This window comes from Sedimentitalea sp., from assembly GCF_039973035.1.
GTDB lineage: Bacteria > Pseudomonadota > Alphaproteobacteria > Rhodobacterales > Rhodobacteraceae > Sedimentitalea.
Genome location: NZ_JBDWLR010000062.1, coordinates 57,672 through 113,566 on the forward strand (window position 1 = coordinate 57,672; position 55,895 = coordinate 113,566).

49 protein-coding genes and 1 pseudogene (1 of these 50 only partly in view) are annotated in these 55,895 nt (G+C 58.8%); 31 read left to right on the forward strand and 19 right to left on the reverse strand.

Features of this window, described 5'->3' with window-relative positions:
- The 5 genes in view from ABJO75_RS16375 to pobA are tightly spaced (at most 53 nt apart) and all read right to left on the reverse strand, a layout consistent with a single transcriptional unit that may run on beyond the window.
- On the reverse strand, positions 1 to 795 hold the 5' portion of the coding sequence (locus ABJO75_RS16375) for a 3-keto-5-aminohexanoate cleavage protein (protein ID WP_348127224.1). 42 nt of this gene lie to the left of the window's left edge; only the first 795 of its 837 coding nucleotides appear in the window; the start codon lies at positions 793 to 795; the stop codon falls past the left edge of the window.
- A 9-nt stretch (positions 796 to 804) separates the two neighbouring features.
- Positions 805 to 1,419 (reverse strand): protocatechuate 3,4-dioxygenase subunit alpha, encoded by a 615-nt coding sequence (gene pcaG, locus ABJO75_RS16380; protein WP_348127227.1) that lies wholly within the window; start codon positions 1,417 to 1,419, stop codon positions 805 to 807.
- A gap of 2 nt (positions 1,420 to 1,421) precedes the next feature.
- A complete protein-coding gene (gene pcaH, locus ABJO75_RS16385; protein WP_348127229.1) occupies positions 1,422 to 2,159 on the reverse strand; it encodes a protocatechuate 3,4-dioxygenase subunit beta in 738 nt (245 codons plus the stop codon).
- Positions 2,156 to 2,536, reverse strand: coding sequence for a 4-carboxymuconolactone decarboxylase (gene pcaC, locus ABJO75_RS16390; protein ID WP_348127232.1), 381 nt, complete (start codon positions 2,534 to 2,536; stop codon positions 2,156 to 2,158). Before pcaC ends, pcaH begins: the two co-directional genes overlap by 4 nt.
- A 53-nt stretch (positions 2,537 to 2,589) precedes the next feature.
- A complete protein-coding gene (gene pobA, locus ABJO75_RS16395) occupies positions 2,590 to 3,759 on the reverse strand; it encodes a 4-hydroxybenzoate 3-monooxygenase (protein ID WP_348127235.1) in 1,170 nt (389 codons plus the stop codon).
- An 83-nt stretch (positions 3,760 to 3,842) separates the two neighbouring features.
- Between pobA and pcaQ the strand changes: the two genes are divergently transcribed.
- Positions 3,843 to 4,772 (forward strand): pca operon transcription factor PcaQ, encoded by a 930-nt coding sequence (pcaQ, locus tag ABJO75_RS16400; protein ID WP_348127238.1) that lies wholly within the window; start codon positions 3,843 to 3,845, stop codon positions 4,770 to 4,772.
- Here pcaQ and ABJO75_RS16405 read toward each other — a convergent pair whose 3' ends face one another.
- The 3 genes from ABJO75_RS16405 to ABJO75_RS16415 form a co-directional block, all read right to left on the reverse strand.
- The gene (locus tag ABJO75_RS16405; protein ID WP_348127240.1) at positions 4,773 to 5,840 is read right to left on the reverse strand and encodes a 3-carboxy-cis,cis-muconate cycloisomerase; all 1,068 of its coding nucleotides are present in this window, start codon (positions 5,838 to 5,840) and stop codon (positions 4,773 to 4,775) included.
- 68 nt (positions 5,841 to 5,908) lie between these two features.
- Entirely contained in the window at positions 5,909 to 6,937 is a 1,029-nt protein-coding gene (locus tag ABJO75_RS16410; protein WP_348127243.1) for an ACP S-malonyltransferase, read from the reverse strand.
- On the reverse strand, positions 6,934 to 9,123 hold the full coding sequence (locus ABJO75_RS16415) for a thiamine pyrophosphate-dependent enzyme (protein WP_348127246.1): 2,190 nt from the start codon (positions 9,121 to 9,123) through the stop codon (positions 6,934 to 6,936). Before ABJO75_RS16415 ends, ABJO75_RS16410 begins: the two co-directional genes overlap by 4 nt.
- A 231-nt stretch (positions 9,124 to 9,354) precedes the next feature.
- On the opposite strand from ABJO75_RS16415, the gene ABJO75_RS16420 reads away from it, so the two are divergent.
- Positions 9,355 to 10,233 carry a LysR family transcriptional regulator gene (locus ABJO75_RS16420; protein ID WP_348127250.1) on the forward strand — a complete coding sequence of 293 codons (879 nt, stop codon included), beginning with the start codon at positions 9,355 to 9,357 and terminating at the stop codon, positions 10,231 to 10,233.
- A gap of 32 nt (positions 10,234 to 10,265) precedes the next feature.
- Here ABJO75_RS16420 and bhcR read toward each other — a convergent pair whose 3' ends face one another.
- Positions 10,266 to 11,093 carry an HTH-type transcriptional regulator BhcR gene (gene bhcR / locus ABJO75_RS16425; RefSeq protein ID WP_348127252.1) on the reverse strand — a complete coding sequence of 276 codons (828 nt, stop codon included), beginning with the start codon at positions 11,091 to 11,093 and terminating at the stop codon, positions 10,266 to 10,268.
- Positions 11,094 to 11,287: 194 nt separating this feature from the next.
- Between bhcR and bhcA the strand changes: the two genes are divergently transcribed.
- From bhcA to bhcD, 4 genes are all read left to right on the forward strand, one after another.
- Positions 11,288 to 12,478: an L-aspartate--glyoxylate aminotransferase BhcA gene (bhcA, locus tag ABJO75_RS16430; protein WP_348127254.1), complete on the forward strand. Its 1,191-nt coding sequence runs from the start codon at positions 11,288 to 11,290 to the stop codon at positions 12,476 to 12,478.
- Positions 12,478 to 13,449, forward strand: a complete 972-nt coding sequence (gene bhcB, locus ABJO75_RS16435) for a beta-hydroxyaspartate dehydratase BhcB (protein ID WP_348127256.1) — start codon at positions 12,478 to 12,480, stop codon at positions 13,447 to 13,449. The genes bhcA and bhcB overlap by 1 nt, the downstream gene beginning before the upstream one ends.
- Positions 13,450 to 13,464: 15 nt before the next feature.
- Positions 13,465 to 14,628 carry a 3-hydroxy-D-aspartate aldolase BhcC gene (gene bhcC / locus ABJO75_RS16440; protein WP_348127259.1) on the forward strand — a complete coding sequence of 388 codons (1,164 nt, stop codon included), beginning with the start codon at positions 13,465 to 13,467 and terminating at the stop codon, positions 14,626 to 14,628.
- A gap of 83 nt (positions 14,629 to 14,711) precedes the next feature.
- Positions 14,712 to 15,677 (forward strand): iminosuccinate reductase BhcD, encoded by a 966-nt coding sequence (gene bhcD, locus ABJO75_RS16445; RefSeq protein WP_348127261.1) that lies wholly within the window; start codon positions 14,712 to 14,714, stop codon positions 15,675 to 15,677.
- Between the two features lie 68 nt (positions 15,678 to 15,745).
- Here the strand turns inward: bhcD and ABJO75_RS16450 are convergent, their stop codons facing one another.
- Entirely contained in the window at positions 15,746 to 21,163 is a 5,418-nt protein-coding gene (locus ABJO75_RS16450) for a CHAT domain-containing protein (protein WP_348127263.1), read from the reverse strand.
- A 306-nt stretch (positions 21,164 to 21,469) separates the two neighbouring features.
- Between ABJO75_RS16450 and ABJO75_RS16455 the strand changes: the two genes are divergently transcribed.
- From ABJO75_RS16455 to ABJO75_RS16485, 7 genes are all read left to right on the forward strand, one after another.
- Complete coding sequence (locus tag ABJO75_RS16455) at positions 21,470 to 22,609, forward strand: efflux RND transporter periplasmic adaptor subunit (protein ID WP_348127266.1); 1,140 nt, start codon at positions 21,470 to 21,472, stop codon at positions 22,607 to 22,609.
- 6 nt (positions 22,610 to 22,615) lie between these two features.
- Entirely contained in the window at positions 22,616 to 25,741 is a 3,126-nt protein-coding gene (locus ABJO75_RS16460; RefSeq protein ID WP_348127269.1) for a multidrug efflux RND transporter permease subunit, read from the forward strand.
- A gap of 105 nt (positions 25,742 to 25,846) precedes the next feature.
- A complete protein-coding gene (locus tag ABJO75_RS16465) occupies positions 25,847 to 26,692 on the forward strand; it encodes a flagellar motor protein MotB (protein ID WP_348127272.1) in 846 nt (281 codons plus the stop codon).
- Between the two features lie 91 nt (positions 26,693 to 26,783).
- A complete protein-coding gene (locus tag ABJO75_RS16470) occupies positions 26,784 to 28,085 on the forward strand; it encodes a flagellar hook-basal body complex protein (RefSeq protein WP_348127275.1) in 1,302 nt (433 codons plus the stop codon).
- Between the two features lie 47 nt (positions 28,086 to 28,132).
- Positions 28,133 to 29,572: a flagellar hook-associated protein FlgK gene (flgK, locus tag ABJO75_RS16475; protein WP_348127278.1), complete on the forward strand. Its 1,440-nt coding sequence runs from the start codon at positions 28,133 to 28,135 to the stop codon at positions 29,570 to 29,572.
- Positions 29,573 to 29,695: 123 nt separating this feature from the next.
- Complete coding sequence (locus tag ABJO75_RS16480) at positions 29,696 to 30,583, forward strand: flagellin (protein ID WP_348127281.1); 888 nt, start codon at positions 29,696 to 29,698, stop codon at positions 30,581 to 30,583.
- Positions 30,580 to 31,680, forward strand: coding sequence for a flagellar basal body P-ring protein FlgI (locus ABJO75_RS16485; protein ID WP_348127283.1), 1,101 nt, complete (start codon positions 30,580 to 30,582; stop codon positions 31,678 to 31,680). The genes ABJO75_RS16480 and ABJO75_RS16485 overlap by 4 nt, the downstream gene beginning before the upstream one ends.
- A 212-nt stretch (positions 31,681 to 31,892) precedes the next feature.
- Here ABJO75_RS16485 and ABJO75_RS16490 read toward each other — a convergent pair whose 3' ends face one another.
- Positions 31,893 to 32,102 (reverse strand): hypothetical protein, encoded by a 210-nt coding sequence (locus tag ABJO75_RS16490; RefSeq protein WP_348127285.1) that lies wholly within the window; start codon positions 32,100 to 32,102, stop codon positions 31,893 to 31,895.
- A 300-nt stretch (positions 32,103 to 32,402) separates the two neighbouring features.
- Here ABJO75_RS16490 and ABJO75_RS16495 point away from each other — a divergent pair, with 300 nt between their 5' ends.
- The gene (locus ABJO75_RS16495) at positions 32,403 to 33,005 is read left to right on the forward strand and encodes a polysaccharide biosynthesis/export family protein (protein ID WP_348127288.1); all 603 of its coding nucleotides are present in this window, start codon (positions 32,403 to 32,405) and stop codon (positions 33,003 to 33,005) included.
- Positions 33,006 to 33,028: 23 nt separating this feature from the next.
- Positions 33,029 to 34,441: a hypothetical protein gene (locus tag ABJO75_RS16500; protein ID WP_348127290.1), complete on the forward strand. Its 1,413-nt coding sequence runs from the start codon at positions 33,029 to 33,031 to the stop codon at positions 34,439 to 34,441.
- A gap of 49 nt (positions 34,442 to 34,490) precedes the next feature.
- On the opposite strand, the gene hpaR is transcribed toward ABJO75_RS16500, so the two are convergent.
- A complete protein-coding gene (gene hpaR / locus ABJO75_RS16505; RefSeq protein WP_348127292.1) occupies positions 34,491 to 34,940 on the reverse strand; it encodes a homoprotocatechuate degradation operon regulator HpaR in 450 nt (149 codons plus the stop codon).
- Between the two features lie 113 nt (positions 34,941 to 35,053).
- Here hpaR and ABJO75_RS16510 point away from each other — a divergent pair, with 113 nt between their 5' ends.
- From ABJO75_RS16510 to ABJO75_RS16525, 4 genes are all read left to right on the forward strand, one after another.
- Positions 35,054 to 35,449 carry a 5-carboxymethyl-2-hydroxymuconate isomerase gene (locus tag ABJO75_RS16510; protein WP_348127295.1) on the forward strand — a complete coding sequence of 132 codons (396 nt, stop codon included), beginning with the start codon at positions 35,054 to 35,056 and terminating at the stop codon, positions 35,447 to 35,449.
- Positions 35,450 to 35,597: 148 nt separating this feature from the next.
- Positions 35,598 to 37,010 carry a pyridoxal-dependent decarboxylase gene (locus tag ABJO75_RS16515; protein WP_348127298.1) on the forward strand — a complete coding sequence of 471 codons (1,413 nt, stop codon included), beginning with the start codon at positions 35,598 to 35,600 and terminating at the stop codon, positions 37,008 to 37,010.
- Positions 37,011 to 37,050: 40 nt separating this feature from the next.
- Entirely contained in the window at positions 37,051 to 37,851 is an 801-nt protein-coding gene (hpaH, locus tag ABJO75_RS16520; RefSeq protein ID WP_348127301.1) for a 2-oxo-hept-4-ene-1,7-dioate hydratase, read from the forward strand.
- Between the two features lie 10 nt (positions 37,852 to 37,861).
- A complete protein-coding gene (locus ABJO75_RS16525; RefSeq protein WP_348127304.1) occupies positions 37,862 to 38,635 on the forward strand; it encodes an HpcH/HpaI aldolase/citrate lyase family protein in 774 nt (257 codons plus the stop codon).
- On the opposite strand, the gene ABJO75_RS16530 is transcribed toward ABJO75_RS16525, so the two are convergent.
- Positions 38,622 to 39,770 carry a DUF3095 domain-containing protein gene (locus tag ABJO75_RS16530; RefSeq protein ID WP_348127307.1) on the reverse strand — a complete coding sequence of 383 codons (1,149 nt, stop codon included), beginning with the start codon at positions 39,768 to 39,770 and terminating at the stop codon, positions 38,622 to 38,624. The genes ABJO75_RS16525 and ABJO75_RS16530 overlap by 14 nt on opposite strands.
- A 122-nt stretch (positions 39,771 to 39,892) precedes the next feature.
- Between ABJO75_RS16530 and ABJO75_RS16535 the strand changes: the two genes are divergently transcribed.
- The 3 genes from ABJO75_RS16535 to ABJO75_RS16545 all read left to right on the forward strand — a co-directional run bounded on the left by ABJO75_RS16535 (position 39,893) and on the right by ABJO75_RS16545 (position 43,065).
- Positions 39,893 to 41,065, forward strand: a complete 1,173-nt coding sequence (locus ABJO75_RS16535; protein WP_348127310.1) for an MFS transporter — start codon at positions 39,893 to 39,895, stop codon at positions 41,063 to 41,065.
- Positions 41,066 to 41,147: 82 nt separating this feature from the next.
- Positions 41,148 to 42,170, forward strand: a complete 1,023-nt coding sequence (locus ABJO75_RS16540; RefSeq protein WP_348127313.1) for an aspartate-semialdehyde dehydrogenase — start codon at positions 41,148 to 41,150, stop codon at positions 42,168 to 42,170.
- A gap of 97 nt (positions 42,171 to 42,267) precedes the next feature.
- A complete protein-coding gene (locus ABJO75_RS16545) occupies positions 42,268 to 43,065 on the forward strand; it encodes an alpha/beta hydrolase (protein WP_348127316.1) in 798 nt (265 codons plus the stop codon).
- Here the strand turns inward: ABJO75_RS16545 and ABJO75_RS16550 are convergent.
- Complete coding sequence (locus ABJO75_RS16550; RefSeq protein WP_348127319.1) at positions 43,062 to 43,712, reverse strand: carbonic anhydrase; 651 nt, start codon at positions 43,710 to 43,712, stop codon at positions 43,062 to 43,064. The two genes, ABJO75_RS16545 and ABJO75_RS16550, sit on opposite strands and share 4 nt — an antisense overlap.
- A gap of 162 nt (positions 43,713 to 43,874) precedes the next feature.
- On the opposite strand from ABJO75_RS16550, the gene ABJO75_RS16555 reads away from it, so the two are divergent.
- From ABJO75_RS16555 to ABJO75_RS16565, 3 genes are all read left to right on the forward strand, one after another.
- Entirely contained in the window at positions 43,875 to 44,261 is a 387-nt protein-coding gene (locus tag ABJO75_RS16555) for a hypothetical protein (protein ID WP_348127355.1), read from the forward strand.
- A gap of 64 nt (positions 44,262 to 44,325) precedes the next feature.
- Positions 44,326 to 45,708 (forward strand): leucyl aminopeptidase family protein, encoded by a 1,383-nt coding sequence (locus ABJO75_RS16560; RefSeq protein ID WP_348127322.1) that lies wholly within the window; start codon positions 44,326 to 44,328, stop codon positions 45,706 to 45,708.
- Positions 45,705 to 46,529, forward strand: a complete 825-nt coding sequence (locus tag ABJO75_RS16565; RefSeq protein WP_348127325.1) for an NlpC/P60 family protein — start codon at positions 45,705 to 45,707, stop codon at positions 46,527 to 46,529. The genes ABJO75_RS16560 and ABJO75_RS16565 overlap by 4 nt, the downstream gene beginning before the upstream one ends.
- Before the next feature lie 9 nt (positions 46,530 to 46,538).
- On the opposite strand, the gene ABJO75_RS16570 is transcribed toward ABJO75_RS16565, so the two are convergent.
- From ABJO75_RS16570 to paaZ, 3 genes are read right to left on the reverse strand one after another with little or no spacing between them, the layout of a single operon-like run.
- On the reverse strand, positions 46,539 to 46,883 hold the full coding sequence (locus ABJO75_RS16570; protein WP_348127328.1) for a DUF2794 domain-containing protein: 345 nt from the start codon (positions 46,881 to 46,883) through the stop codon (positions 46,539 to 46,541).
- 31 nt (positions 46,884 to 46,914) lie between these two features.
- Positions 46,915 to 47,712: a PaaX family transcriptional regulator C-terminal domain-containing protein gene (locus tag ABJO75_RS16575; RefSeq protein WP_348127330.1), complete on the reverse strand. Its 798-nt coding sequence runs from the start codon at positions 47,710 to 47,712 to the stop codon at positions 46,915 to 46,917.
- A gap of 9 nt (positions 47,713 to 47,721) precedes the next feature.
- Positions 47,722 to 49,749 (reverse strand): phenylacetic acid degradation bifunctional protein PaaZ, encoded by a 2,028-nt coding sequence (gene paaZ, locus ABJO75_RS16580; RefSeq protein ID WP_348127333.1) that lies wholly within the window; start codon positions 49,747 to 49,749, stop codon positions 47,722 to 47,724.
- Between the two features lie 114 nt (positions 49,750 to 49,863).
- On the opposite strand from paaZ, the gene paaI reads away from it, so the two are divergent.
- From paaI to ABJO75_RS16605, 5 genes are all read left to right on the forward strand, one after another.
- A complete protein-coding gene (gene paaI, locus ABJO75_RS16585; protein ID WP_348127336.1) occupies positions 49,864 to 50,295 on the forward strand; it encodes a hydroxyphenylacetyl-CoA thioesterase PaaI in 432 nt (143 codons plus the stop codon).
- On the forward strand, positions 50,292 to 51,485 hold the full coding sequence (pcaF, locus tag ABJO75_RS16590; RefSeq protein ID WP_348127339.1) for a 3-oxoadipyl-CoA thiolase: 1,194 nt from the start codon (positions 50,292 to 50,294) through the stop codon (positions 51,483 to 51,485). The genes paaI and pcaF overlap by 4 nt, the downstream gene beginning before the upstream one ends.
- Positions 51,485 to 52,795, forward strand: a complete 1,311-nt coding sequence (gene paaK, locus ABJO75_RS16595) for a phenylacetate--CoA ligase PaaK (protein ID WP_348127342.1) — start codon at positions 51,485 to 51,487, stop codon at positions 52,793 to 52,795. The genes pcaF and paaK overlap by 1 nt, the downstream gene beginning before the upstream one ends.
- Positions 52,795 to 53,364, forward strand: a complete 570-nt coding sequence (locus ABJO75_RS16600) for a TetR/AcrR family transcriptional regulator (RefSeq protein ID WP_348127344.1) — start codon at positions 52,795 to 52,797, stop codon at positions 53,362 to 53,364. Before paaK ends, ABJO75_RS16600 begins: the two co-directional genes overlap by 1 nt.
- 89 nt (positions 53,365 to 53,453) lie before the next feature.
- Positions 53,454 to 53,921 (forward strand): cytochrome c, encoded by a 468-nt coding sequence (locus ABJO75_RS16605; RefSeq protein WP_348127346.1) that lies wholly within the window; start codon positions 53,454 to 53,456, stop codon positions 53,919 to 53,921.
- 18 nt (positions 53,922 to 53,939) lie between these two features.
- On the opposite strand, the gene ABJO75_RS16610 is transcribed toward ABJO75_RS16605, so the two are convergent.
- Positions 53,940 to 54,227: an I78 family peptidase inhibitor gene (locus tag ABJO75_RS16610; protein ID WP_348127348.1), complete on the reverse strand. Its 288-nt coding sequence runs from the start codon at positions 54,225 to 54,227 to the stop codon at positions 53,940 to 53,942.
- 77 nt (positions 54,228 to 54,304) lie between these two features.
- A complete protein-coding gene (locus ABJO75_RS16615) occupies positions 54,305 to 55,600 on the reverse strand; it encodes a DUF1963 domain-containing protein (protein WP_348127349.1) in 1,296 nt (431 codons plus the stop codon).
- A 154-nt stretch (positions 55,601 to 55,754) separates the two neighbouring features.
- Here ABJO75_RS16615 and ABJO75_RS16620 point away from each other — a divergent pair.
- A pseudogene (locus ABJO75_RS16620) lies at positions 55,755 to 55,895 on the forward strand (S-(hydroxymethyl)glutathione dehydrogenase); the annotation flags it as partial.

The following is a 55,895-nucleotide window of genomic DNA, read 5'->3' on the forward strand; positions in this document are numbered from 1 at the left end:
CCACGTCGCAACCGGCCGCTCGTAGTTTTCGCAGATCTCAGCGGCGCGACGCACCAGCGCCGCGTTTGAGGGGGCCAGCGTGTCGCGATCAAGCCGGACGTTGTCTTCCAGACCGGTTCGGGCATGGCCACCGCTGGAAATCGCCCAGTCGTTCAGCAGCACCTGTCGGGCACCGATACCCGCCGCACACCATGCCACGTTATCCCCAAACAAGCGCTTCACGGTTTCGACGTAATAGTCGAACACATGCCGATCCGCTGGCATTGCGTTTTTCACGCCCATCACAAACTGCACATAGGGCGTGTCTTTGATTTGCCCCTTCGCATACATATCCGCCGCCTTCAGGATATGGCTAAGGTCAAACGCCTCGATCTCTGGCTTGACCCCATGCTCCAGCATTTCGGAGGCCAGCCAATCGACAAGATTCGGTGGGTTTTCGTAAACTCTAGTCGGAAAGTTGTTCGAACCGACCGACAGCGATGCCATATCAGGAGCAAGCGGCAACATCCCGCCACGGGTCTTGCCCGCGCCAGATCGACCGCCGGTTGAGAACTGGATGATCATGCCGGGGCAATGCCTTTCCAACCCTTCCTTCAGCCGCGCGAACTTTTCGGGATCCGAGGATGGGGTCTGATCATCATTGCGAACATGAGCGTGGCAGATCGAGGCCCCGGCCTCAAACGCCTCGTGAGTCGATTCAACCTGTTCGCTGACCGTGATCGGGACAGCAGGGTTATTGGCTTTGGTCGGCAGAGAGCCGGTGATCGCCACACAGATGATGCAGGGGTTTGTCATTCTTTCCGCTCACATATCAAAAAAGATGGTTTCGTCCGGACCCTGAAGATGGATGTCGAACCGATACACAGCATCTGCGGTTTTCTTGGCCAGTAAGGTCGGGATGCGGTTCTGGTGTTCAATGCGCGTCAGGATCGGATCAGCGGCGTTAGCCTCTGTTTCGTCGTCAAAGTAGATGCGCGTGTGCAGGCCAATATTGATGCCACGCGCCACGACCCAGACCGTGATATGCGGCGCCTGCATGCGCCCATCTGGAAAAGGAACCGCGCCGGGTTTGACCGTTTCAAAGCTGAACTCGCCGGTGTTCATGTCGCCGGGCGAACGCCCCCAGCCGGTAAAGTTCGGATCGGCCTGCCCGCGGGTTTCGTTTGCGGATGGGAACAGCCCTGCCGCATCCGGTTGCCAGATTTCGATCAGCGCATCGCGCAGCGGGGTTCCGGTGCCATCATAGACGATACCCTTGATGGTGATTTCCTGCCCCTGAACCGACCCTGTTTTCATCGACGCGCCAAGATCGCCGCCATAGATTTTGATGCCGGTGAAATTGGGTGTGCAGCCGATATGGACATAGGGGCCCGCAGTCTGGCTGGGAGATTCCTTGAAATATTCAAGCTTCTGGATCATGATCAAAGACCCTCCTTGCGGTTCTCGAAACAGGTCTGGCGCCGCCCACGCAGAACCATGTCGAATTTATAGGCGCGGCTGTCCATCGGGACGGTGCGGTGCATGTCTAGCAGCGCGGTCAGGGCATCCACGGCCTCTTGAGATTTCAACCCTCCAACAATCGGGCAAAGCGGGATATGCGGATCGCCCTCAAAATACATTTGGGTGATCAGGCGCTGTGCAAAACCATGCCCAAAAATCGAGAAATGGATATGCGCCGGACGCCAGTCGTTCATGCCATTCGGCCAAGGGTAAGGCCCCGGCTGGACAGAGCGGAATTCATATGATCCATCCTCTGCCGTAATGGTCCGCCCGCATCCGCCGAAATTCGGATCAAGCGCCGCCAGATAGCCTTCTTTCTTGTGACGATAACGACCACCTGCATTGGCCTGCCAGAATTCGACCAGGGCACCGGGCACCCCGCGCCCCATTTCGTCCAACACCCGACCATGCACGATGATCCGGGGACCAATCGCGCTTTCACCCGGTTTGGCAAAGTTGTGGATCAGGTCGTTGTCCAGTTCCCCAATCAAGTTATGCCCAAAGACCGGAGATGTTTCTTCGCTCATCGTGGTTGGAAAGGACAGCAATGCGGACTGAGGGCTGCGTTTGACGCTGGTTTTATAGGCAGGCGTCAGTGCGTCTGGCTGCCAATGGCGATCGCGCGGGACAAAGCCTCCGGTTTGCTTAATCACGCTCATAATTCGACCCCCAGTTCGTTGAATGTCTGTTTGGCAAGTTTAATGGCGTGGTTCGCCTTTGGAACGCCAGCGTAAACCGCGACATGCATAAACGCCTGTAAAATCTCCTCCGGGCTGGCCCCGGTATTGCGGCTGGCACGGATATGCATCGGGATCTCTTCAAAGTTCCCGGTCGCCGCCAGCAAGGCCAGCGTCAGCAATGACCGGTCCCGCCGCGAAATCGTGTCATCTGCCCAAAGCGTGCCCCATGCGCCTTCGGTGATCATAGTTTGAAACGGTTCGTCGAACTTGGATTTGTTGGCCTCAGCGCGGTCGACATGAGCATCGCCAAGAACCTCACGGCGAACCGTCATCCCGGTTTCAAATCGGTCTTGCATGTGCATCTTCCTTGATCATTGTGTCGCCGTGGCCTGTGCGTCACCGCTGCCCATCAGTAAGGAAGCCCGACGTAATTTTCCGCCATCGCCTGTTGCGCGGCCTTGTTCGAGCGTAGGAATTCGAGATCAGCCACCTGCATCTTGAGATCGAAGGCAGACTGGTCTGGATACCGGTGAAGCAGCGACGAGAACCACCAGGAGAACCGCTCGGCCTTCCAAACCCGTTTCAGGGCTTTCTCGGAATAGGCATCTATGCCCTCTTCCGAACCGTTTTCATAGAAATCCCGCAGCGCGTTAAAGAGGTAATGCACGTCGGACGCAGCGGTGTTCAACCCCTTGGCACCTGTGGGTGGCACGATATGCGCCGCATCACCACACAGGAACAACCGGCCCCACCGCATGGGTTCGGTGACAAATGACCTGAGCGGTGCAATTGATTTTTCGATAGAAGGCCCGGTGACCAGCTTATCGGCCTGTTCTTTGGGAATGCGACGCTTCAGCTCTTCCCAGAACGCCTCGTCCGTCCAATCGCTCGGGCTATCGCTCAGCGAGCACTGAATGTAATACCGGCTCAGATTGTCATTGCGCATCGAACACAGGGCAAATCCACGGCTCGAATTCGCATAGATCAGTTCGTGATTGACCGGTGGCGTCTCGCTCAGGATACCAAGCCAGCCGAATGGATAGATCTTTTCGTATTCGCGGCGCACATCCAGAGGAATGCTCTGGCGGCTGACGCCATGAAAGCCGTCGCAACCCGCCACAAAATCGCAATCAAGCCGTCGAACCACGCCACCAACCGTGTAATAAGCATGGGGTGTGTCTGTATTGGCGCCCTGAATGACCACATCCTGGACCTCGAATTCGATCTTGCCGTCGCTATTTTCACGCGCCTCGTACAGATCGCGGGTCACTTCTGTCTGGCCATAGATCATCACGGGCGTGCCCGTGTGTTCCGAAAAATCCACGCGGAAAATCTCGTCACCATATGAAATCAATGTGCCGTCGTGGGTAAAACCCTCGGCGTGCATCCGTTCCGCACAGCCAGCCTCTTCCATCAGGTTGACAAGGCCTTGCTCAAGAACGCCCGCGCGGATGCGACCCAGGACATAGTCCTTGGTCTTACGCTCAAGCACCACGCTGTCGATGCCGCGTGTATGCAAGAGCTGCGAAAGCAACAGGCCAGCCGGGCCGCCGCCGATGATTGCCACCTGTGTTTTCATGGGCTCCTCCAAGCCTGTTGCACTTACACTAATACATCGTAATCTGTATGAAAAATGAGAAAACATGCCAGTTAGTTGCCAAAATGGAATTCAATAGACTGCGCCAGATCAAGATGCGACATCTGTCCGCCTTCGTCGAAACCGTGCGTTGCGGCAGCCTGAAAGCCGCGTCAGAGCGGATATTTCTGACACAGCCCGCAATCTCAAAAACGTTGAAAGATCTCGAGAGCATTCTTGGCGTGTCTCTGATGCACAGGGATCGCGGCGGCATCGAGTTGACCCGCGAGGGGGCGGTCTTTCGTCAGTTTGCAGAACAGAGCCTCGCGGCACTCAGCCACGGTTTAGCCAGCCTTGATGCGCTGTCCTCTGGAGCAACCGCCCCGCTGCGGATCGGTGCCTTGCCCAGTGTCGCCGCTGACCTGCTGCCCGACGTGGTTCAACGGTTCGCAGAACTGTCACCTGCGACCCCGGTCACAGTCGAGGATGGCCGCATCGGTGGACTGGTCGAGCGGCTGCGATCTGGTGATCTCGACCTGCTTGTCGGACGTATGGGCAGACCCGAGACGATGGCGGGCCTGTCCTTCACACAGCTCTATTCCGAACAGGTCGTGTTCGCCATTGCCGCAGATCATCCGCTGGCGAGCGCCAACAGCCTCGAAGCGCTGAATGATTGCCGCATTCTTTATCCCCCCAAGGGCGCGGCGATCCGCCCGTTGGTGGATCGCTTTGTCCTCGCACAGGGCGTTGGTGACTGGCCCAACACGATCGAAACGGTCTCTGGCGCCTTTGGTCGCGCGATGACTCTTGGCCCGGCGCAAGCGATTTGGATTATCAGCCAAGGGGTTGTCGCACGCGATATTGCGGCGGGCCGCATGACCACTCTCCCCATCGATACAAGCGCTATGGCCGGACCCGTCGGAATCCTCGCACGGGCAGAAGAGGACCCGACACCAACGATCCGCCTGTTCCGACAAGCGTTGCTAGAGGCGACGGACGGTGCCGCCGCACGATGATCAGGTAGGGGATTTCGAGCCGATATGGCGAATCTGTCTCAGCAAATGATCGGCATTGTTCAACGCGGCCCCAGTGGCCTCGAACATTGCGGGCAACGTCATCCATTCTACGGCCCATGCAGCGCCAGAACGCTCCTGCTCATGAACCATGGATTGCGCGAGGATCCCCTGTTGCCCGCCAACGACGCGCGCGATCGCAACCAGCACTTCGGCGCGGACCGGATTCTGCTTGTGAGGCATAGCGGACGAGCCCCCGGCCCCATCAAGCTGAACCTCATCGATCCCCTGCTGTGCCATCAGTGCAATGTCTTGCCCCATCTTGCCCAACGTGCCGCTGACCTTGGTCAACCAATGTCCGATGTCCAGCATCCCGGATCGATCCGTATGCCAGACAGGCGACACTCGCAGGCCAAGCGTCTTGGCTACATCCGATGCAATCGTATCGGCGGACCCCCTTGGCGTATCACGACGCCCCACCGCGCCCCCAACTTGCACGACACTGATTTCTTTGATCAGCTCCCGCAGTTGATCCAGATGCGCTGCAAGCGGAGTTCGCCAGTCTTCGATGCGATCCCCGACGACAATCGGCAATGCCAGTTGCATGCGGGTTCGACCCGAAATTGGGTTGTCGGAATAACGGTCGTTCAGATCGTCCAGCAAGCGCAGCAGTTCGATGCAACGATCGCCAAACATAGATAGAACTGCGCGGGCCGTCAGAATGGTGGCGGTGTCGATCACATCCTGGCTCGTTGCTCCGGAATGAATGGCTGCGCGAGCATCCTCGGGCATGTTCGACTTGATCTGGCGCACAAGCGCGGGCACTGGCAGGCCATCCACGTCCGAAGCGCGGGCAAGCGCATCAAGGTCAGGTTTGAACCCATCGATTTGAACGAACGCCATATCCGCAGTATCTTTTGCGACCGTTCCGCTCTCGCGCAAGGCGCGGGTCCAGGCCGCTTCGAATTGCACCATCCGGGCGCAGAACCGGTCCGCCGAAAACTCCGCAGCAGTTTGCGGATCCTGAAAGAGCGTACCCCACAGAGGCGTTCGTGTGAATGCGTTGGTCATTCCGTCAGACCTACGTCCCTTTCGGCGTCAGAACAAGCCGCACCCCTCGCTGACGGCTCCTGCCTTCCTTACGTGACCAGACCGCGCTGATCCTCCATTCCCATGGAAACCAGCATCGGCTGGTCGTCCTGAATTGATTTGAACGATGATTTTCCGTCCAGCCCCCGCCAGTTCGCCAGGATCAGGGATTGCGCGACCGCCCCGCCCAGCGTCGCGCCAGGCCCGGTGAGAATGAACAGATCCGGGGCGAATTCGCGGGCTGCAATGGTGATGGCGCGGGTAAAGTCGTAGGTGTTTGTCACCTGCTGACCCAGCGTGTAATTGTAAAGCGCGCTCAGATTTGACGCTTCTGGCCACCAGATTGCTCCGCGACCATCGATCAACGGCAAGTCTGGCTGCTGAAACAGATCGGGCGACAGCACCGCCCGCCCACGCGCGGCTACTGGCCTTTGAAGATGGCTGTGAAAGGCAGCATGATTGCCCAACCGCATGGGAAAGCGTCCTTGCGTCGGTTCAACCGCGTCCTCAAATGCTTGCAGACCAGCATTGTTGCCCGCCAGAACAAACATTCCCCCCAAATCGATAGAGAGCGTGAGGTCGTGATCCTTGCGCGCATCGATATCCGCGGCCAGTGCAAGAAGCGCCGCGCGACGTCCCGGTTGCGGCACCCAATCCTCATCGATCCAGGGATAGATCAACTGGCCGCCGATCAGCGCCTCTTGCATCAGCGTGCCCATTGTATTGGCGACCCGAAACCCGTCCTCGCTGGTCAGCGCACCGCCACAGGCCAATGCCGAATACCAGCCCATGGAATTCCCGGTGACGGCGACAACCTCGATGTCCTCGCGAGCAATCGACTGGAAATCACCAACCGTTGCGGCAAAGATCAGCGCAGAGGCATTGTCGCCACGGCTATGCTTTGCCAGCGAATACCGCGACGCCCCGTCAAGGGATGAGAGTGTGTCTTGCCCCGCTTGCTCACGCATTCGGTCAAAGGTTGCCAGCAAGCCCGGACCGGGGAAATGACGATACAGATAGCCCAACTCGGTTGCACTATAGGTGCCGCGCCCGGGGCAGATGACAACAGCGGTTTTCATGATTTATCTCCCGCCAGTTCGCAGGCCGCCTTCACGATCCCATCGGCCGAAGGCATCGTCGCCGCATAGGCAGGACCGGTGGGAATGAAACTGTCTTTGGCTGTGAGCCGAGCCAGCTTCGCTTCAGAAGTCTCATGAAAATGCGCCATCAACACTTCGGCAACGCCACCAGAATGGCGGGTTTCATCGACAACAAGAATGGATTTGCACCCTTTAACCGCCGCATCAAGCGCCTGTTTCGGAATGGGCGACAACCAGCGCAGGTCGACGAGGCGCGGATTGATTCCTGCCGCCTCGATCTGCGGCAGCGCCTGATTGCTGAGATATGCGCCATTGCCGAAGGTGACAATTGCCACGTCACGACCATCGCCCGTAATACCCACCTCGCCAAACGCGATCCGCTCGGTCGGGTCCGGATACCGTCGCATCCACGCCCCGTCCTTATCCGCATGCAGGTCACGCATCGGATAGAGCGCAATCGGCTCCAGAAACACCACCACCCGCTGTTCCTCACGGGCGAGACGCACGCATTCGCGCAGCATCATTGCGGCATCGGCACCATTTGAGGGCACGGCAAGGATCAGACCGGGAATATCGCGCAGCACTGCCAACGAATTGTCGTTGTGGAAATGCCCGCCAAAGCCTTTCTGGTAGCCAAGCCCGGCAATCCGCAACACCATCGGATTGGTGTATTGGCCGTTGGAAAAGAACGGTAAGGTCGCCGCTTCGCCCCGCAGCTGGTCTTCGGCATTGTGCAGATAGGCAAGGAACTGGATTTCGGGCATCGGGACAAACCCGTTCTGTGCCATACCGATCGCCAGACCGAGGATCGATTGCTCGTCCAGCAGCGTGTCGATCATCCGATCCGGGCCGAACCGGTCATAGAGCTTTTGCGTGACGCCATAGACACCGCCCTTGCGCCCGACATCCTCGCCCATCATGACGATCTCGCTATGTTCCAGCATCAGTTCGGTCAGCGCCCAGTTGATCAGACGCGACATGGGCTGAGGTTCATCCATCGCTCGCATGTCCGAGCCGAACGCGTTGGCGCGCGCCTCGACATTGGGACCATTGCTTGGCTTGCAGTCGCGCGTCGGCGGAATCAGGCTCGCCATGACCTCTTGCGCCGTTTCCAGATGCGGACGCGTGACGATCTCATCGGCGATACGCTCAACGCGCGCCTGAGCGCCTGTATAGACCTTAAGGGCGCGATCCGGACGCATGGCGCCAGACTCAGACAAGAGCCGCACCGAGTGCAAAAGTGGATCATTGGCCTCATCCGCTTCGACCTCGGCCTTGGGCAGGTATGCGGTGGCCACATCGGCACCCGCATGGCCATAGAGACGCACAGTACGGATATGCAGGAACGCCGGTTTTCTGCACCGCCGCACGTAATCCGCCGCCGCCTGAGCAGTCGCGTAGGTGTCGAATATGTCGAGCCCGTCGCAGGTGAAATACTTTAGTCCCGGCCGCTGCGCGAAGGTGGCTCCGATCCAGCCGCGCGGAGTCTTGGTGGAAATCCCAATCCCGTTGTCTTCGCAACAGAACAACAGTGGCAATGGCACGGATTGGTAAGACGTCCACTGAGCGGTATTGAATGCCCCCTGCGCTGTGGAATGATTGGCCGAGGCATCGCCAAAACTGCAAAAGATGATCGCATCATCCGGCAGGCTTGTATGATCGGGACGATGACGCCGCGCCGCGCCGATGGAATAGGCCGCGCCGACCGCTTTTGGCAGATGGCTGGCAATCGTCGATGTCTGAGGCGGGATATTCAACGCCTTTGATCCCAGCACCTTGTGACGGCCCCCAGAGATCGGATCCTCGGACGAACAGGCGAAACTGAGAAGCATGTCCCACGTCGTAGATTGGCCGGGCACCTGCTCGCCGCGCTGGATTTGAAAGGCCGCATCGCGATAGTGCAGAAACGCCATGTCAGTGGGCCGCAGGGCAGCAGCAACAGCGGCCATACCCTCGTGGCCCGACGAACCAATGGTGTAAAATCCCTGCCGTTTGGCCTGCATCGCACGGCTTTTGAGGTCGAGAGCCCGGCTCAGGCATCCGGAACGATAGATCGACACCGCCAGCGCCGCGCCCAACGGGCCGGCGGGTTCCGCCCCTGAAGGCAGGTCATTTGCGGCAACCCGGCGCAGGAAATTGTCGTGGACGATAGTTGTACGATCCATGCTTCAGTTTGCTTTCGGTAAGGAGATCGGGTGCTGATAGTCGATGTTCGCGAACGCATAAGCGGCACCAGCGCCAGAGCCTGCACGCTTCAAACAGATTGATGCCGCGTCGTGGTACGCCTGTCGGATCTTCATCGCATCACCCACCTGTTGTGCACTAAGAGAACGAGTATCAGTTTACGAATCCAGCGAAAATCAATAAATCCTCACACTCATTGGAGGAAAACTCACATGATTGCCCCGCGGCGTTTCCTGCCTTCGATCAATTCATTGCTGGCTCTTGAAGCCGTTCAACGACTTGGCACAGCCACGGCCGCAGCAAACGAATTGTCGCTGACCCATTCCGCCGTCAGCCGGCAACTCAAGGTGCTGGAAGACCAGATTGGCGTTTCGTTATTCATCCGGCAGGGGAAAGGCTTGCGCCTGTCGCCAGCGGGAGAGGCCTATGCGCGTTCGGTGCGTGACTGTCTGAACGATCTTGCGCGGGCGAGTCTCAAGGTCAAGACGAGCGGGACGCGCTCCAACGTTAACCTCGCGATTCTACCGGCGTTTGGAATGTACTGGCTCAGCCCGCGGCTCACGGCGTTCATAGCGGCCTATCCCGAGATTCTGGTCAATCAGAGCACCCGCATCCAGCCCTTTGATTTCGAAACCGAAGACTTTGACGCGGCGATTCATTTCGGGACGCAGGATTGGCGAGGGGTGAATTACCTGCCGCTTCTGAAAGAACGTGTGATCGCAGTCTGCGCGCCCGGATTTGCAGACACCCTCCCGATGTCGCCTGAACGCTTGCTGGAACAACCCCTGCTGCATCTGGAGAGCCGACCCGGCGCCTGGGAAGACTGGTTCAAGGCGCATGGGCTTGAGGCTGATCGCCTTCGCGGGATGCTGTTTGACCAGTTTACAAACATGGCAGAGGCCACGGCGGCCGGGACCGGGGTATCGCTGTTGCCGGAATTCCTTGCCACGCGCGAAATCCAGCGCGGGCGTCTCGTTCCGGCCAGTCAGGGGGTTTTTGATGTTGTCGGCACCTATTATCTCGTCTGGCCCAAGCATGGCCCGCAGAGCACTCCGCTGACGTTGTTCTTGCAGTGGCTGGCGACGTTGTAACTGAGCAGCAACCCGACGACCGAAATTGCGCATTAGCCGTTATCGCCCGCATCTGGCGCGCCGAGACCACGGGAAATGGTGTTGGCGGCATCACGAACCAGCGCTCCGATCTCTGCTATGCGCTCTGACGCCATGCGGTGGGTTGGGCCGGAAACTGATATCCCCGCGACTGCTTCGCCATAGAGGTTGACGATTGGTGCAGCGACGCAGCGCATTCCGACTGTGCGCTCTTCATCGTCATAGGCATAACCCTGATCCCGGATGAGTGCCAACTCTTGGCGCAGTGCCTCGGGCGTCGTTATGGTCTTGTCCGTAAAGCTATCTTGCCGGCAAGTTCTGAAATAGCGATTCAGCTGATCTTCGCCATGCCGCGACAAGAGCGCCTTGCCAATGCCCGAGGCATGTATGGGCGACAGGGTTCCCGGCGGGAAAAAGGCGCGAATGGACTCGTTTGTCTCGACTTGTGAAACGAACATGACCTCTCCCTGGCGCTCAATTCCGAGGTTGGACGTCTCTCCGGTTGCCTGCATCAGGTCGTGCATGACCGGGCGGCTGCGCTCTGCAACGCTGCTTCGGCGCAGAAAGGCCGAACCGAGCCGAAAGGCCATTGGCCCGACATGCCAGGCCTGTGCAGCCGGGTCCATTTCCACAAAGGCGCGCGCCTCAAGCGTGGCAAGCACCCGGTAGATCGTAGCAGGCGATTGGCCCAAATCAGTTGCAATCTCGGTCAATGTCAGACCCTTGGAGGCAGCCAACCGGTCGAGCACTTCAAGCGCCCGATCCAGAGACTGGATGGTGGTTTGCGCCGCATTTCCCGAGAATGATTTCGGGCGTCCACGTTTGCGGGGATTCTCTTGCATCGGACCTGCCTTTTGACCGTTCAGGATACCTTCAGTATATTTTTGAAAATCCATTCCGGCCAGTGAAAAATTCAACGCACTGATTTTTCGTGGTAATTTTAGAAAGTTCTGATTATGAAATATATTTTCAAAAAAATTTTCAACCCGATGCTGGTCAGCTATGGTCCGGCCAACCGCCATAGAAGGGAACCGCCATGAGCTTTCAGAACCCCGTTTTCATTCCCGGCCCGACCAACATGCCCGAGGCCCTGCGAAAAGCCTGTGATCTGCCGACAATCGACCATCGTTCGCCGATGTTCGGAGATATCCTTCACCCCTGCATTGATGGCGTCCGCAAGGTCTTGCGTTCGGACGACGCCGATGTCTTCTTCTTTCCGTCCACCGGTACAGGCGGCTGGGAAACTGCGCTGACCAATACGTTGTCGGCAGGCGACGGTGTTCTGTCTGCACGCAACGGCATGTTCAGCCAACGCTGGATCGACATGTGCCAGCGTCACGGGCTGAACGTCACGATTGTCGAAACCCCATGGGGCGAGGGCCTGCCCGCCGATCGATACGAAGACATCCTGCGAGCGGATACCAACCACGACATCAAGGCAGTCCTTGCAACACACAACGAAACCGCGACCGGTGTGAAATCGGACATCGCCGCCGTGCGCCGTGCGTTGGATGCCACCAACCACCCGGCCCTTCTGTTTGTCGATGGTGTCAGTTCGATCGCTTCGATGGACTTCCGCTTTGACGAGTGGAGCGTGGACGTCGCCGTGACCGGCAGCCAAAAGGGCTTTATGCTGCCCGCCGGTCTCGCCATCGTCGGATTCAGCCCAAAGGCAATGGCGGCAATCGAAACCGCCACCCTGCCCCGCACCTTCTTTGATGTACGCGATATGGCCAAAGGCTATGCGAACAACGGGTTTCCTTACACACCGCCTGTCGGTCTGATGAACGGCCTGAAACTGTCACTGGATATGTTGCTCGGCGAAGGCCTTGATAACGTTCACGCCCGTCATCGCCGCATTGCCGAAGGTGTACGACTGGCGACCCGGGCCTGGGGTCTGGACCTTTGCGCAGCGTCGCCCGATCTTTATTCCGATACCGTATCCGCCATCCGGACGCCCGAAGGGTTCGACGCCACCGAAATCGTGACCCGTGCCGCCAGCGAATACGGCATGGCCTTTGGTGTTGGTCTTGGTGAGGTCGCAGGCAAGGTTTTCCGCATTGGCCACCTGGGCAGCCTGACGGATGCTATGATGCTTTCGGGACTCGGAGTTGCCGAGATGGTCATGGTCGACCTGGGTCTGAACATCAAACTCGGTTCGGGCGTGGCTGCGGCACAGGAACATTACCGCCATGGCTCCGGCACCGCCCATCGGGCCGCGGCGTGATGAAGGATGCATCTGACATGTATATCCCGACGATTGAAGATATGCTGGCGGCACACGAGCGGATCAAACCGCATATCCGCCGCACCCCGGTCCGCAGTTCGGATTTTCTGAATGAACTGACCGGCGCGCAATTGTTCTTAAAATGCGAGAACTTTCAGGAACCCGGCGCCTTCAAGGTGCGCGGGGCCAGCAACGCGGTTTTTGGTCTCGATGACGCGCAGGCAAAAAAGGGCGTGGCCACCCATTCCTCCGGCAACCATGCCTCTTGTCTCAGCTATGCGGCGATGAAACGCGGCATTCCCTGCCACGTCGTCATGCCCCGTACCGCGCCACAGGCCAAAAAGGACACGGTGCGCCGCTATGGCGGCAAGATCACCGAATGCGAACCGTCCACATCGTCACGCGAAGCCACCTTTGCCGAAGTACAGGCCAAAACCGGGGGCGATTTCGTGCACCCCTATAACGACCCGCGCGTGATCGCAGGGCAAGGCACCTGTTCACGCGAGTTCATCGAACAGACCGACGGGCTTGATGCAGTTGTTGCGCCGATTGGTGGCGGCGGCATGATTTCGGGCACCTGTCTGACGCTGTCCAATCTGGCGCCGGAAACGCAGGTGATCGCGGCGGAACCGGAACAGGCCGATGACGCCTACCGCAGTTTCAAGGCAGGCCACATCATTGCCGATGATGCACCCAAGACCATCGCCGATGGCCTGCTGGTGCCGCTCAAGGATCTGACCTGGCATTTCGTGAGCAACCACGTATCCGATATTTATACCGCGTCCGAGCAAGAGATCATCGACGCAATGAAGCTCACATGGAAGCACCTGCGGATCGTGATGGAACCGTCCAGCGCGGTGCCGCTCGCAACCATTCTCAAAAACCCCAACGCGTTTCGTGGCAAGCGCGTGGGCGTGATCGTGACAGGCGGCAATGTCGATCTCGACAAACTGCCGTGGATGAACCTCTGATTTTGGAGACAGACAATGAACGCACCGACAAATTTCAACGATCTCGAGGTTGGCTTTGACGTGCCGGCCCTGCCCGGTATGGACGCGGCCGATATCCAGACCCCTTGTCTGGTTCTCGACCTCGACGCACTGGAATACAACGTCAAGAAAATGGGCGACTATGCCCGCGAGCACGGGATGCGCCACCGCGTGCATGGCAAGATGCACAAATCCGTAGATGTCGCCAAGCTTCAGGAAAGCCTTGGCGGCGCGGTTGGCGTCTGCTGTCAAAAGGTATCCGAGGCCGAAGTGTTCGCCCGTGGCGGCATCAAGGACGTCTTGGTATCCAACCAGGTCCGTGACCCGGCGAAAATCGACCGCTTGGCGCGGTTGCCTAAGCTGGGTGCGCGGACCATCGTCTGTGTCGATGACGTAACCAACGTGGCTGATCTGTCAGCGGCGGCACAAAAACACGGCACGGAAATCGAAACCCTCGTGGAAATCGACTGTGGCGCCGGACGCTGCGGCGTGACAACCACACCCGCCGTGGTCAAGATCGCCAAGGCCGTAGAGGCCGCGCCGAACCTCAAGTTTACCGGCATTCAGGCCTATCAGGGCGCGATGCAGCATCTGGACAGCTATGAGGCCCGCAAGGAGAAGCTCGACATCGCCATAAACATGGTCAAGGAAGCGGTCGCAGGCCTCAAATCCGAAGGCATCGCATGCGAACTGGTTTCCGGTGGCGGCACTGGCAGCTATTACTTTGAGTCCAATTCCGGGGTCTATAACGAACTGCAATGCGGCTCTTATGCCTTCATGGACGCGGATTATGGCCGCATCCTCGACAAGGACGGCAACCGCATCGACCAGGGCGAATGGAAAAATGCGTTTTTCATCCTGACCCAGGTGATGAGTCACGCCAAGGCGGACAAGGCGATCTGTGACGCAGGCCTCAAGGCGCAATCGGTCGACAGCGGCCTGCCGTTCATCTTTGGCCGGGACGACGTGGAATACATCAAATGTTCAGATGAACATGGCGTCATCTCCGACCCAGATGGCGTTCTCAAGGTGGGCGAAAAGCTGCGCCTAGTGCCCGGCCATTGCGACCCGACCGCGAACGTTCACGACTGGTATGTCGGCGTTCGGGGCGGCAAGGTCGAAACCCTTTGGCCGGTTTCGGCACGCGGCAAGGCCTACTGAAGCCATCACGGTTACCTCCCCTGTGGCGGGGTTCGGCACATCTCCGTCCCCGCCGCTTTTTTCAGACTAATGAAGGTATCGAAATGATTATCGTTCCCGAGCGTGAAATCGCAGACCTGATGACCCGCGACGCGGCCTTTGACGCGGTCGAGCAGGTCTTTGCCGCCATGGCGTCGCGCGACGCCTATAACTTTCCGGTCGTGCGCGAAGCGATTGGCCATGTTGATGCGCTCTATGGCTTTAAGGGCGGATTTGACCGCGCGGGTATGACACTCGGGCTCAAAGCGGGGGGGTACTGGCCCAACAATCTGGACCAGCATAAGATCATCAACCACCAATCCACCGTGTTCCTGTTTGATCCGGACACCGGCAAGGCCAGCGCAATGGTCGGTGGCAACCTATTGACCGCACTGCGTACCGCCGCCGCGTCCTCAGTCGCCATCAAGCATCTGGCCCGCAAGGACGCAAAGGTGATTGGAATGATCGGTGCCGGCCATCAGGCGACGTTCCAATTGCGCGCAGCACTTGAACAACGTGACTTCGAAAAGGTCATCGGCTGGAATTTTCACCCAGAGATGCTGCCGAATATCGAAAAGGTCGCCACCGAAGCCGGTTTGCCGTTTGAAGCGGTCGAACTGGATGGCATGACCGAAGCGGATGTCATCATTTCGATCACGTCCGCCTTTGCGCCGTCACTCATGGCCGATCACGTCGCGCCCGGCACCCACATCGCCTGCATGGGGACCGACACCAGGGGCAAGCAAGAGGTCGAAACCGCCCTTTTGACCCGCGCGACCGTGTTCACGGATGAAATCGCCCAATCGATCAGCATTGGCGAAGCGCAACATGCGATTGCCGATGGCAGCCTGACGGAACAGGACATTAATGAGATCGGTGCGGTCATCAACGGCACCCATCCCGGTCGACGCGCGGCGGAAGAAATCACGCTGTTTGACGGCACCGGAGTCGGGTTGCAGGACCTCGCGGTTGCCTCAGCCGTGGTAAAGCTGGCCGTCGAAAAGGGCATCGCCATCGAGGTCGATTTCTAAGGACACTGGAAACTATACGATCGGCTCAATGCGTTTCAGACCAAACGCATTGCGCCGCGATATTTTGGCTAGCTGGCGACTTCTCCGGTCAGTTCCACTACAATCCGCTCGATCCGGGTCAGCCAGTCTCCCTTTTGCGCATCCACATCCGCCATCATCGCCTTGATGAAACAGATCTGGTCGCGCATTGATGCCGTTTGGCGGAATGATCCACCCCTGCGCCACGCCCGATCAAGACATATGCGGATTTCGGTCTCGGCCTTGCTGTCGGCACAGTTTGGATCCAGCAGTCCACGCAGCACGTCTGTTTGCGGTCGCACGATGCCATTCCAGAAACTTGGCTCTGTGCGGTCTTGAACAACGCTTTCCGCAGCAAGTCGGTCCAGCCAAACCGCTGTTGAGTTTGCTGTGTGATGCGTATTGTCAGCGTCCAACGCGCTCAGGATCACCAAACCGGTCAACCAATTGACTCCGGCATAAAGATTGATCCGGTCCGGATCGCTTGTCAGCGATGTGTGCAGGGCAGTATGGTAGCTCTCCGTCATCCGTTTCAGCGTCTTGACCCGCGATGCGCCCGTTTCCGACAAAGCCTGACATTTGAGCGCAGCACCCCGCAGACAAAGCCGATAGGCCGACGGGCCGCCGCCGGCCAGCAGATCAAGCTGATCATAGCTCTTCAGCGCGTCCTTGACCGCCGTCCGCACCAGCCGGGCCGCCGCAGTCTGTTCTTTGCGGGTTTTGCAGGCCTGCCAGTTGCGACAAGCCTGCCTTACGCCGAGATCCACAAGCCGATGCTTTGCGCCCAACGACCCATGCCGGCCCGTTGCCCGCATGGCTTTGTCAAGATAACCAATGGCCGTTTCAAAGGCGTTGAGCCGCGAATAGGCCTTGCCCATCTCGGCGCACCACGCGCCATCCTTCTCCCAGTCCGGCTTAACACTAAGTTCGATATCGACCAGTTGCGCCATCAGCGACGCGCGGCCCTGTCGGGTCGATCCGGCCTTTTCCGAGATGTTTTGCGCCGCCTTGGTGGCCTGTGCTGCGGAATAATAGCGGGTCTGTGAGGCATCCCCGGTATCAGCGGTGATGTCACGGAACCGATAATCGGGATCACCATAACACTGATACGCCCCCCAGGTGTTGGTCTTGGGAAAGGCCTGAAAAACCTGCTCGCGGGCGAGGTGGACAGACTTGCCAAACGTATGCCCGGCCAGCATCGCCGTATAGAAACTGCGTGCAAACTGCTTTGCCGCACCGTCATCCACCTCCCAGCCGGCGGCGATGACGGCACGTACACCACGCTCGATAAAGGCGACCGACAGGCTGGCAGCAATCTCGTTCACCTCGGTGCCCACATGACCGATGTGACAGCAGTTCATGAACACAAATTCGGGCACATACCGCATCTGTTTGATTTCCGAGACCGTCAGATACAGGTCTTTGCCCAGAACCATGCCCGTGCGATCGTGGTTGTCGGATTCATAGACGCCGTGGCCTGCCAGATGAACCAGCTTAGCGGGGCTGAGGATCATTTCCTTGATCACCTCAAACCCATTCTCGGGCTGATCCAGATGTCTTGTCTTCCAGTCTGCCTTGCTCAGCAGAGTGTTGACGATCTCTGCTTCTTCGCGCGCGCCGACGAGCGCGGGCAGATCGCTGACCGGATCGCCAACCACCAGCGCGCTCAACTCGCTGGGGCGCGGCACTTTCGGCCCCGATGTGATCAGCCGCCGGATAACCGGTGCTCGTACCACCAGCGGGCCGGTGTCGCGCGAGGGTCCTTCATGTTCCGCCGGTCTGACCCCGGTAAACTCGTAGCGCTTGAAATCGTCCTCCATTAATTCCCACGGATAGGCGGCCGTCGTCTTGTCGAGGATCAGCATGATGTTTTCGTTGTTCTTGGCGAATGTCTTGAGATCGCCCGGAATGAGCAGTTCAAACAACAATCTGCCGACATCCCGATCAACAGCAGTGCCGCTCTTTCGTTGGATCAGCAGCTGTTGCAACACCCGTGGCTGATAGGCTGACGTCTTGAAATCGGCACGGGCGTTTTCGCTGATCGCCGTAAAGCTCAGGCCGAGGTTGGCGGACTCTTCCGCATCACTCTTGTTGTCGTCGCTTTGCACCGTAATGCGCTGCCACCAATCCCGCTGCATGCCATAATGGGTGCGCACGCGGGCATCGCGGACCATGCGGATTTCACCATCAAAGGCAAACATGTTGCCCATGCGCCCCATCGACTGCACGTAGTCCAGCGCGCTTGCCGCCTGAAACGCGGTGTCATCGAACAGCTCTACGAATTCCAGATGCTCGATCGGTGTGTCGCCAAGTGCTTCGTTGGCCTCGGCTGCCGCCTGCAGAATGGCCTCAACACTTTGCTGTACCGTAATGTTCGCCCCCCGGTGGCCGATCAGCAAGGTGGACAAGCCGAGCGGACCAGCAGGCGCGTTTCGGACAGGCGACTGCTCCTTGCGCCGCTCGCGGGTCACCAATCCATAGCGCAGAACGGCCTGCCGGAACGTATCTTTCAACGCACCGGGCGTAAGCGAGCCATAGGTGCCAAGCCCCACGACAACCGCGCCCTGTGGCGCACGATCTTCGCGCAGGATCACCTCGCAGGTTTCGATGTCGCCGGGATAGAGATCAAGATTGCGGACATTTGTCAGCGTGTGATCAAGGCATTCATCCAGCGCTTTCTCGGCCCCCATCATCGGGTCGTCAATGTGGTGGCCAACGGCAACCGGATAGCTCGCGAACCGCAGGTTTCCGTGCAAGACCGAAACCTTGGTTGGCCGCGCCTGTTTGGCAATCGCATCCGGCGTTCGGCTGCTGCCGCCCATGAAGTCGTCGAGAATTTCCTGCTCGTCCGGGAACAGTTCAATCGGCGCTTCCAGAACTCTGGTCGGGGTGGCCACCCCGGCTCGGCTGACGCTGGGCTTGTGTTGGGAAAGACGTGCGGTGGTGCCGGTCTGCAAAAGGTCGAGATAGGCAGGAAACGCGTCGCGTGATCGGGGCAGATCACCATGTATTGCACGTACATACCAGGTCGGAATCCCCTCGGGGATGCCCGTGGCCCATGTCACTGTGCCGTCGCCCTCCGGCGTTGCAAAGAACTGGATACGATCCTTGCCACTGGCGGTCGGATCCAGACGGACCGAGGATATGGTGTTTTCTGTCCCCAAACCGGCCACATAACAGGTCAGGTCCGGATCAAGTTGATGTGCGGCCAGCGCCTTGTGACCTGTACGGGCAACCTTGAGAGCGGCCTTGGCAGGCTTTACCCAATCAGTGCCGTGCAATGTATGGAGTTGCTCCCAGAAATCATCGCTCAGATAGCGACCGTCATCATCACTTGGCAGCAACTGCAACGCGCCGTGCATGCCCGCGACGATCCGCAGAAGTTCGGGCATATCGTGTTTGAAATCGACCATTTCCAGCTTTTTGATGGCGCTGTCGCGCCCCAACAGCGTGTACATCATCGAAAACGCGCCGCCATTGGGCGTGCCGAGCATCACGAACCGGCTGTCCCGGCGTTGTTTGATCCGGGTCCACAGATCCGGGCGCGCCTGAAACATTGCGCGCACGACGAGGCCCCCCATCGAATGTGCCATAAATCTGATCGGTTGCGGCGTCCGGTTCAGCTCTGCCTCGACAAGGGCTGCCAGTTTGCGCGCGGCCTCGGCATGACCCTGCTCCAAGATCGACAGCCGCCAGTCATAGTCGAACGACACAACCTTGTGCGTGCGCGAGAGATAGCGGCAGAGGTCCCAGTAATAGCTTCTGACCGGATTGGTCGACCGAACGTCGGCGCTGTTGATACTGATCCGGTCCAGTCCGCCAAATGCGATCTGCAGCGGATTGGTCCAGATCCAGTCCTTGTCCTGTGACAAATGGCTGCCCATGACACCCGGCAAAACGAAACAGACCGGATCATTGGCATCTCCTCGCGATTCCAGTTCGGGAAAGCGTTCTTCGGGAGGCATTTCACCTGACAGGACCCCGCGCGAACTGGGCAGAACAAGAAAGCTGCCGTCATCCTCGATCGCGGCGCCAATGATTTCACGGCGCGAGTCTGCGTTGTAGAAATAGCTGAAATGGGACACTTCGGGTCCCTTGAGCAGAAACGGTTTTACCAGCGATGCGCGCGGCCCGCCTCGCGTCATCGATGCGGTATCGACCACAAAATCATGATCCGCCCGAAAGAACAGATCCGCCGCGAAAACGCCGAGCCGCCGCAACACACCGGACCCTTCGGTATCGCCGCCAATAACACGCAGCCCGTTGGTGTAGGTCACGTCTGGTCTGTTGAGCATCCGGGTCAACGGGCTGGTCGGCATCATCGCTTCAAGCCCCGGAAGGGTCTTTGGGTCGGCCTTGGTCCGAATGAACGCCAGCATGAAGGACTTCAGCAGGTCAGCAGCGCCCGTGCGCCGCAGAACCGGAATCAATTCGAACACGTTCAACGCGATGGACAGGTACCGATCCAGCCGTTCCGATGCGAGAGTCGTACCCGCCAGTGGTCCGGCAACCCGAACAATGCGATTTACTTTGGGCTTCTTGGTGGCCAGCGCTTTGTCGAGCGCCTCAAGCTCCTTCAACTGCGCAGTCCTGTTCGGGAACAGCTTGAAAATCGCCTTGTCCGTGCCGTCAATCGCGCCGTTCTTGGCGATGTCTTCGCGTGCCGCGCGGCTGATCAATTCGCAAACCATACCCCCGCGTGAATGGGACATCAGGCTGATTTGCGCCCCTTTTGGCAACGCGTCGAGCAGGTCAATCGCATTCTTGACCGGGCTTTCGGTGACCGATGCATGCTCTAGCGCATAGATGCCGCCGGGATAGGCAGCCTCCAGCGGCTGCCAGACTTCTTCGCCCGGCGCGACGGCCAATTCACCAAAGCTGCCCTGCGTGCTGGAAAAGGTGCCGTGCACCATGATCAGAATCTTCTGATCGGTCGGGATATCCGTCGATTTCACCGTCTTGAGATCAATCGTTCCAAGGCCGTTCACCACCTTGCGCTCGCACCGGTAGAAACCGGGATTTATTGAGTCCTCGATCTTGCGGGCGAGCGCCAAAGCCGACAGTTTGCCCGCCTGACCCACCGGATCTGCGCGTAACAACCGAACAGCGCGCACCAGATATTTGCCGACACCGCGGCTTTGCCCGTCCTGACCGGTAAAGACCAGTTCACGTGGGATCGCGAGCGCGGCGTCCCCACCTGAACGACTCGCGGTCGACTGAAAATCGGCAGAGGCGGATTCGACCGATTGCCAGAGCCTCAGCCCGTCTTCAAACTCGATTTCCATGATGTCGGTTGCTTCGGTGCCGGATACGGCAAAGGCATCCGCGCCGTCCTCACCTCCGCGCCCTTGGCTGACATGCCCTGCTGCGATGACCTTGCCGGTCATCACGCCTGAAAGGTGTTCGGGCCAGATAACTTCTTCCTGAGATACGGTAACGCGCTGCCCTGGCAGAAAAATCTTTGACATAATGGTCCTCCTCGTCGGCCCGTGAACATCGGGCGCGGGAAATTTGCAAATCAATGAGTAACTCTACTCATGGTGGAGAGTTTGCGTCAAACGTCGCCGCCATAGGGCGCAGCATCCTGGGCCATACCGAAACAGGATGCGCGGTGAATCATAACGCCAAAACAGCGACTTGCCCCTGCGCCGCCCAAGCGGATTTGCGAGCCCCGACTGACCTTGCCGGTTCCAGCATTGCATTTAAATGACTAATGTTCTTGGGAGACCGATTCGTACGCGGCACGGTTGCACTCAAAAGAAGGATCATCCCTCATGCCTCAAGCCGCCTCTTTCCGGTCATGTCTTATGGTTCTGTGTTTGCCGGTCTTGCTTCTGAGTCACGCTGCAAATGCGCAGGAACAAGCCGCTTCGCCCAAGGTTTCGATCGCGGCGGCCTATTCGAAAGAAATCATCGAAGAGGCGTCATTCATCGGTGAAGGCGAGGCGATTGACCAAGTCGACATCGTTGCGCGTGTCAGCGGTTTTGTTGAAACGATTGAGGTCGAAAATGGCGCCCTCGTCGCAAAAGATGACATCCTGTTTCAGATCGAACCCGACAGCTACGCTGCGACCCTTGCCTCGCGAAAGGCCGATCTTGCCAAGGCGCAGGCTGATCTTGAGCTCGCCGGGATCGAATACGAACGAAAGAAGGAACTGCTCGCACGTGGGTCGGCACCGGAATCCGAACGCGATATCGCCCGCGCCAACGAACTGGGGGCCGAGGCAACGGTGCAAGCCGCAGAGGCCGCGATACGACAAGCCGAGCTCGAGCTAAGCTATACAGAAATTCGCGCGCCGTTTTCGGGCCGTTTGGGCCGCTTGTCTGTCAGCGAAGGCGAACTTGTCAGCCCTTCGACACCGTCGCTGGTCACGCTGGTACGCGAAGCGCCGATCTACGTGCGGTTTTCTCTGAGCGAGAAACAACTCGCAAATGTCTTGGAAGAACTTGAAATCAGCGCGGGCGAACTAACGTCAGGAGACCAAAGCCCGGCGGTTCATGCCACCCTGCCCAACGGGACGACGCTTGATTCCGTGGGCAAGGTTGTGTTCGTCGACAACCGGATCTCGCCAACGACAGGGACAATTGCGCTGCTCGCCGAGTTTGAAAACGAGAACAAACAGATCATCGACGGTGCCTTTTTGCAGGTTCGGATCGAAGCGCCGCAACCAACGCTGAGGTTGCTGATCCCACAGGCCGCGCTGCAACGTGATCAGCGTGGTGATTTCGTGCTCGTCGTGAATTCCCAGCAGATGGTCGAACAGCGTTATATCGAAACCGGGGATCAGGTTGGGCCGGAAATCATTGTCAACGAGGGGCTCCAAGACGGGGAGAGCGTGATTGTCGAAGGCCTGCAACGGGTGCGCCCCGGCGTTCAGGTCGACGCCATTCTTGCCGGTCAGCAGGAAGGGTAACGCACCGTGTTTTCAGCGATCTTCATCGACCGGCCTAAGATGGCCATGGTTATCTCGCTCGTCCTGACCATCATGGGCGGGATCGGGTATTTCGTCCTGCCCGTGGAACAGTTTCCGGACATCACGCCTCCGGTTGTCAGTGTCAGTGCCACCTATACAGGCGCCAACTCTGAAACCGTCGAAAGCACGGTGGCCGCGCCCATCGAAGAGCAGGTGAACGGTGTAGATGACATGATTTACATGTCGTCAGACAGTTCTGACACCGGGTCCTATTCCTTGTCAGTGACATTCGAAGTGGGAACGGATGCTGATATCGCGTCCGTCAACGTTCAGAACCGCGTTGCCCAGGCCACTGCGAGCCTGCCGTCAGAGGTAACGGCAACCGGAGTTGTCACTCAGAAATCATCGACCAACATGCTGCTGGTTGCGGTGCTGACCTCACCGGAAGGCACCTATGACGAGGTCTTTCTATCCAACTATGCCTCGATCAATCTCAAAGACGCGCTGGCGCGGGTGCAGGGGGTCGGCAAGGCCGAGGTCCTGACCGATTTCAAGTATGCGATGCGCATGTGGATGGATCCCGATCAAATGGCCAGCCTGGGGATCACCCCCGGCGATCTGATCGCAGCGATCCGCGAACAGAACCTCGAGGTCTCTGCCGGTCAGATCGGCGCGCCTCCGGTGCCCGAAGGGCAACAATTTCAATATACGATCAAGTCCAAGGGCCGGCTGACGTCAGTGCAGGAGTTCGAAAACATCGTGGTGCGGACCGGCGAAGCCGGGAGCATCGTGCACATGCGCGACGTGGCAAAGGTCGAATTGGGCGCAAGCTATTACAACGCGTCCGGGAGATATAACGGCGACGCGGCCACGGTTCTCGCGATCTATCAGGCTCCGGGCGCAAATGCCCTCGCCGTGTCTGAGAACGTGCTCGCCGAACTCGAGCGGTTGTCGCTGAGTTTTCCGAATGATGTCGACTACGAAGTGCCTTTCAACAGCACGAAGTTCGTAGAGCAATCCCTGAATGATGTGGTTTCCACGCTCGTGCTGACCTTTGTGTTGGTGATGTCGGTGGTTTTCATCTTTCTGGGCAACATTCGCGCCACGATCATCCCGGCGGTGGCAATCCCAGTTTCGTTGATTGGAACCTTTGCGTTCCTGTTGCTCTTTGGGATGTCCCTGAACACGATTTCACTTTTTGCGCTGGTTCTGGCGATTGGCATCGTGGTCGATGACGCAATTGTCGTGGTCGAAAACGTCGAACGTCTGATTGCGGATGAGGGCCTCAGTCCACGAGAGGCGACCCGCAAGGCCATGGGGCAGATTACGGGCCCAGTCATCGCAACAACACTGGTCCTGCTGGCCGTGTTTATCCCTGTGACCTTCATGCCGGGGATCACCGGGCGCCTCTATTCGCAATTTGCGGTCACAATTTCCATGGCGGTTGTCATTTCATCGGTAAACGCGCTGACCCTGTCACCGGCGCTCTGCGCGATGGTTCTGCGGCCGCGTTCCGGTCCTCCGAAAGGAGTCCTGAAAAAGTTCGAACAAGGGATCGACGCCACGCGCGGTGGCTATGTCGGGATCGTGCGGCGATTGGTGCGGGTTCCGCTGATCGGACTGGCAATTCTCGTAGCATTGATCGTCGGAGCCGGAGGTTTCATGAAATCCCTGCCAGCCGGCTTCCTCCCGCTTGAGGACAACGGTTATCTCTTTGTTGATGTTCAGCTGCCCGATGCTGCGGCCCTGCAACGCACCGAGCAGGTAACAGAACGCGTCAACACGCAGATCTCGGGGCTGCCGGGTGTCGCCAATACGGTGCTGGTCAACGGGTACAGCCTGTTGAGCGGGTCCGGATCAAACGGGGCGATGATTATCGTCAACCTTACCCCATGGGACGAACGGACCGAGCCCGAGTTGAGCGCGAACAGCATATTGCAAGAAATTCTGGGCGTCGCGTTCCAAGAGGCCAGCGCCAGCGTCATCGCGTTCAACCCGCCGCCGATCCCCGGTCTCGGGATGAGCGCGGGCGTCGAGATGAAGGTACAGCAGACCGGGGGTGGCACGGCACAGGACCTGTCGGCCGCACTTGGGTCGCTGGTATATGCGGCGAACCAGAGACCCGAGATCGCACAGGCCTATACCACGTTCCGCGCCAACGTCCCCAAAGTGTTTGTCGATCTGGATCGGGAAAAGGCCAAATCCCTGAACGTGCCGGTGAGCGAGGTCTTTCAGACGTTGCAGGCCTATATGGGATCCTACTATGTGAACGACTTCAACCTGTTTGGCCGGGTCTATCAGGTGATGATACAGGCCGATGGCAGCTATCGCGACAAGATCGACGACATCCAAGCATTGTATGCCCGTTCGACCACGGGCGAGATGGTTCCGCTGGGAACGCTTCTGGATGTTGAAAGCGTGCTGGGGCCCATTCTGTTGAATCGCTACAACATGTTTCGTTCGGCAACAGTGACGGCGGTCGAAGCGCCGGGCCTGTCGACCGGTGATGCAATCCGCGTTCTGCAGGAAGAGGCCGAGACCGCCCTGCCACCCGGTTTCTCTTATGAATGGACCGGAACCGCGCAGCAGCAATTGTCATCTGCCGGCATGGTGGTTGTCATTCTCGCGATGGCGGTTGTCTTCGGATATCTGTTCCTTGTGGCGCAGTACGAAAGCTGGACAATGCCGGTCGGGATCCTCTTGTCGGTGACGGTTGCGCTGTTCGGCGCGCTTGCTGCGGTCGCCGCGGTTGGCAGTGACGTCAACCTCTATACCCAGATCGGGATGATCATGCTGATTGGCCTGGCGTCCAAAAACGCGATTCTGATTGTCGAGTTTGCGATGGAAAGACGTGCCGCCGGGATGAGCACGGCTGAGGCCGCGCTGGACGCCGCCCAGCAACGCTTCCGTGCGGTGATGATGACAGCCCTCTCGTTCCTGCTCGGCGTGGTGCCACTCATGGCGGCATCCGGTGCCGGAGCTGCGAGCCAGAAGGCTATTGGCTACGCAGTTTTCGGAGGCATGCTGGCCGCAACCGTTATTGGCGTCATTCTAGTGCCTGTTCTCTATGTCATCATGCAAAACCTGCGCGAGTTCGTGAAAGGCCTTGGAGGGAAAAAGGCAGAGTCCTGAGTGCTGGCCCCGGCTCTGCCCGAATTCCCGAACAAGTTTACCTGTTAGCATACCCTTAACGCATCGCCTGTTATCCCGGTTCTGGGTGAGAAAAAGGTGGTGGAGATGAGTGCGCAGACAAATGTCGCGCCGGTCATCATCAAACGGAAAAAGGTCATAGCCGGAGGCGGCCACCATGGTGGTGCCTGGAAGGTCGCTTACGCGGACTTCGTAACGGCGATGATGGCGTTTTTCATGTTGATGTGGCTGCTGAACGCGACGACGGAAAAACAACGCAAAGGGCTTGCGGATTACTTTGCGCCGACGATCCCGATTAATCGGGTCTCGGGGGGTGGTGATGGTGCCTTTGGCGGATCAAACATGTTCTCGGAAATGGATCTGCCGCAGGACGGCACAGGGGCGGTAAACCGATACCCCGACGATGCCCGCCAGTCCAAAGGTACTGTCGGTGTCGCCGAGGATGGGGACGACGCTGCAAACCACGAACAGTTCAAGGTGATCGACGACGCCCTGATGGGCCGCGGCGGCGAGAGCCTGATCAGCGACGAGGCACGCAAACATATAGTGACACGTGTGACCGACGAAGGCCTGATCATCGAGATTTTCGCTCTGGACAATGCCCCCTTGTTTGACGAAGGCAGCGACAGGCCGACGCAGATGTTTCGCGACATTACCCATATGATTTCCAGAATCGCAGGTTTGGTCACCAACGATTTGGCCATCAACGGCCATATTCGTGCCCATCCCGTCGTTCTGGCCAACAGCCCGGTTTGGGAGCTATCGACCGCACGCGCCGATCGCACGCGCACCTTGCTGCAAGCGGCAGGAACGGATGCGGACCGCCTTCAGCGGGTCTCGGGACACGCGGATCGCAAGCCAGCCGTCGACAATCGGATGGCGAACCGGAACAACCGTGTCGAAGTAATCTTGCTACGGAACGGATCGCAGTGATTTAGAGCGGATTTTACCTGTTAGCGCGATGTTAAGTCGGCGCGCGTAGCTGTTGCCTCATCAGAGATTGATGCAGCAGAAAGGCGCGCTTATGACCATTTCCTCTTCGCTTAACGCGGGAATCGCGGGGCTATCCGCGAACTCTACCCGACTGGCGTCGATTTCCGACAACATCGCCAACTCATCGACCTACGGCTACAAGCGGGTCGAATCAGATTTCCATTCGATGGTCATCTCCTCGTCAGGCGGCTCCTACTCCGCAGGCGGCGTCCGGGCCACGACCCAACGCATGATCGATGAACAGGGTCCTCTGGTTTCCACCTCCAACTCGACCGATCTGGCGGTACGCGGGCGCGGGATGCTGCCCGTTGCGTCCTATGCCGACGTGAACAGTGGCGATGGTGATCAGACCATGATGCTGACCACAACCGGCTCGTTTCGCGCAGACAAACAAGGTTATCTGACATCGGAATCCGGGCTGGTCCTGCTGGGTTGGCCGGCGTCGCCGGACGGTACGATCCCCAGCTATCCGAGGGACACCCCCGATGGTCTGGAGCCAGTTCAACTGCTGGTCAACGAGGTGACGGGCGAACCAACGACGAGCATAGACGTCAGCCTGAACCTGCCAGCAACCGACACCAACGCCGCTTCGGACGGCACGGTGCAGTCGGTTTCTATCGAATATTTTGACAATACCGGCACATCCGAGAGCCTTTCCATCACCATGACGCCAACAGTACCGGCTGCTGGTGACTCAAATGAATGGACCATGGTGCTTCGAGATACCGCATCAGACAACGCAGTGATCGGGGAATATGTCCTGACCTTTGACGATTCCCGCGCCAACGGCGGTACACTGGCTTCAGTTGCGACTACGTCAGGTGGCGCATATGATCCAACCACCGGCAGTTTGATCGTCAATGTAGACGGTGGCCCGATCGAAATCACCATCGGTGGACCTGGACTTGAGGGTGGACTTTCACAACTGTCAGATACATTTGCGCCCATCTCGATTGAGAAAGACGGATTTCCCGTCGGCAACATGACCGGCGTAGAAATCGATTCAAATGGCATCGTACGCGCACAGTTCGACAATGGCGCGGCGCGGACTATCTTTCAGATTCCACTGGTGGATATGCCCAATCCCAATGGCATGATTTCGCTGGATCAGCAGACCTACATGCCATCTCCGGATAGTGGATTGTACTTCATGTGGGACGCGGGGGACGGTCCGACGGGTGAGATTGTCGCGTATGCGCGCGAAGAATCTACGACCGATGTGGCGAGCGAACTCACATCAATGATCCGGACCCAGCGCGCTTATTCCTCGAATGCCAAGGTCATCCAGACAGTCGACGAAATGCTTCAGGAAACCACCAATATCAAACGCTGACAGACTGGTTAAGGCGCAACTGAAGCACAGAAACAGGAGCCGCAGACATGAGTATTTCATCAGCGCTGAACAGTGCGCTGTCGGGCCTCACGGCCGCGAGCCGCGCATCGGGGATCGTCTCGGACAACCTCGCAAACGTCATGACGCCCGGCTATGCACGCCGTTCTCTGGAGCTTTCGTCCGCTGCAGAAACCGGGCCAGGGGTCCAGGTCGTCGGCGTGCATCGTCATAGCGATCCGGTCATCCTGTCAGACCGTCGCAGCGCGGATGCCGAGCAGGGCAATGCACAGGTATTGTCCGATTTCTACTCCCGACTGGAATCGCTGGTCGGGACGGGAACGGATACAAGTTCTCTCAGCATGCGGCTCGCAGAGTTCGAAAGCAGCCTGATCACAGCCGCCAGCAGCCCGGAGTCGACACAACGGCTGGATGCGGTTTCGTATGCGGCAAATGACGTGGTTACCGCAATCAATGACGCAGCCGAAGGGTTGCGGAGCATGCGAACCCAAGCGGATACATCGATTGGAACACAGGTCGAACAGCTCAACCAAACACTGGGCAATGTGCAAAAACTCAATGCCCGGATCACGTCGACCCTCTCGACCGGGGGGGATATCTCGGCCTTGCAGGACCAGCGCCAATCGCTTTTGGACCAAATCAACACGATCATCCCGATCAACGTGGTCGAGCGGGACTACGGTCAAATTGCGCTTTATACGGATGGTGGTGCGATCCTGATCGACGGGCCTGCAGCCGAACTCGGTTTCTCGCCAGCCAGCGATACGGTCCCCGAAATGACTTTGTCGGGTGGCGGTCTGTCCGGGCTCACGATCAATGGCATCTCCGTCTCAGAACGCGCTATTGCTGGCGGAACGCTCGCGGCGAACTTTCAGATCAGGGATGACGCGGCCGTCTCGGCACAAGCTGAACTCGATGCAATGGCACAGGACCTGATCGAACGGTTCGAAACAGTCACGCTTGATCCAACGACGGCCGCCGGCGAACCCGGTCTCTTCACGGATGCAGGTTCGACGTTTGATCCGACAAACGAAACCGGTGTCGCCAACCGGCTTAGCCTGAATGATTTGGTCGATCCAACTGAAGGTGGCGAAAGCTGGCGACTGCGCGCTGGCCTCGGGGCTACCGATGCCGGAGAGAGTGGTGACGCCCGCCAGTTGCAGGCCTTTACAGCGATCCTGGAAGAAGGGCGCGCGACCGGAACATCCGTCTTTGGCACCGGACTGGCGAGCGCTGCAGACATTGTTTCCGATCTGACGTCTCGCGTTGCACTGAACAGTGACAGGGCCAACGGCATTCTTACCTTTGCGTCAGCCAACCAGACCGAGATGGCCCGGATCGAAGCCGCGCAGGGTGTCGATACAGACGCCGAGCTGCAGCAGTTGATGATTGTCGAACGGGCCTATGCGGCCAACGCGAAAATGATTCAGACAATCGACGAAATGATGGAAACGCTTCTGAGGCTTTGACAAATGAACATGACATCCATTGGTGACCTCGCGAATTCAATCATGCTTCGGCAACGAAGTGTGGAGCTTAGTCAGGAAATATCCAAGCTATCTCAGGAATTGAGCTCTGGTCAGGTATCCGACGTGTCCGACCGGTTAGGCGGCGACTATTCCTATCTGACGGATATCGACCGAAATCTTGCAAAGTTGGATGGCTACGCAATCGCGGCAAGCGAGGCGGCATTGTTTTCAAGTGCCGCGCAGACCAGCCTTGAGCGCCTCCATGACCTTTCGGCGTCTCTCAGCAGTTCCTTGATGACATTCGATGCAACCAGCACCGATGCATTGCGTGGGCATCTGGCAGAACGCGCCGAGGGAGATATCGCGTCTGTTATATCTGCATTAAACGCATCCGTCGGAGGCCGGAGCATGTTCGGCGGGACTGCAACGGACCGCCCGCCGCTCGAAAGTGCCGACACACTCATGACCGAACTCAGAACCCTGGTGACCGGACTGACCTCTGCAGGCGATGTCGAAACCGCTGTTGATGCCTGGTTCGCAGATCCTGCGGGCTTTGAAACCGTCATGTACGTTGGGTCAGATGATGTGCTTGCCCCTATACAGATTGGTGCCGGTGAGGAAGTATCATTGGCACTCACGGCGCAGGACCCGGTGTTTCGTGACACGCTGCGGGATATGGCGCTTGCGGCGCTGGCCGGCGATCCCGGTTTGGGGTTTGATCGGCCGACACAGGACGACCTGTTTCAATCGGCAAGCAATGGCATGCTTGCAAATCAGGATAGTTTGACCGGTGTGCGCGCAGACCTTGGCTTTGCCGAGGCTCGCATCGAGGAAATCTCGACGCGCAATACTGCCGCCCGCACCAGTCTCCAATATTCCAGATCAGCGTTGCTCGAAGCTGACCCGTTTGAAACCGCAACCAAGCTGGAAGAGGCACAGTTCCAGCTTGAGAGTCTCTACACCGTCACGGTGCGTTCCGCCAATCTCTCGCTGTTGAACTTCCTATCATGACTCTATTTCGAATATTGTTCCTGTGCTTGTTGCTGCCGATAACGGTGCAAGCCAATGCGATCCGGCTGAAGGATCTTGTTGAGTTTGATGGCGTTCGAGGTAACGATCTCGTCGGATATGGCTTGGTCGTCGGCTTGAACGGTACGGGCGACGGTCTGCGAAACTCGCCCTTCACCGAAGAAATCATGTCCAACATTCTTGAACGCCTGGGCGTCAACGTGACGGGTGAACAGCTTCGCCCCAAGAACGTGGCCGCCGTGATCGTGACCGCGAGTTTGCCGCCATTTGCACGTGTCGGGGGACAAATCGATGTGATGGTCTCTGCCATCGGCGATTCCGATAGCCTGCTCGGAGGCACTCTGATCATGACCCCGCTCAATGCCGCAGATGGGCAGATTTACGCCGTTGCTCAGGGGACCATTCTGGCGGGCGGTGCCGTCGCAGAAGGTGAGGCGGCGTCGGTAACACAGGGTGTTCCAACCGCCGGTGTCATTCCGTCAGGGGCACGGGTCGAACGCGAGATCGATTTTGATCTGTCGACGCTCTCAAGCATGCGCTTGGCCCTTCGCGAGCCGGATTTCACCACCGCCGGGCGTATCGAAACCGCCATCAACCGCGAATTTCGTCGGACGGTCGCGGTGATGCGAGACTCAGGAACAGTCGAACTGGACATCGCCGCAACACGCATGTCGTCTACCGCCCACGCTATTGGTCGGGTAGAAAACATTCTGGTCGAACCTCAGTTGAAAGCGCGTGTCGTTGTTGACCAACGGTCTGGAACCATCGTGATGGGCAGTGATGTTCGCCTATCGCGCGTTGCCGTTTCGCAAGGGAATCTCACGCTGCGCATCGAAGAAACGCCAGCCGTCGTGCAACCCAATCCGTTTGCTAATGGTGCAACTGTCGTGGTGCCACGCACCGGGGCGGCAATCGAGGACGACGAAGGCATTGCCCTCGCCGAAGTTCCCGAAGGAACGTCGCTGTCTGAGGTCGTCGCCGGGCTGAACGCATTAGGAGTATCGCCACGCGATATGATTGATATCCTGAAGAGTTTGAAAGCAGCAGGGGCGCTGCACGCAGAATTCGTTGTGCGCTGAGTGTGAATACGCAGCGCGCAGTTCTAATCGTTTTCATCACCGGGTCTGTCTAGCACCAGTTCTACGTCAAAACGACGCCCGCGATTGTAGGCGGACATAGTACGCGAATTCGACAAGCAGCCTACGAACCAAGAACGCTTATCGGCTTGAACAGTCAAAGCTCCGCGTCGCACCATAGAGAGTCGATTCCAGAAAGCGCTAATGCCTTTAGATCAATAGCTCTGCTTGGCGATGGTACGCCCGTTGTGGTGGGTGCGTCCCTCCGAGACGATCACAAAGAACAATGACAAGATCAGAGCGGAAAGTGTTCCCGTCAGGGAATAGCTCAAGGCGATAAGCATCGGCGAAGCACCGAGCAGCAGGGCGACCAAAGCGCCAAACGACCCCCCGATAGACCCCAGAATGATGAAACCGATGAACATCGCTCTTTCCTGGCATGATTCCAATCCACGCAAGATTGGCGCGCTCTACCTATAGGTGCATTGCCTGATGTGTTCAACCGGAAAACTTGCATGCGGACCATCTGAAAGCTTCGAAAAAGCCGCCAAGTTCCTGCCCTCGCCGTCGAACATTGACCTGTTGCACGATCAGCACGAACAAAACTTGAGTTTGCCACAACAGCGGGCAGACTTGAAAACTGCATAGGTTCAAAGGAAGATATGCCAAAAAAGCCCAAATACTCATTGGGTCGACGCAGACGCACCTATCAGAGAAAGCCCGACATGCAACGGTTCATAGCACTTATTGTTTCTGTACTGGTACTGCCGCTTCTGGCTTCGCAGGCTGTGGCGCAAAGCTCTTACAAGATCAGATCCGGAGACGTTTTGCGGATCGAGGTTCTTGAGGATTCAAGTCTCAACGGAGATAGCATCGTTTTGCCTGACGGTCGCGTCTCGGTGCCGCTTGTCGGTTCGGTTCGGGTCAGAGGGCGCAGCGTCGATGAAGTCCGCAGTGATCTTGTGAACCGGCTCCGGCCAAATTTTGCCTCCGATCCGACGGTCTACGTGTCACTGTCCAGTGTCGCAGAGGACGAAGAAGATGAAGACGAAACTCTGACGATCTATATGCTTGGTGAAGTTGCCACGCCCGGAACAGTCGAGGTTGAACGTGGCACGACATTTCTACAGGCGTTGGCACAGAGCGGCGGCGTCACCAGATTTGGCGCGACCAAGCGTATGCAGCTGCGTCGGCCCGGTGCAGACGGCAGGATGCAGGTTTATACTTTCAATGTGAAAGCAATCATGGATGGAAAATCCAGTTTGAACACCCCGGTTTTGCGAGAGGGTGACGTCATTATCGCGCCGCAACGCCGACTGTTCGAGTAAGAAACCCGTTCAAGGGGGCAGTGTTGAGCAAGCGTCTTATACGAAATGCCGCAATGGGCGGTCTGGCAGTTTTTACTGTTTTTCCGGCCATGGCGCAGGACGAAGAAGAGTACGAGAGTTTTCGCCAGCGGCTCAGGGTCGAACAAAACTTTATTGCCGGCGACAACCTTGGCCTTGAAAACCCAAGTGAAGGGCGCACGTCGCTGTCCACCACGCGCCTGACCTATGGGTTGCAAAGCGAAACAGCGACACAGCAATTGTCACTTGCGATCGGGGCTGGCCTTCGTTTCGGCAACATCGCTGAAGGCAACAGCATGAAGACCGGATTTGTCGATCCGCTGGTCGCCTTTCGCTATAGTCGCGAAGGCGCCAATGCGCTTTTCTCTTTTGATGCAGACTACCAGCAAACCGATATTTCCTTGGCTCAACCGCTTTGGACATTTCTGGACTCGGATGGCGTTGTCACGCCCCCTGCTGATTTTTCCGACATCCGCGGGTCCGGCGAACGGCGCGCGTACAATGTTGGTGCGGTTCTCGAAACAGGGCTGAATGATCCTTTCGGTTTGCGGTTACGGGCAAACACCAGCGGCACCAACTATATCGATGCCACGGATAGCGATCTCGCCGACTACGATAACACCAGTCTCGGCCTCACCGGTCTGTTCCGGTTCAACCCCGTAACCACCGCCACACTCGATCTTTCCTACTGGAAGTATTCCAGTGCTGACGCGGCCGATACCGAGCGCGAAACAAGTACGGTTCAGGCCGGCTTTATCCGCGATTTGTCGAACATTTCGACGCTGACGTTCAGCGCTGGCTACTCCAGCGTCGATAGCACCGAGACAGATCTGGTAACCGGTGTACGCTCGACAACGACTGTAGATGGCCCGAGTGGCGGTATCGACTATGATACGGAAATGCCCAACGGAACGTTCAATGTGGGCGTTGACGTTATTCAAAACCAGGATGGTCAGCGCGGCACCTTTCTGATGGCCCGTTCGCTGGCGCTGCCAAGGGGCAGCCTGTCGGGTAATATCGGCGTGACAAAGCTCGATGAGTCCGATGCGCAGTTAATCGGTGGTCTCAACTGGGTCCACGAGCTTCCGTCCAGTACATTCACGCTGTTGTTGGACCGCGCTGTTTATACAGACAGCAGCGATGAAGACCGCCTGACCAATCTGTTGGTTGCTGGTTACAGCCACGAGATCAATCAGGTTTCCAGCCTGTCTGTCGATCTTTCCATGTCCTACACCGAAGCAGCCGATGGTGAAGAAGCGACCGAGCGCGCCGCCCTCGTGCTCGCCTATAATCGCGATCTGAACGAAAACTGGAGCTTTAACACCGGGGTTGCCTTCAGATCGCTGGAGGAAGATGCGATTGGAGAAGCCGACGCCACTGCGGTGTTCTTTGGCATCGGACGCAATTTCGATTTTTGACGTTGATGCTCGGCAGAGGTCAAGGAACCCAGCCGGAAACTCGTAGGAGTTAGTCCGTTTCGTCGGCCGCCTCCGCGGCTTCGACCGCATTCAGCAAATCCAGCAACGCTTCATAGCGTTCGGCACCTATTTGCGCCTTTGTCTGCTCCAGCACTGCCAAGCTTGCCGGAAGATGGGCAACGATCAGTGCCTCGCCTGTTTTGGAGATTTGCACGACCTGTTTGCGCTTGTCATCTTCGTCCTGCCTACGCGTGATCAGTGCCTTGTCTTCAAGTTTCTGCAAAATCCGGGTCAGGCTCGGAAGCAGTAGACAGGCCAGTTCCGCAATCCGCGTCGGCTCCATCGGGCCGTCTTCCTCGAGAACCCGGAGCACACGCCACTGTTGCTCAGTGATACCCGCTCCCGATAGCATGTCCCGAATTGGGCCCATGACCCGTTCACGGGCACGCAGCAGAGCAATGGGAAGAGCGCGCGAAGTCTTGGGGTGTTTTGATGTCATTCTGTTGTTGTGCCTTTCAATGCAGCCAAGCGCAATCCAAGATTACATGAGTAAAACGCTTGACATCTCAGCAATATTATTTGACATGTTAACTAAATATGAGGAGGAGACCTATGCCGCATCTGATGGTCGACTATTCGGCGAACATGGAAGACCGCGTGGACATGGCGGCTTTTTGCGACGCGCTGCGAAGGTCGGCCATAGAAACAGGCGTGCTCCCGATGCCGGGTATACGCGTGCGCGCATTCCGTGCCGATCACGTCTCGATCGCGGATGGCGCGACCGAACACGGCTATATCGACATTTCGGTTCGCCTGCGTGCTGGTCGCGATCTGGCCACCCGCAAAGCGGCAACACAAACCCTGTTTGAAACCGCGAAGGCGTTTCTTGCGCCAGCATTTGCCCAGCACTCCGTCGCCCTGTCGTTTGAAATGCGTGATATCGATCCTGATCTCTCACCCAAATACGGTACCATCCGCGATCATCTGGCATCAGGTGATGCGTCGTGACCAGCCTTCTCTCGACCCACGAAGGAGATACGTTCATGCTTGCTAGCGAGCCGGACCTTTCACGATCAAACTATGATTTGGACATTAACTCGTTTGGAGTGGCAAGCCTCGCATCTCGCCTCAGAAATTTTCAAGGGATTGTCACGCGATGAACTGGGATGAATTCGGATCATGGGGCCGTCGCGTTTCGGACTGGGCGCAAGACTACCACCTGACCGTCGGTGATCGACCGGTCCGGGCTCAAACCAAACCAGGCGACATTCTGGACGCGCTGCCCGCTGCGCCGCCAGATACCCCCGAAGACATGGAAGACGTATTCCGCGATTTCGAGGACATCGTGATGCCGGGGATCACGCACTGGCAGCACCCTCGCTTTTTTGCCTATTTCAACTCAAACGCCGCCGCCCCTTCGGTACTTGCGGAGTTTCTGGTCAGCGCCATCGCGCCGCAATGCATGCTTTGGCAAACGTCCCCTGCCGCGACCGAGATGGAAACCCGGATGATGGACTGGCTGCGTCAGTCACTTGATCTGCCCGATGGGTTCGCAGGTGTTATTCAGGACAGCGCAAGTTCGGCAACCCTAGCCGCGGTGTTGACAATGCGGGAAAAGGCGCTGAACTGGACGGGCAACACCGCAGGGCTGGCGGGAAATCCGCAACTCAGGGTCTATTGCTCGGCCGAAGTTCACACCTCGGTCGACCGTGCGATCTGGGTTTCCGGCATAGGGCAGGACAATCTTGTGCGCGTTCCGATCAAGGGCGACTGGCGCGGCATGGACCCCGACGCGCTCGACGCCGCCATTCGCGCGGACAAAGACGCCGGGCTGACTCCGGCTGGCGTGATTCTTTGCGTCGGCGGCACCGGCACCGGTGCGACCGATCCTGTTGATGCCTGTCTGGACGTCGCCGCACGCCACGGTCTCTATACGCACGTTGATGCAGCTTGGGCCGGCTCGGCGATGATATGCCCCGAATTCCGGCACTACTGGCCCGGCATTGAACGCGCCGACAGCATCGTGTTCAATCCGCACAAATGGCTCGGCGTGCAGTTTGATTGCTCGGCGCATTTCCTGCGAAACCCCGAAGACCTCGTGCGAACGCTGGCAATTCAGCCTGAATATCTCAAGACCCACGGCCATGATGGGATCATCAACTATTCCGAATGGTCGGTTCCATTGGGTCGTCGGTTCCGCGCGCTCAAAGTCTGGTTCCTGCTGCGCGCCTATGGGTTGGAGGGGCTGCGAAGCCGCTTGCGCAACCATGTTGCCTGGTCGGCCAATCTGCATGACAAACTGGCGGCGACCCCCGATTTCAAGATCACCACGACGCGGATGTGGTCGCTGTTCACGTTTCGCTATGCGCCCGATGGGGTCAGCGATCTTGACGATCTGAACCTCCGGCTGGTCAACGCGATCAACGATGATGGTCGCATCTACCTGACGCAGACACGGGTTGATGGTGATCTGGTAATCCGGTTTCAGGCCGGCCAATTCGAGACAACCGAAGAGGATGTGATGATGGCCTATGACGTGATCACCGAAATCGCAGCGGTACTGACATGAAGCGAACACCTAGAGCATTGATTGGTTTCGAGTGCCGATCATGACCCCGGAAGATATATCCCAAGCCGCCGCCGCCCTGTTGGAGGCTGACCGTACCGGCCAACAGATCGGGCTTTTGTCGCTGCGCCATCCGGGCATGACACTTGATGACGCCTATGCCGTGCAGGCCGCGCTGATTGCGGCCAAGTATGCAGAGGGGCGTCACAAGATCGGCTGGAAAATCGGCCTGACAAGCCGCGCCATGCAGCAGGCGCTGAACATCACCACGCCCGACAGTGGAATTCTGCTCGACGATATGCTGTTTCGGTCCGGCGATCACGTGGCCAAGGGTCGCTTTATCCAGCCCCGGATCGAAGCCGAAATCGCCTTTGTCATGGCGGCCCCACTCAGTGGCGCGGATTGCACCCGCGACGATGTGATCGCTGCAACCGACCATGTTGTCCCTGCGCTCGAAATCCTCGACACCCGCGTTCTGCGTGCCGACCCAAAGACGGGCCAACCACGCGTCATCACGGATACGATATCGGACAATGCGGCCAATGCGGGAATCGTTCTGAGCACCGAAACGCACAAGATCAACGCCCATGACCTGCGATGGGTCGGCGCAATCGTCTCCCGCGACGGGGTAGTCGAGGAAACCGGGTTAGGGGCTGGCGTTCTGAACGATCCAGTGACCTCAGTGCTGTGGCTCGCTCGACGGCTTGCCGAGCATGGACAATCCATTGATGCGGGCGATATTGTTCTGTCCGGATCGTTCATCCGCCCGCTCGAAGCCCCGTCGGGGGCTGATATTCACGCCGATTTCGGCCCGTTCGGGTCCGTTCAGATCACATTTGACTAAAGGACACCCCATGCCCGCACCCACCAATAAACTCAAACAGCGCTTTCAGGCCGGTGACACCACATTCGGCTGCTGGCTCTGCTTTGCCGAAGCCGCCACTACAGAGGTCATGGGAACCGCCGGCTTTGACTGGCTGGTGATCGACAGTGAACATTCGCCAAACGACTTACGTTCGATCCGCGACCAGTTGATCGCCCTGCAGGCCAGCCCCTCTCCGTCGGTCGTACGGGTCCCGGTGGGCGAACCGTGGATCATCAAGCAGATGCTGGATGTCGGGGCGCAGTCCATCCTTGTGCCAATGGTGGAAAGCGGTGAACAGGCGGAACTGATGGTGCGGGCCTGTACCTATCCGCCCAACGGGATACGCGGTGTCGGTGCGACCAGCACTCGGTCTTCGCGATTTTCGACAATCGAAGATTACATGCAGACCGCCGATGATCAGATTGCACTGATCCTGCAGGTCGAAAGCCGCGCCGGGCTGTCGGCCTTGGATGATATCCTCGCGGTCGACGGCGTGGACTGTGTGTTTATTGGCCCCGCCGATCTGGCTGCCGATATGGGCCATCCCGGAAATCCGGGGCACCCTGAGGTCCACGGCGCGATCGTCGAAACGCTGGGCAAGATCGCCGCTTCGGGCAAGGTGCCGGGGATCCTGTCTCTGTCGGAAGAGATGGCCGAAAGCTATGTGGCCGCCGGTGCAAGGTTCGTCGCCGTGGCAATCGACGTCATCACCCTGTCCAAAGCGGCGCAGGCGACGGCGAAACGCTGGATCAAGCAGACCTAGATTTCATCTGCGCGGCTGCCTTTGCGTAGCCGCCGGAGGCGCCGTCGACCAGATGGATATGGTCGTCCTGATGGATCGACGGCACAAAGCAGGTGATCATCGCTGCGTCTTGCTCGACAAGGCCAAACTGCAGGATTCCATCCGCTTTGGCAGCCTCCAGAACGGCAAGAATCTGGTTCTGCGTGTCAGCGTCACAATCCAGAGTCATCTTCAGCCCGTCGTCGAATTTGCGGAAATCCGCATTGGTGCTTACCATCGCCTTGTACTGCGCCGGTTCAAAATCCCCGGTCTTGAGGCCCGCCTTGAAAAAGACCCAAGCAATGGCATTCTCAACAAGCAATTCCAAACTGCGGCGAAAAATCGATGTCTTACCCCTTGAAACATGCGCTTCGAGGTTCAATCCCGGCGGCGGAAATTGCAGGCCCGGGCCGTCCGGCGGCAGTGGGTGGCCGCTGCGGTTCAGCCGCTCGGCAAGTTGCACGATCTCACGCGCCACTCTATCGAATTCTGTCCCTAACAGACCCGGCACAGGCTCTACCACAATCGACAGGATGCACCCGTTCTTTGCGGTTGCATTGCTCCAACGGCAAGACAAGCCTTCGAGATCGGGAATTGCGCCGGGCGACGCAGCGGGAAGCGCATTCTCGCCAGCCTTCATCCTGGCTTCGGCCCAGGACAGACCACCACCGCTGAACATTGCATAGTCAATCCCATCGGACACCTGATAGCGGGCAACCGACACTTCGAAACCAGCAGCGCGCACATCGGCGACCGATACCTGAGCGATGCGCAAAGTAACCCCGAACTCCTCGTCCGCCCATCGCTTGATGACGCCCAGTATCTCCGCCGACGCGACCGAATGTGCCGGGTCCACCGCAAGCGTGGCACCATCACCTCCAAAGACATAGGGAAAGGCCTGACCGTCACTCGCATTGATATGCGCCGAAATCACCGAGGCCCCGATCATATTGACCAGCTTGTATTTGCCGTCGGCGATCAGGTTTGTCGAACCGACGATGTCCGCCGTCGCGATCATCCAGTCATCGGGTATGGGCGAATAGCTTGTCGGATCGGTCAGCGCGTCAAACTGCGCGATGCGCGGCAGATTCTCGTAAAACCCGGTATTCTCACTCATTTCTTCACTGCCCCGCCCTTATCAGTCTTCAATATGTAGGTACGGTCGCCTTCGTGTCTATGACGGTTGCACAAGGTTCACGGTCATGTCACCCACGCGCTGAATATGGAAGAGGGGATGACATGCAGGCCGGGTTGATCGTTCTATGCCTCGCTTATGTTCTGAGCCAGTTTTTTCGCGCCTTTCTTGCAGTGCTGACCTCCGTGCTGGCCCGTGACACGGGAGCGGCACCTGATGATCTGGCGGCGGCCTCGGGGTTGTGGTTTCTCACCTTCGCCGCAATGCAACTACCGGTCGGCTGGGCGCTCGACCGGTTTGGCCCCAGGCGTACCGCTTCTGTCCTGCTTTTACTTGGGGGCGGTGGCGGCGCCGCAATCTTTGCGCTGGCGAGCACGCCGTTTCACATCAAGATGGCAATGCTGCTGATCGGCGTGGGTTGTTCGCCGGTGCTGATGGCCTCGTACTACATTTTCGCGCGCGAATATCCGCCAGCAAGGTTCGCCATTCTGGCGGCCCTCATGCTCGGGGTGGGGTCGGTCGGCAACCTGGTTGCATCCTATCCGTTGGCACTGGCCGTCGAACTGATCGGCTGGCGCGGGTCGTTGGTCGGACTGTCGGCCATTTCGGTTGCCGTAGCCGCTGGTATTTTCTTGCTGGTCCGCGATCCCGTTGCCGTGCCCGGTGGCGTAAAAGGGTCTGTTCTGGAGCTGCTGAAACTGCCGGTCATGTGGGCCATCCTGCCGATGATGCTGGTCAACTATGCCCCTGCTGCTGCTCTGCGTGGTCTTTGGATCGGTCCTTACCTAAGCGATGTCTTTGGCCTCGGCACCGCGCAGGTGGGTCAGGCGACATTGGTCATGGGCGTCGCGATGATTGCAGGCACATTTACCTATGGGCCTCTGGATCGTCTCTTGCGAACCCGCAAATGGGTGGTGTTCTGCGGCAACTTTGCCGCGGCGATTGCCCTTGGCCTGCTTGTGGCAATGATCGACAAAAGCGTTGTACTCTCGGTCGCCTTGATTGCCTTGATCGGCTTTCTTGGCGGCTCTTTCCCAGTCATCATCGCCCATGGGCGCAGTTTCTTTCCACCACATCTGGTGGGGCGTGGCGTCACCCTGATGAACCTTTTTGGCATTGGCGGTGCCGGGCTTGCCCAATTCGCATCGGGTCGCATTCATCAACAGATGGCCCCGGATGGCGCAACGCAGGCCTATGTCGCAATTTTCGGCTTTTTCGGCCTGATGCTGCTTGTCGGCACCCTCGCCTATCTGTTCAGCCGCGACAGCATGGATTGACCAGCCCCCTTTTCCCCAGCGCGCTTTGTCGTTATGAGGCCGCAGCCGGCTTGTGTGTCGGCGCAAATTCTGGAGAAACAAGATGGGTTATCGTATCGTCGTCGTCGGCGCCACTGGCAATGTGGGCCGAGAAATGCTGAACATCCTGGCCGAGCGCCAGTTCCCGGTTGACGAGATTGCCGTACTGGCAAGCCGTAAATCGATGGGAAGCGAAGTAAGCTTTGGCGACAAGACCCTGAAGACAAAGGATCTGGATACGTTCGACTTTACCGGCTGGGACATGGCTCTGTTCGCCGTAGGGTCCGAAGCGACCAAGATATATGCGCCCAAGGCGGCTGCCGCTGGCTGTGTCGTGATCGATAACAGCTCGCTCTATCGGTATGATCCCGATGTGCCGTTGATCGTGCCCGAGGTGAATGCCGATGCGATTACCGGCTATTCCAAAAAGAACATCATCGCCAATCCGAACTGCTCGACAGCGCAGATGGTTGTTGCACTCAAGCCCCTGCATGATCGTGCGCGGATCAAGCGTGTGGTGGTCAGCACCTATCAATCCGTGTCTGGCGCCGGCAAAGAAGGCATCGACGAGCTGTGGGATCAGACCAAGAGCATCTATAATCCAGTCGATGACAAGCCCGCCAAGAAATTCACCAAGCAGATCGCGTTTAACGTGATCCCGCATATCGACGTATTCATGGAAGACGGATCGACCAAGGAAGAATGGAAGATGGTCGCCGAAACCAAGAAAATCATTGATCCGTCCATCAAGGTCACGGCGACCTGCGTGCGGGTGCCGGTGTTTGTGGGCCATTCCGAAGCGGTGAATATCGAGTTCGAAGATCATCTCGACGAAGACGAGGCCCGCGAAATCCTGCGCGAAGCCCCCGGCATTATGGTGATCGACAAGCGCGAAGATGGTGGATACGTCTCGCCAGTGGAATGTGTGGGCGACTATGCCACATTCATCAGCCGCATCCGCCAGGACAGCACCATCGACAATGGTCTGAACCTGTGGTGCGTGTCGGATAACCTGCGCAAGGGCGCGGCGTTGAACGCGGTTCAGATTGCCGAAACGCTGGGAACACGGGTCCTGAAAAAGGGCTGACAGATCGGGGCGGCCTTGGCCGCCCCTGTTATTTGCACAAGTGGCGACCAAACGCGCTAACGTGGTATTCAGCACCCGGTCCTGTCTGGAGAATACCATGCCACATGTCGATCTGAACGGCGCGCATATTCACTTTACCGACAGCGGCGGCGATGGCGAACCCATCGTGTTTTCACACGGGTTGCTTTTTAGCGGGGCAATGTACTCGGCACAGGTCGCCCATTTTCAGGATCGTTATCGCTGTATCACCTTCGATCACCGGGGACAGGGCCAAAGCGGCGTTACCCCAGACGGTTATGATCTCGACACGCTGACTGCGGACGCGGCGGCACTGATCAAATATCTGGGCGTGGCACCCTGCCATTTCGTCGGCCTGAGCATGGGAGGGTTTGTAGGCCTTCGTCTGGCCGCGCATCACCCTGATTTGCTCCGATCCCTGACCCTGCTCGATACCTCCGCCGAACCTGAACCAAAAGAAAACGGGCCGCGCTACCGGATGCTGAACCTCGTTGCGCGCTGGATCGGGCTGTGGGCGGTCATTGGCCGTGTCATGCCGATCCTGTTCGGGCAGACGTTCCTGAACGACACTTCCCGCGCGCAAGAGCGAAAGAAGTGGGCAAAGGCAATCACAGGGAATGACCGCATCGGGATCACTCGGGCGGTCATGGGGGTGATAGAGCGGGATGCGTGCGCGGATCTTCTTGGCAGAATCGACATTCCCACCGGCATCGGTGTCGGTGACGAGGATGTTGCCACCATTCCCGAAAAATCAGAACGCCTGCACGCTGCAATCAAGGGATCGGAACTGGCACTGTTCAGCGGTGCAGGGCATTCTTCGTCGATCGAAACACCCGATCAGGTCAATGCCCTGATCGAGCGCACAATTCAGCGCTAGACTGGCAGAAACTTCTCTTTGGCAGGCTCATAACATTCCAGCCCACCCTCGCCGATCTCGGTCCACAATCCGTGCAGGCTGAGCGAACCCTCGGATACGGCATCGGAAACGAATGGAAAGGTCATCAGGTTTTCCAGCGATGTAATCACGGCTTGCTTTTCCAACTGTCCTGCCTGCTCCGCCGGGTCGGCGATATCCGCAACCAGATCGTATTTTGGTTTGAGGATATCCATCCAGCGCCCGACAAAGCTCTCCTTGGCTTCCATCTGGGGGGCCTTGCCCTGACACATATCAATACACCCGGCGACGCCGCCGCATTGTGAATGGCCAAGCACGATCAGGTGAACAACCTTCAGCACCGTGACCGCATATTCGACCGTGGCGCTGGTGCCGTGGTGATCGCCATCCGGCTCAAAGGGCGGAACAAGGTTTGCAATATTGCGGTGAATAAAGAACTCGCCCTGATCCGCGCCAAAGATCGACGTGACATGAACACGACTGTCGCAACAGGAAATGACCATCGCGCGTGGGCGCTGACCCTCGGTCGCCAGCTTGCGGTACCAACTGCGGTTCTCCGCATAGGATGTGGCCTTCCAGCCGTGATAGCGCTGCACGAGATAACCGGGCAAGGGTTTGGCGAGTTCCATGAATCTGTCCTCGTTCTTGGGCGATGAGTTGCCGTGTTCTGCCCACTAGTTATCCGGAAATCTAGCCAAATTCGAGCCATTCCGCCCTGCGGCCGAAACCTTTTGCAAACCTGTGTCCGCAATGATGGCCAAGCCGTGGGGGCAACGAAACTTTTTGGGGTGATGAAAGTGGACAGGATTACGACTTTGACTCCGGCCGAAACCGTTCGGCTGGATCGCGACCGCCTGAATGCACTGTATGTGCAATTGGGCGAAGCCGGGGCAGAAGACGTTGTCTGCCGCGCGATAGAGGAACTGGCCGTGCGTCTGGCGCATTGCGAGCGTTGTTGGCGACAGGGACAGATTGCAGATTTGCGCAAGAACGCACGATCATTGATCGCGATTTCGGAACAGATCGGCATGTGTGAAATCACGCGGGTTGCAGCCGACGTAACGGCGACAATCGACAATGGCGACGATGCCGCCCGCGCGGCGACGCTTTTCCGGTTGATTCGCCTTGGTGATCGCTCGCTGACCGCCGTGTGGAACTTGCGCGATCTTTCGCTTTGACAGGGCTTGCAGAGCGGCGCTGTGTGGCTAGGCTGACGCAAGTTTCATGACCAAAGAGTGCCCAATGCCCTATACCTTTGCCGAGGACGCCCAAGACGCGATCGATCTGCATATCATAGCCTCCCAGTCGTTGGACGACTGGCTCGCCTCTCAGGACGCGGCAGTCGGCGAATGGGTCCAACAGAATGATTTTTCAGGAAATCTTGGCCAGACGCTGCTGGTTCCGGCCAGCGGCGACCGAAAGGTCATGGCATTGGCGGGGTACGGTACCGCATCCAAGCGCGCCCGCACACATTTTCCGCTTGCATCTGCGGCGTCAAAATTACCCTCGGGGACCTATCGCATTGCCTCGGGCCTGCCCGAGGACGTGGCCGAGACTGAGTGCCTTGGTTGGCTGTTGTCGGGATACAGGTTTGATCGCTACAAACAGAAATCCGATAAGACCGTCTCGCTGGTCCCGCCTCAGGGTGTCGATCCGGTCAAGGTAACGATCATGGCCGAAGCGGAAGCCATGATTCGCGATCTGGTCAACACACCGGCCTCTGACATGAGTCCCGTTGACCTCGCCACCGCCGCGGCCGAGCTTGCCGAGGCGCATGGCGCAGAGTGCTCCACTATCGTCGGTGATGATCTGCTCGATCAGAACTTTCCGTTGATCCACACGGTCGGGCGCGCATCGGCCACGCCGCCGCGCCTGATTGATATGCGGTGGGGTCAAAACGGTCCGAAACTGACACTGGTGGGCAAAGGTGTGTGTTTTGATACCGGCGGCCTGAATCTGAAACCCGGCAGCAGCATGGGTCTGATGAAGAAAGACATGGGCGGCGCCGCGCATGTTCTGGGTATCGCTCGGATGATCATGGCGATGAAATTACCGGTGCAACTCCGGGTTCTGATCCCTGCGGTCGAAAACTCGGTTTCCAGTGCCTCTTTCCGCCCCGGTGATATTCTCGATTCCCGCAAGGGGCTTACTGTTGAAAACAACAACACAGATGCTGAAGGGCGTCTGGTGCTTGCGGATGCACTGGCGCTGGCCTCTGAAGACGAACCCGACCTGATCCTGTCGATGGCGACGCTGACCGGTGCGGCGCGCGTTGCCGTGGGGTCGGACATTGCGCCCTATTACACCGACAACGATGATGACGCGCAGGCCCTCTTTGCCTCGGGCGCGCGCGTCGATGATCCGGTCTGGCGCCTGCCATTTCACGAAGGCTATGAGACCAAGATCGAACCGGCAAACGCGGATCTCGACAATGCGCCATCAGGCGGATTTGCGGGGTCGATCACTGCGGCGCTATTCCTGCGGCGGTTCGTGTCCGACGCCCGCTATGTGCATTTTGACATCTTTTCCTGGCAATCTGCCAACGCCCCGGCCCGTCCACGTGGGGGTGTGGGAACCGGTGCACGGGCGGTGTTTGACGCATTGCCCGCCTTGCTGAAACTATGAACGACCCGCGCCTCACACCGGCCAACAACCGGGTTGCAGCGGCACATCTGAGCGACGTCGCACCCAGCCTGTCCCGCGTTACTGGCACGCCATGTCAGGTGGTGCGGCCTGTGGTGGACCTGCTGCGCGCACCAGATGGCGCGCGCGATCGCCAATTGCTTTGGGGTGAACGCGTGGACCTCTATGAGGACCACGCTGGCATGAGTTTTGTGCGGGCACACAAGGATGGGTATGTCGGATATGTCGACAGCGCGGCGCTCCGTCCGAGCGAGCCTGTAACCCACTGGGTCAGCGCCCCTGCCTGTCATCTTTATCAAGACGCCAACATCAAGTCGCCTGATCGCCACATGCTCAGCTTTGGCAGCCTTGTGAATGTTGTGGGCGAAGCCGATCGTCTTGCGGAAACTCCGTTTGGGTTCATTCCGCGCGTGCATCTGCGCCCGATTGGCGAAACCATGGACGATCCTGTCAAAGTGGCCGAATTGTTTCTCGGTACCCCGTACCTTTGGGGCGGCAACAGCCGCTCTGGCATCGATTGCTCGGGCCTCGTTCAGACCGCGCTTTTGGCAAGTGGCCACGAATGTCCCGGTGATACCGACATGCAGCAATCAGCCCTTGGTCGCGACGTGACGCAGGAGGGGGACTATCAACGCGGCGACCTGCTGTATTGGAAAGGCCATGTAGCGATGGTGGTGCATACAGACAGCCTGATCCATGCCAACGGAACCCATATGGCCGTGGTGCACGAACCCATCAGAGCTGCAATTGACCGGATCGACGGTCAGGGCCAAGGTCCAGTGATCGCGCATAAGCGCCTGTAAGACTGGGGATTAGTCGACCACCCGTATCAGTTTCCGCTCCAGCGGACGCAGTACCATTTTAAGGTCGGACCCGCGCTTCAGGACCTGGCCGTCCATGCCGACAACCGAATACATGCCCTGTCGATGGCGCAGCTTGGGTCGCTTTTCAATACGGTAAAGCGGGTGTTCAGCGGTGCGGCGAAACACGGAGAACACCGCCAGGTCGGACAGGCAGGAAATCCCATAGTCGCGCCATTCTCCCGCCGCGACCATTCTGCCATAGACCGACATGATCATGCCAAGTTCCCGCCGATCAAACGCCACCTGAACCGGTATCGGTCCTTGTGGAAACGTGCTGGGCGGTTGGATGGTCATGCCTTCAGCCTTGCCGTGTTCGTGCCGCAAATCAAGCCCCTAACGCGGCACCAAAGCGTTTCGCGGCGGACTGTGATGCTTTTGGCAGCGGTGCAAGCCCGCCCGTGTCGCTTTCAAGCCAGCCCTCGACCGCTGGCGTCAATGCTGCATACGCCTGCGCGACCGCTACGCGCGGATTTTTCAGAGGCGCATCATCCGGCAGCAACTCGGGCACGCATTCAGGAAAGCGCAACACGATCCGCCGCCACCGGTGTATCAACAGCAACCGCGCGGCGGCGGCATCCAACGGGTCAGTGACGCCTTTGCCCAATGCAGCAAGGTCCGCAGCAAGCGCGGTGAGCGCATTCCGATGCGTTGGTTCCAGTTGCGCTGCGCGATAGGCATTAGAGATGTGTTGAAGATCACCAACCACAACGCAATCGGCCTCACCAGCAGCGTCATCCGCCGGGCAGAGCCGCATCACCTGCGCGCCCGCCGCAGTAGAGGTCATGACAGCCGCCCAACGATGCACGGGAGCCGTGCGCGGGGGTGCATAGATCCGCGTCGTCGCAGGCGCGAACCGATCCAGCCCCTGCGCGCTGAGCCGATAAAGACTGCTGCGGCCAGCGCGTTCTCGGATGATCCAACCATCGCCCGACAGCCGCGACATCGCCGTGCGCAAAGCGCCTTGTTCGACACTCACACGACCCAAGAGCGCCCGCAACCGGGTACTGGAAATCTCGCCGCCGCGATGCTGAACGAGATCGCCAAAAGCGGTGATCACCAGTGACCAGACACGAAGCCGCCCCTGCGAATGCAGCGCGGTGACAAGTGGGGCAAGCGGATCCATCCGCCAGCCTTAGCGCGTATAGGATACCATCGTCAAAAGCTCGTATTCGGCAACCTGATCACCGTCCTGATTGGTCAGGGTGACGTGCCACGCAACCTCGCCATAACTGTCAGTGCGCCGAGTCTTGCGCTTGCAGGTCAATCGAACCTTGATGCTGTCGCCGGGGCTGACCGGTTTTTGAAAGCTGAGGCTGTTTAGCCCGGTATTGGCCAGAACCGGCCCCGGATCGGGTTGCACAAACAGACCCGCCGCGAATGACAGCAGCAGATATCCATGCGCCACGCGCCCCGGAAAGAACGGATTCGCCTTGGCGGCCTCTTCGTCGGTATGGGCATAGAACGTATCGCCGGTGAATTCGGCAAAATGCGCGATGTCCTCCAGCGTGACCTCGCGCGCATCCGTAAGCAGGGTCTCGCCGATGCGAATTTCATTGAACGTCCGCTGGAACGGATGCTGCTGGGCGTCAATCTCGGCGGCACCGGGCTGCCATTGACCTGTGATCGCCGCGATCACGTCCGGACTGCCCTGAACGGCGGTGCGTTGCATATAATGAAGCACGCCGCGCACGCCGCCCAATTCCTCGCCACCACCTGCACGACCGGGTCCACCATGCACCATATGCGGCAGGGGCGCGCCATGACCGGTCGCCTCGTTGGCACTGCTGGCGCCGTTGATATAGAGCCGCCCGTGCCACGCCGCGCTTGCGAGTGTCACCTGCCGGGCGACCTGTGGATCGTCTGTCACCAATGAGGCCACCAGCGAGCCGCCGCCGCGATTGGCCAACGCCGCCGCGTGGTCCGCATCGCGATAGGGCATCAAGGTCGAAACCGGGCCAAAAGCCTCGAGCTCATGAACCGCACGCGCCGCATCAGGATCATCACAGCGCAGCAGGGTCGGCGCGAGGAACGCCCCCTCAGGTCCGGCACCGATCAGATCCAAAGTTTCCGGATCGTCAGTCAAACGGACGGTTTCGCCAGCCAGTGCAGACAGTTTGTCCAGCACATCCGCCTTTTGCGCAGCACTTGCCAATGCGCCCATGCGAACACCGTCTGCCGCCGGGTCGCCCACCGTGATTCCCACCAACCGGGCCATCAGGGCCTCACTGACCTCGCTGATCATCGATTGCGGGACGATGATGCGCCGGATTGCTGTGCATTTCTGCCCTGCCTTGGTGGTGATTTCGTTCGCCGCCTCCTTGATGAAGGCCTGAAACGCTGGCGATCCTGCTGCGACGTCGGGGCCAAGGATGGTGGCGTTCAGGCTGTCTTGTTCCGCGTGAAACCGCACCGAATTACGCATCAGCGCCGGGTTCGTTCGCAGATGCAGCGCGGTATCCGCCGACCCGGTAAAGCTGACCACATCCTGTGCGCCCAGCCGGTCCAGCATGTCGCCGGTGCCACCGATCACCAGTTGCACCGCCCCTTCGGGCAAAATGCCCGATTCGATGATCATGCGAAAACAGGCTTCGGTCAGATAACAGGTCTGGGTCGCGGGCTTTACGATCACCGGCATCCCGGCCAGTATCGCCGGTGCGAGTTTTTCAAGCATGCCCCAGACCGGAAAGTTGAACGCGTTGATCAGGACAGCCACACCCTGCAGCGGTACGGCAATGTGCTGTCCGATAAAGGTGCCATCGCGCGAGAGCGCTTCGGCAGCCCCATCGACATAGATCTGCCCGTCCGGCATTTCGCGCCGACCCTTGCTGGCAATCACCATCATCGTGCCGATGCCGCCATCAATGTCGATGGCCCCATCGCGCCGCGTCGCCCCGGTCAGCGGGTTGATTGCGTACAGCTCTTCCTTGCGTTCGCCAAGATAAACCGCCAGCGCCTTGATCAGTCGGGCGCGGTCATGAAACCCCATCGCCCGCAGGGCAGGGCCGCCTGTGCTTCGCGCCCAGTCCAGCATTCCCTGCACATCCAGCGGCGCGCCGCCAGCCTGTCCGATCAGATCGCCGGTGACCGGCCCATGAATCGCACGCGATTCGGCGCCCGGTTCGATCCATTTCCCAATCGCATAGCTTGCCGGTCTCAACATCACAGTTCCCCCCATAGGTGCGCGGCCACCATGCCCGGTCTTGGCGGCAAAATCAACACTATTGACCAAGCGGTCGGTTTTATGCAGGGTGGTGACACCTTGGAGGAGGCGAGAATGACACCACAGGAACGCGCCGAACGCAGTGCCGCAGCGATGTGGGCGACCGACGCCGCGTCGCAATGGCTTGGCATGTCGTTGGACTCGGTCGGCCCCGGTACGGCCACCATGTCGTTCACAGTCCAAGATCACCACCTGAACGGCCACCATATCTGCCATGGCGGCTATATCTTTACCCTCGCCGACAGCGCCTTTGCCTTTGCCTGCAACAGCTACAACCAGGTGACCGTGGCGCAGGAAAACTCCATCACCTACCTTTCGCCAGGCCAGCCCGGCGAGCGGCTGACTGCCACGGCAATCGAATCCGCCCGCACTGGCCGTTCGGGCGTCTATGATATCACTGTGACCGGTGCGGATGGCCGCAAGGTCGCCCTGTTCCGAGGTCTGTCGCGGACCATCAAGGGCCAGAATTTTGAGGAGACACCATGACTCACGCTTTTCTATGCGGCGGGCTGCGCACGCCCGTCGGCCGCTTTGGCGGTGCGCTGTCCAGCGTTCGACCCGACGATATGCTCGCCCACGTTTTGCGTGAGGTCGTAGCACCCTATGACGATATCGAGATCGACGAGGTGCTCGCCGGTTGCGCCAATCAGGCCGGTGAGGATAATCGCAACGTCGCCCGCATGTCCGCGCTCTTGGCCGGTCTTCCCGATACAGTGCCCGGCGCCACGATCAACCGGCTCTGCGGCTCGGGCCTTGATGCGATCGGGTCCGCTGCCCGCATGGTGCGCTGTGGCGAGGCCGATGTGGTCATCGCTTGTGGTGTCGAAAGCATGAGCCGCGCACCCTTTGTCATGCCCAAGGCCGACGCCGCATTCTCACGCAAGGCCGAGATTTACGACACGACAATCGGCTGGCGCTTTGTGAATCGCGAGATGCACAAGCATTTCGGCACCGATTCCATGCCCGAAACCGCCGAAAACGTCGCCTCGGACTTTAATATCGAACGCGCCGCACAGGATGCGTTTGCCCTGCGCTCGCAAGACCGCGCGGCGGCGGCGATTGCCAGCGGACGGCTGGCGCGCGAGATCACACCAGTCAGCATCCCGCAGCGCAAGGGCGATCCAAAGATTGTCGACACCGACGAACATCCGCGCCAGACCACGCTTGAGAAACTCGCCAGCCTTCCGACCCCTTTCCGTACGGGTGGGTCGGTGACAGCGGGCAATGCCTCGGGCGTCAATGATGGTGCTGCGGCAGTGATCGTGGCGTCCGAAGCGGCAGTTACCAAATACGGCCTGACCCCACGCGCCCGGATTGCCGGAATGGCAACCGTCGGCGTTCCGCCCCGGATCATGGGAATCGGCCCGGCCCCCGCGACCGAGCGGCTGTTGGCGCAACACGGGCTGACCATCAACGACATCGACACGATCGAGTTGAACGAAGCCTTTGCCGCCCAAGGCCTTGCCGTGACCCGGCGTCTCGGCCTGCCGGATGATGCGGACCATGTGAACCCGAACGGCGGTGCCATTGCCCTTGGTCATCCGCTCGGCATGTCGGGCACCCGGCTCGCCCTGACGGCCTCGATCAACATGACCGACAATGATCTGAACCACGCGATCTGCACCATGTGTATCGGCGTTGGCCAGGGCATCGCCCTCTTGTTGGAGAAAGCCTGATGAAAGACCTGTCCCCCCGCCCCGGCGATCTGGATCCGATCGAAACCGCAAGCCGCGATGAAATCACCGCCCTGCAGGTCAAGCGGCTGAAATGGTCGCTCAGGCACGCCTATGACAACGTGCCGTTCTACAAGGCCAGCTTTGATGCCGCAGGAGTGCATCCCGATGATCTGAACACGATGCAGGATCTGGCAAAATTCCCGTTCACAGTAAAACAGGACCTGCGCGATAACTATCCATTCAACATGTTTGCCGTTCCGCGCGATAAACTGCGCCGTGTGCATGCATCGTCTGGCACCACCGGACAGCCAACCGTCGTTGGCTATACGCAAGGCGATCTGGATGTCTGGGGCGAGGTCGTAGGGCGATCCTTGCGTGCCGCGGGTCTGCGCACCGGCGATATGCTGCACAACGCCTATGGGTATGGGCTGTTTACCGGCGGCTTGGGCATCCATCTGGGCGCTGATGCACTCGGTCTGTCTACGGTTCCGGTGTCAGGTGGTATGACCGAACGGCAGGTTCGCCTGATCCATGATTTCGCGCCCAAAGGCATCACCGTCACGCCATCCTATGCGCTGTCCATTCTGGATGAGTTTGCGGCCGCCAACATTGATCCGCGCGAAAGTTCGCTTGAGGTCGGCATTTTCGGCGCCGAACCCTGGACCAACGCCATGCGGCAGGAAATAGAAGCGGCATTCGACATGCATGCGGTCGATATCTATGGGCTGTCCGAGGTGATGGGCCCCGGCGTGTCGATGGAATGCGTTGAAACCAAGGATGGGCTGCATATCTGGGAGGATCATTTCTATCCTGAGATCATCAACCCCGAGACCGGCGAGCTGGTGGCCGACGGCGAACAAGGGGAACTGGTCTTTACCTCTCTAACCAAAGAAGCGTTCCCGATCATTCGGTATCGAACCCGCGACCTGACCCGACTTCTCCCCGGCACGGCGCGCAGCATGCGGCGGATGGAAAAGGTCACGGGCCGCTCGGATGACATGATCATCCTGCGTGGCGTCAACGTGTTCCCGACCCAGATCGAAGAACAATTGATGACCGTGCATGGTCTCGCCCCGCATTTTCAGATCGTGTTGTCCCGGCCTGACCGGATGGACGAGCTGCTGGTTCAGGTCGAAGCGATCGAAGGCTTCACCAGCAACGAAGACCGTGTTCACGCCGGCGCCGACCTCAAGGGCAAGGTCAAACGCAACGTTGGCGTAACCATCAAGGTCGATGTGGCCGAACCGGGCGGCGTCGCGCGCAGCCAGGGCAAGGCCGTGCGCATCGTCGACAACCGCCCCAAAACCTGATGCCTCGGGGAATAGCCAAGGATCACGACGAAAAACGCGCCGCCTTGCGACAGGGGGCGGCGCGCTACTTTGCCAAGAATGGGTATGACCGTGCCTCAATGACCGGCGCCGCGCGGGAATGCGGAGTCTCCAAGGCGCTGATCTATCACTATTACGACAGTAAGGAGGACCTGCTGTTCGACATCCTGCAGGCCCATCTGAGCGGACTGTCCGATAGCGTCGAAGCCGCCCGCGACAACGGGTTGTCGAGCCTGATCCACGCCATTCTGGCCGCCTACTCCGATGCAGATGCCGAACACAAACTGCAACTGGATGCGCTTGCCACCTTGCCACCCGAAATGCAGAAACCGCTGATTGATCTGCAACGACAACTGGTGACGATCATGTCCGATGCGATTGTCGCCGAGAACCCAGCCCTCGCCGGTGACCGATTGCGCGCGGCCACCATGACGGTCTTTGGCATCCTCAACTGGTTTTATATGTGGAACCGGCCCGGCAAGGGACTGACGCGGACGGAATATGCCGATCTGGCGACAGATTTCGTGCGGGGCGGGCTGGCCGCGCTCTGAATTCCGTCGCTGGCGCCGGCAGGCAAATCTTCACACATTGCACTCTAGACTGAACGCGGCGAAAGCAGCGGACAGGGGCGATGCACAATATGACACCAGCAGATGGCGTGCGAGGGGCGGGGCTGTTTCTCATGCTGCTCTTGCTGACAACCGGTGTGTTTGCGCAATCCGGTCAGATCAGCTGGGTCACGGACCCCGGCGTGCGCAATCGCATGTCGGCAATGAATACGAACAATGCAGCCTTGACGGTACTGGGCGACATGATGGGTGGCCGCGCCGTCTTTAATCGCGACCGCGCACGGGATGCCCGGCGCACCCTGATCGCAACCACCCGGCGGATACCGGCCCTGTTTCGCAAAGCGCATGCTGATACGCTGTCCAACGCACGACCCGATATCTGGTCAAACTGGAGCGATTTCAAAGGGCGGGCCAAATCCGCACAAAAGGCGGCACGTGGGTTGGACATCTATTCACTGCCGCGCCTGCGCAAGACTCTGCCGCGCCTTGTCCACGCTTGTCTGGCCTGTCACCGCGCTTATCGGAAAGACATGCGCTGAACGTGGCGGCAACAGATGCTAGCCGCACCAAACGCGCAAGATAACACAATCTTCGTCCACATCGACATTGATCCGATCTGGCCGGTAATCCTGAGTGATTGCGGAATCCGGCGGGATGATGCGCGCTTGTTCCGGCAGGACCGACTGCGCAGCATCCACATCCTGCCCCGGCAGCGCCATTTGCGCGTCTGTCAGACAGGCGGTCCGTGCCCCCTGATCATCAGATTGCGCCATCCCCGTGATTGAGACTCCAATGGCAGCGATCAGCATTCCGCAGAACAGGCCCGAGAGAAACGGTAGTTGCATGGTGATCCCCCAACAGTGATGGGGGAACTCTGGCACACGCAGATCGCAAAGGGAACATCCCAGGTTTGCACCGACCGTCAGGCGGCAACGCTGCCCCAGGCACGGTCCAGTACACCCTGTTCCAGATCTTCAGGCGTCACATAGATACGCAGCGCGCGACCTTCCCCAAACATCCAGCCCAGCAACTCGCTCGACGGCAGTTCCAGCAACAATTCCGCCTCGCCAACATTGATCGGTGCAGGCAGATCAGCCGTTCCGATGCACCCCGTTTCGTGGCGCGCATTATGTGCCCAGAAAGGTTCAAACAAGGCGCGTTGCGCGGATGGCAGATGACAAGGGCTCTCCGCATAGACTTGGCGGCAGTGGCGCTCAAACGGCGCGAAAAAGGCCTGAGCCGCGCAGGGATGCCGCGACATTGGCAATAGGTTCCTTGCAGACGCTCCTGCACCCCTCAGGTTCGCAGGCAGGGTCAATGCAGCAAGCCCATCTTGCAACGTGTGGAGCGCCAGATCATCAAATGCCTGCCCCGTCTGGGCCACGACAAGCGTCGCACGCAACTCTGCGAGCCCATCAGAGGTTTGCCGAAGATGCATGATTTGATCATCGCTGGCAGCATCGCCCAATCGCTTTGCATAGCTCGCAATCAAGGCATCCATTGAATTCAACAGCATCGCCGCGCTGGTCCAGTCAAAGGGCTGGTATCCGGAATGTCTCAGGTCCACATCATGCAGAACGCCCCAATCCGGTTCCGCACCAGTATCGGTCGCGACAAAGGAGTCATCCTGATCGGCGGTTTGCACCAGCAGCGGCCATCGAGGGCGCCGATCCTGGCGAACGGGTGCTGAAACGCAGGTCAGCGGACCTTCGACATGCAACACCCGCACGGGCAACTCACCACCATCGTGGGCCGCCGCTCGAAAGAACGCCATCGAACCGTGGCGCGGCCCTACGCCTTGCCACAGCGTATCCGGCAATGCGGCACAGTCGATCTGCGCCAGAAACTGTGCGGGCTGTCCGGCGATCACCGGCCATTCTGCCCCTTTGGGCAACCTTGGCGCGCCGCCCAGCCAGCTTGTGCACCCCGTATCAGATGAGGTCGGCAACATCGGGACCACCCGCGCGCATGTGGCAGGTGCCTGTTGCGTCACGATCGGGCTGCCGGGTTCAGCTTCAACCGACGTATAGGGACCATGCGCGGGTGTTGCCCGGATCATTGCCGACACGCCCAACCCCACGCCGACTACCGCTAGTGTCATCAATAGCGCACCCGGGGCCATATCGCCGATTGCGCCGGACCGCATCAGAACCAGAATTGCGGCGGCTCCGATGCACGCCAACCCGAAACTGCCAAAACCAAATCTAAACCAAACCATAACCAAACACCTAACTTTGCAATTCCATCACTAGGCCCGTGCAATTGGGCGCAAATTTGGCGCTGATGCGGAATTCAATGGGCCCAACGGGCTTGCACCGTGGCTCAAGTTGCATCACGGTCCGGCTGAAACGGACATACCGGAGGACGACAGTATGCGAACGCGAGCGGCGGTGGCGATGGAGGCTGGGAAGCCTCTGGAAGTTATGGAGGTCAACCTTGAGGGCCCGCGGGCCGGTGAGGTTCTGGTCGAGGTCAAGGCCACCGGCCTGTGCCATACCGACGAGTTCACCCGC

What these genes read in the sequence shown, in the direction of transcription:
- ABJO75_RS16600 (WP_348127344.1), top strand. Translation starts at nt 52,795, where the DNA reads ATGCCTCGGGGAATAGCCAAGGATCACGACGAAAAACGCGCCGCCTTG.
- ABJO75_RS16420 (WP_348127250.1), top strand. Translation starts at nt 9,355, where the DNA reads ATGATTGCCCCGCGGCGTTTCCTGCCTTCGATCAATTCATTGCTGGCT.
- ABJO75_RS16560 (WP_348127322.1), top strand. Translation starts at nt 44,326, where the DNA reads ATGCCCTATACCTTTGCCGAGGACGCCCAAGACGCGATCGATCTGCAT.
- ABJO75_RS16485 (WP_348127283.1), top strand. Translation starts at nt 30,580, where the DNA reads ATGACTCTATTTCGAATATTGTTCCTGTGCTTGTTGCTGCCGATAACG.
- paaK (WP_348127342.1), top strand. Translation starts at nt 51,485, where the DNA reads ATGAAAGACCTGTCCCCCCGCCCCGGCGATCTGGATCCGATCGAAACC.
- ABJO75_RS16570 (WP_348127328.1), bottom strand. Translation starts at nt 46,883, where the DNA reads ATGACCATCCAACCGCCCAGCACGTTTCCACAAGGACCGATACCGGTT.
- ABJO75_RS16415 (WP_348127246.1), bottom strand. Translation starts at nt 9,123, where the DNA reads ATGGATCGTACAACTATCGTCCACGACAATTTCCTGCGCCGGGTTGCC.
- bhcD (WP_348127261.1), top strand. Translation starts at nt 14,712, where the DNA reads ATGATTATCGTTCCCGAGCGTGAAATCGCAGACCTGATGACCCGCGAC.
- paaZ (WP_348127333.1), bottom strand. Translation starts at nt 49,749, where the DNA reads ATGTTGAGACCGGCAAGCTATGCGATTGGGAAATGGATCGAACCGGGC.
- ABJO75_RS16615 (WP_348127349.1), bottom strand. Translation starts at nt 55,600, where the DNA reads ATGGTTTGGTTTAGATTTGGTTTTGGCAGTTTCGGGTTGGCGTGCATC.
- hpaR (WP_348127292.1), bottom strand. Translation starts at nt 34,940, where the DNA reads ATGACATCAAAACACCCCAAGACTTCGCGCGCTCTTCCCATTGCTCTG.
- pcaC (WP_348127232.1), bottom strand. Translation starts at nt 2,536, where the DNA reads ATGCAAGACCGATTTGAAACCGGGATGACGGTTCGCCGTGAGGTTCTT.
- paaI (WP_348127336.1), top strand. Translation starts at nt 49,864, where the DNA reads ATGACACCACAGGAACGCGCCGAACGCAGTGCCGCAGCGATGTGGGCG.
- ABJO75_RS16525 (WP_348127304.1), top strand. Translation starts at nt 37,862, where the DNA reads ATGCCCGCACCCACCAATAAACTCAAACAGCGCTTTCAGGCCGGTGAC.
- pcaH (WP_348127229.1), bottom strand. Translation starts at nt 2,159, where the DNA reads ATGAGCGTGATTAAGCAAACCGGAGGCTTTGTCCCGCGCGATCGCCAT.
- pcaQ (WP_348127238.1), top strand. Translation starts at nt 3,843, where the DNA reads ATGGAATTCAATAGACTGCGCCAGATCAAGATGCGACATCTGTCCGCC.
- bhcC (WP_348127259.1), top strand. Translation starts at nt 13,465, where the DNA reads ATGAACGCACCGACAAATTTCAACGATCTCGAGGTTGGCTTTGACGTG.
- ABJO75_RS16510 (WP_348127295.1), top strand. Translation starts at nt 35,054, where the DNA reads ATGCCGCATCTGATGGTCGACTATTCGGCGAACATGGAAGACCGCGTG.
- pcaG (WP_348127227.1), bottom strand. Translation starts at nt 1,419, where the DNA reads ATGATCCAGAAGCTTGAATATTTCAAGGAATCTCCCAGCCAGACTGCG.
- bhcB (WP_348127256.1), top strand. Translation starts at nt 12,478, where the DNA reads ATGAAGGATGCATCTGACATGTATATCCCGACGATTGAAGATATGCTG.
- ABJO75_RS16515 (WP_348127298.1), top strand. Translation starts at nt 35,598, where the DNA reads ATGAACTGGGATGAATTCGGATCATGGGGCCGTCGCGTTTCGGACTGG.
- ABJO75_RS16540 (WP_348127313.1), top strand. Translation starts at nt 41,148, where the DNA reads ATGGGTTATCGTATCGTCGTCGTCGGCGCCACTGGCAATGTGGGCCGA.
- ABJO75_RS16550 (WP_348127319.1), bottom strand. Translation starts at nt 43,712, where the DNA reads ATGGAACTCGCCAAACCCTTGCCCGGTTATCTCGTGCAGCGCTATCAC.
- ABJO75_RS16545 (WP_348127316.1), top strand. Translation starts at nt 42,268, where the DNA reads ATGCCACATGTCGATCTGAACGGCGCGCATATTCACTTTACCGACAGC.
- ABJO75_RS16495 (WP_348127288.1), top strand. Translation starts at nt 32,403, where the DNA reads ATGCAACGGTTCATAGCACTTATTGTTTCTGTACTGGTACTGCCGCTT.
- ABJO75_RS16565 (WP_348127325.1), top strand. Translation starts at nt 45,705, where the DNA reads ATGAACGACCCGCGCCTCACACCGGCCAACAACCGGGTTGCAGCGGCA.
- ABJO75_RS16405 (WP_348127240.1), bottom strand. Translation starts at nt 5,840, where the DNA reads ATGACCAACGCATTCACACGAACGCCTCTGTGGGGTACGCTCTTTCAG.
- ABJO75_RS16555 (WP_348127355.1), top strand. Translation starts at nt 43,875, where the DNA reads ATGAAAGTGGACAGGATTACGACTTTGACTCCGGCCGAAACCGTTCGG.
- ABJO75_RS16575 (WP_348127330.1), bottom strand. Translation starts at nt 47,712, where the DNA reads ATGGATCCGCTTGCCCCACTTGTCACCGCGCTGCATTCGCAGGGGCGG.
- ABJO75_RS16535 (WP_348127310.1), top strand. Translation starts at nt 39,893, where the DNA reads ATGCAGGCCGGGTTGATCGTTCTATGCCTCGCTTATGTTCTGAGCCAG.
- bhcR (WP_348127252.1), bottom strand. Translation starts at nt 11,093, where the DNA reads ATGCAAGAGAATCCCCGCAAACGTGGACGCCCGAAATCATTCTCGGGA.
- pcaF (WP_348127339.1), top strand. Translation starts at nt 50,292, where the DNA reads ATGACTCACGCTTTTCTATGCGGCGGGCTGCGCACGCCCGTCGGCCGC.
- ABJO75_RS16605 (WP_348127346.1), top strand. Translation starts at nt 53,454, where the DNA reads ATGACACCAGCAGATGGCGTGCGAGGGGCGGGGCTGTTTCTCATGCTG.
- pobA (WP_348127235.1), bottom strand. Translation starts at nt 3,759, where the DNA reads ATGAAAACACAGGTGGCAATCATCGGCGGCGGCCCGGCTGGCCTGTTG.
- flgK (WP_348127278.1), top strand. Translation starts at nt 28,133, where the DNA reads ATGAGTATTTCATCAGCGCTGAACAGTGCGCTGTCGGGCCTCACGGCC.
- ABJO75_RS16410 (WP_348127243.1), bottom strand. Translation starts at nt 6,937, where the DNA reads ATGAAAACCGCTGTTGTCATCTGCCCCGGGCGCGGCACCTATAGTGCA.
- hpaH (WP_348127301.1), top strand. Translation starts at nt 37,051, where the DNA reads ATGACCCCGGAAGATATATCCCAAGCCGCCGCCGCCCTGTTGGAGGCT.
- ABJO75_RS16465 (WP_348127272.1), top strand. Translation starts at nt 25,847, where the DNA reads ATGAGTGCGCAGACAAATGTCGCGCCGGTCATCATCAAACGGAAAAAG.
- ABJO75_RS16450 (WP_348127263.1), bottom strand. Translation starts at nt 21,163, where the DNA reads ATGTCAAAGATTTTTCTGCCAGGGCAGCGCGTTACCGTATCTCAGGAA.
- ABJO75_RS16470 (WP_348127275.1), top strand. Translation starts at nt 26,784, where the DNA reads ATGACCATTTCCTCTTCGCTTAACGCGGGAATCGCGGGGCTATCCGCG.
- ABJO75_RS16530 (WP_348127307.1), bottom strand. Translation starts at nt 39,770, where the DNA reads ATGAGTGAGAATACCGGGTTTTACGAGAATCTGCCGCGCATCGCGCAG.
- ABJO75_RS16490 (WP_348127285.1), bottom strand. Translation starts at nt 32,102, where the DNA reads ATGTTCATCGGTTTCATCATTCTGGGGTCTATCGGGGGGTCGTTTGGC.
- ABJO75_RS16455 (WP_348127266.1), top strand. Translation starts at nt 21,470, where the DNA reads ATGCCTCAAGCCGCCTCTTTCCGGTCATGTCTTATGGTTCTGTGTTTG.
- ABJO75_RS16610 (WP_348127348.1), bottom strand. Translation starts at nt 54,227, where the DNA reads ATGCAACTACCGTTTCTCTCGGGCCTGTTCTGCGGAATGCTGATCGCT.
- bhcA (WP_348127254.1), top strand. Translation starts at nt 11,288, where the DNA reads ATGAGCTTTCAGAACCCCGTTTTCATTCCCGGCCCGACCAACATGCCC.